The sequence below is a fragment of the Aquabacterium sp. J223 genome, from assembly GCF_024666615.1.
Classification (GTDB): Bacteria; Pseudomonadota; Gammaproteobacteria; order Burkholderiales; family Burkholderiaceae_C; genus J223.
The window spans coordinates 4521770-4576205 of sequence record NZ_CP088297.1 but is presented as its reverse complement, the minus strand read 5'-3'; the positions used below and the strand labels follow the sequence as shown (position 1 = coordinate 4576205).

Annotated in this window: 55 protein-coding genes and 1 pseudogene (2 of these 56 cut by a window edge); 37 read left to right on the top strand and 19 right to left on the bottom strand. The window is 73.0% G+C overall.

Translation table 11 applies throughout. From position 1 onward, the window contains the following. From accC to mpl, 10 genes and pseudogenes are all read right to left on the bottom strand, one after another. Positions 1-498 carry the 5' portion of an acetyl-CoA carboxylase biotin carboxylase subunit gene (accC, locus tag LRS07_RS21520; RefSeq protein ID WP_260499949.1) on the bottom strand. The gene continues 852 nt to the left of window position 1, outside the view, so only the first 498 of its 1350 coding nucleotides appear in the window; its start codon is at positions 496-498; its stop codon lies off the left edge, out of view. A 7-nt stretch (positions 499-505) separates the two neighbouring features. Then, positions 506-965: pseudogene (gene accB / locus LRS07_RS21515) on the bottom strand (acetyl-CoA carboxylase biotin carboxyl carrier protein). A gap of 254 nt (positions 966-1219) precedes the next feature. After that, positions 1220-1747, bottom strand: coding sequence for a TlpA family protein disulfide reductase (locus LRS07_RS21510; RefSeq protein WP_260499948.1), 528 nt, complete (start codon positions 1745-1747; stop codon positions 1220-1222). Beyond that, positions 1744-2343, bottom strand: a complete 600-nt coding sequence (locus LRS07_RS21505) for a hypothetical protein (protein WP_260499947.1) — start codon at positions 2341-2343, stop codon at positions 1744-1746. Before LRS07_RS21505 ends, LRS07_RS21510 begins: the two co-directional genes overlap by 4 nt. 56 nt (positions 2344-2399) lie before the next feature. Beyond that, complete coding sequence (locus LRS07_RS21500; RefSeq protein ID WP_260499946.1) at positions 2400-3188, bottom strand: transglycosylase domain-containing protein; 789 nt, start codon at positions 3186-3188, stop codon at positions 2400-2402. After that, entirely contained in the window at positions 3185-4027 is an 843-nt protein-coding gene (aroE, locus tag LRS07_RS21495) for a shikimate dehydrogenase (protein ID WP_260499945.1), read from the bottom strand. Before aroE ends, LRS07_RS21500 begins: the two co-directional genes overlap by 4 nt. Positions 4028-4042: 15 nt before the next feature. Then, entirely contained in the window at positions 4043-4897 is an 855-nt protein-coding gene (locus LRS07_RS21490; protein WP_260499944.1) for an energy transducer TonB, read from the bottom strand. 16 nt (positions 4898-4913) lie between these two features. Next, on the bottom strand, positions 4914-6974 hold the full coding sequence (locus LRS07_RS21485) for an RNB domain-containing ribonuclease (RefSeq protein ID WP_260499943.1): 2061 nt from the start codon (positions 6972-6974) through the stop codon (positions 4914-4916). 42 nt (positions 6975-7016) lie between these two features. After that, entirely contained in the window at positions 7017-7598 is a 582-nt protein-coding gene (locus LRS07_RS21480; RefSeq protein ID WP_312028386.1) for a YqiA/YcfP family alpha/beta fold hydrolase, read from the bottom strand. A 34-nt stretch (positions 7599-7632) separates the two neighbouring features. Beyond that, the gene (gene mpl, locus LRS07_RS21475) at positions 7633-9006 is read right to left on the bottom strand and encodes a UDP-N-acetylmuramate:L-alanyl-gamma-D-glutamyl-meso-diaminopimelate ligase (protein WP_260499942.1); all 1374 of its coding nucleotides are present in this window, start codon (positions 9004-9006) and stop codon (positions 7633-7635) included. Between the two features lie 98 nt (positions 9007-9104). Between mpl and LRS07_RS21470 the strand changes: the two genes are divergently transcribed. Then, entirely contained in the window at positions 9105-9560 is a 456-nt protein-coding gene (locus tag LRS07_RS21470) for a hypothetical protein (protein ID WP_260499941.1), read from the top strand. A gap of 19 nt (positions 9561-9579) precedes the next feature. Further along, the gene (locus LRS07_RS21465; protein WP_260499940.1) at positions 9580-10050 is read left to right on the top strand and encodes a DUF6152 family protein; all 471 of its coding nucleotides are present in this window, start codon (positions 9580-9582) and stop codon (positions 10048-10050) included. 13 nt (positions 10051-10063) lie between these two features. Here LRS07_RS21465 and LRS07_RS21460 read toward each other — a convergent pair whose 3' ends face one another. The 3 genes from LRS07_RS21460 to thiD are packed head-to-tail and all read right to left on the bottom strand — an operon-like array spanning position 10064 to position 13147. Beyond that, entirely contained in the window at positions 10064-10900 is an 837-nt protein-coding gene (locus tag LRS07_RS21460) for a D-hexose-6-phosphate mutarotase (protein WP_260499939.1), read from the bottom strand. Further along, complete coding sequence (gene hemL, locus LRS07_RS21455; RefSeq protein WP_409450576.1) at positions 10897-12204, bottom strand: glutamate-1-semialdehyde 2,1-aminomutase; 1308 nt, start codon at positions 12202-12204, stop codon at positions 10897-10899. The genes LRS07_RS21460 and hemL overlap by 4 nt, the downstream gene beginning before the upstream one ends. A gap of 1 nt (position 12205) precedes the next feature. After that, positions 12206-13147, bottom strand: coding sequence for a bifunctional hydroxymethylpyrimidine kinase/phosphomethylpyrimidine kinase (gene thiD / locus LRS07_RS21450; RefSeq protein ID WP_260499938.1), 942 nt, complete (start codon positions 13145-13147; stop codon positions 12206-12208). Positions 13148-13324: 177 nt separating this feature from the next. On the opposite strand from thiD, the gene LRS07_RS21445 reads away from it, so the two are divergent. The 10 genes from LRS07_RS21445 (at position 13325) to LRS07_RS21400 (ending at position 28965) form a co-directional block, all read left to right on the top strand. Next, positions 13325-13498 carry a rubredoxin gene (locus tag LRS07_RS21445; protein WP_260499937.1) on the top strand — a complete coding sequence of 58 codons (174 nt, stop codon included), beginning with the start codon at positions 13325-13327 and terminating at the stop codon, positions 13496-13498. A gap of 188 nt (positions 13499-13686) precedes the next feature. After that, positions 13687-14082: a response regulator gene (locus tag LRS07_RS21440; protein WP_260502196.1), complete on the top strand. Its 396-nt coding sequence runs from the start codon at positions 13687-13689 to the stop codon at positions 14080-14082. 67 nt (positions 14083-14149) lie between these two features. After that, positions 14150-14515 carry a response regulator gene (locus LRS07_RS21435; protein ID WP_260499936.1) on the top strand — a complete coding sequence of 122 codons (366 nt, stop codon included), beginning with the start codon at positions 14150-14152 and terminating at the stop codon, positions 14513-14515. Between the two features lie 33 nt (positions 14516-14548). After that, positions 14549-15079 carry a chemotaxis protein CheW gene (locus LRS07_RS21430; protein WP_260499935.1) on the top strand — a complete coding sequence of 177 codons (531 nt, stop codon included), beginning with the start codon at positions 14549-14551 and terminating at the stop codon, positions 15077-15079. A gap of 150 nt (positions 15080-15229) precedes the next feature. Continuing rightward, positions 15230-17425 (top strand): methyl-accepting chemotaxis protein, encoded by a 2196-nt coding sequence (locus LRS07_RS21425; RefSeq protein ID WP_409450657.1) that lies wholly within the window; start codon positions 15230-15232, stop codon positions 17423-17425. 88 nt (positions 17426-17513) lie between these two features. After that, positions 17514-20297 (top strand): FimL-related protein, encoded by a 2784-nt coding sequence (locus tag LRS07_RS22395; protein ID WP_260499933.1) that lies wholly within the window; start codon positions 17514-17516, stop codon positions 20295-20297. Continuing rightward, the gene (locus LRS07_RS22390; RefSeq protein ID WP_260499932.1) at positions 20194-23526 is read left to right on the top strand and encodes a hybrid sensor histidine kinase/response regulator; all 3333 of its coding nucleotides are present in this window, start codon (positions 20194-20196) and stop codon (positions 23524-23526) included. The genes LRS07_RS22395 and LRS07_RS22390 overlap by 104 nt, the downstream gene beginning before the upstream one ends. A gap of 37 nt (positions 23527-23563) precedes the next feature. Further along, complete coding sequence (locus LRS07_RS21410; RefSeq protein ID WP_260499931.1) at positions 23564-24625, top strand: GGDEF domain-containing protein; 1062 nt, start codon at positions 23564-23566, stop codon at positions 24623-24625. 137 nt (positions 24626-24762) lie between these two features. Next, positions 24763-25857 carry an efflux RND transporter periplasmic adaptor subunit gene (locus tag LRS07_RS21405; RefSeq protein ID WP_260499930.1) on the top strand — a complete coding sequence of 365 codons (1095 nt, stop codon included), beginning with the start codon at positions 24763-24765 and terminating at the stop codon, positions 25855-25857. An 18-nt stretch (positions 25858-25875) separates the two neighbouring features. Next, complete coding sequence (locus LRS07_RS21400) at positions 25876-28965, top strand: efflux RND transporter permease subunit (RefSeq protein ID WP_260499929.1); 3090 nt, start codon at positions 25876-25878, stop codon at positions 28963-28965. Here the strand turns inward: LRS07_RS21400 and LRS07_RS21395 are convergent. Next, positions 28938-30470 carry a cryptochrome/photolyase family protein gene (locus LRS07_RS21395; protein ID WP_260499928.1) on the bottom strand — a complete coding sequence of 511 codons (1533 nt, stop codon included), beginning with the start codon at positions 30468-30470 and terminating at the stop codon, positions 28938-28940. The genes LRS07_RS21400 and LRS07_RS21395 overlap by 28 nt on opposite strands. A gap of 73 nt (positions 30471-30543) precedes the next feature. On the opposite strand from LRS07_RS21395, the gene LRS07_RS21390 reads away from it, so the two are divergent. The 6 genes from LRS07_RS21390 (at position 30544) to LRS07_RS21365 (ending at position 35168) form a co-directional block, all read left to right on the top strand. Beyond that, positions 30544-31125, top strand: coding sequence for a YqgE/AlgH family protein (locus LRS07_RS21390; RefSeq protein WP_260499927.1), 582 nt, complete (start codon positions 30544-30546; stop codon positions 31123-31125). Between the two features lie 9 nt (positions 31126-31134). Beyond that, positions 31135-31521, top strand: a complete 387-nt coding sequence (gene ruvX, locus LRS07_RS21385; protein ID WP_260499926.1) for a Holliday junction resolvase RuvX — start codon at positions 31135-31137, stop codon at positions 31519-31521. A 103-nt stretch (positions 31522-31624) separates the two neighbouring features. Next, positions 31625-32128 (top strand): bifunctional pyr operon transcriptional regulator/uracil phosphoribosyltransferase PyrR, encoded by a 504-nt coding sequence (pyrR, locus tag LRS07_RS21380; protein ID WP_260499925.1) that lies wholly within the window; start codon positions 31625-31627, stop codon positions 32126-32128. Then, entirely contained in the window at positions 32128-33090 is a 963-nt protein-coding gene (locus tag LRS07_RS21375; protein WP_260499924.1) for an aspartate carbamoyltransferase catalytic subunit, read from the top strand. The genes pyrR and LRS07_RS21375 overlap by 1 nt, the downstream gene beginning before the upstream one ends. Before the next feature lie 6 nt (positions 33091-33096). Beyond that, a complete protein-coding gene (locus LRS07_RS21370) occupies positions 33097-34407 on the top strand; it encodes a dihydroorotase (RefSeq protein WP_260499923.1) in 1311 nt (436 codons plus the stop codon). Positions 34408-34421: 14 nt separating this feature from the next. Further along, positions 34422-35168: a lysophospholipid acyltransferase family protein gene (locus tag LRS07_RS21365; RefSeq protein WP_260502195.1), complete on the top strand. Its 747-nt coding sequence runs from the start codon at positions 34422-34424 to the stop codon at positions 35166-35168. On the opposite strand, the gene gpmA is transcribed toward LRS07_RS21365, so the two are convergent. Beyond that, entirely contained in the window at positions 35165-35908 is a 744-nt protein-coding gene (gene gpmA / locus LRS07_RS21360) for a 2,3-diphosphoglycerate-dependent phosphoglycerate mutase (protein WP_260499922.1), read from the bottom strand. The genes LRS07_RS21365 and gpmA overlap by 4 nt on opposite strands. Before the next feature lie 151 nt (positions 35909-36059). On the opposite strand from gpmA, the gene LRS07_RS21355 reads away from it, so the two are divergent. The 4 genes from LRS07_RS21355 to LRS07_RS21340 all read left to right on the top strand — a co-directional run bounded on the left by LRS07_RS21355 (position 36060) and on the right by LRS07_RS21340 (position 38460). Next, complete coding sequence (locus LRS07_RS21355; RefSeq protein ID WP_260502194.1) at positions 36060-36440, top strand: rhodanese-like domain-containing protein; 381 nt, start codon at positions 36060-36062, stop codon at positions 36438-36440. An 86-nt stretch (positions 36441-36526) separates the two neighbouring features. Continuing rightward, positions 36527-36784, top strand: a complete 258-nt coding sequence (gene grxC / locus LRS07_RS21350; protein WP_260499921.1) for a glutaredoxin 3 — start codon at positions 36527-36529, stop codon at positions 36782-36784. A 91-nt stretch (positions 36785-36875) separates the two neighbouring features. Beyond that, positions 36876-37337, top strand: coding sequence for a protein-export chaperone SecB (secB, locus tag LRS07_RS21345; protein WP_260499920.1), 462 nt, complete (start codon positions 36876-36878; stop codon positions 37335-37337). A gap of 142 nt (positions 37338-37479) precedes the next feature. Further along, entirely contained in the window at positions 37480-38460 is a 981-nt protein-coding gene (locus LRS07_RS21340) for an NAD(P)H-dependent glycerol-3-phosphate dehydrogenase (protein ID WP_260499919.1), read from the top strand. A gap of 94 nt (positions 38461-38554) precedes the next feature. On the opposite strand, the gene LRS07_RS21335 is transcribed toward LRS07_RS21340, so the two are convergent. Next, positions 38555-39028 (bottom strand): tRNA (cytidine(34)-2'-O)-methyltransferase, encoded by a 474-nt coding sequence (locus tag LRS07_RS21335; protein ID WP_260499918.1) that lies wholly within the window; start codon positions 39026-39028, stop codon positions 38555-38557. 124 nt (positions 39029-39152) lie between these two features. Between LRS07_RS21335 and LRS07_RS21330 the strand changes: the two genes are divergently transcribed. After that, positions 39153-40292 (top strand): ABC transporter substrate-binding protein, encoded by a 1140-nt coding sequence (locus LRS07_RS21330; RefSeq protein WP_260499917.1) that lies wholly within the window; start codon positions 39153-39155, stop codon positions 40290-40292. 28 nt (positions 40293-40320) lie between these two features. On the opposite strand, the gene LRS07_RS21325 is transcribed toward LRS07_RS21330, so the two are convergent. Next, positions 40321-41025: a ComF family protein gene (locus tag LRS07_RS21325; protein WP_260499916.1), complete on the bottom strand. Its 705-nt coding sequence runs from the start codon at positions 41023-41025 to the stop codon at positions 40321-40323. Between the two features lie 62 nt (positions 41026-41087). Between LRS07_RS21325 and LRS07_RS21320 the strand changes: the two genes are divergently transcribed. From LRS07_RS21320 to LRS07_RS21290, 7 genes are all read left to right on the top strand, one after another. Continuing rightward, on the top strand, positions 41088-42035 hold the full coding sequence (locus LRS07_RS21320) for a methyltransferase domain-containing protein (protein WP_260499915.1): 948 nt from the start codon (positions 41088-41090) through the stop codon (positions 42033-42035). A 209-nt stretch (positions 42036-42244) separates the two neighbouring features. Further along, the gene (coxB, locus tag LRS07_RS21315) at positions 42245-43402 is read left to right on the top strand and encodes a cytochrome c oxidase subunit II (protein ID WP_260499914.1); all 1158 of its coding nucleotides are present in this window, start codon (positions 42245-42247) and stop codon (positions 43400-43402) included. Between the two features lie 27 nt (positions 43403-43429). Then, a complete protein-coding gene (gene ctaD, locus LRS07_RS21310) occupies positions 43430-45052 on the top strand; it encodes a cytochrome c oxidase subunit I (protein ID WP_260499913.1) in 1623 nt (540 codons plus the stop codon). Between the two features lie 22 nt (positions 45053-45074). Further along, complete coding sequence (locus LRS07_RS21305; RefSeq protein WP_260499912.1) at positions 45075-45206, top strand: cytochrome oxidase small assembly protein; 132 nt, start codon at positions 45075-45077, stop codon at positions 45204-45206. Further along, positions 45203-45811, top strand: coding sequence for a cytochrome c oxidase assembly protein (locus LRS07_RS21300; RefSeq protein WP_260499911.1), 609 nt, complete (start codon positions 45203-45205; stop codon positions 45809-45811). Before LRS07_RS21305 ends, LRS07_RS21300 begins: the two co-directional genes overlap by 4 nt. After that, on the top strand, positions 45808-46050 hold the full coding sequence (locus LRS07_RS21295; protein WP_260499910.1) for a DUF2970 domain-containing protein: 243 nt from the start codon (positions 45808-45810) through the stop codon (positions 46048-46050). The genes LRS07_RS21300 and LRS07_RS21295 overlap by 4 nt, the downstream gene beginning before the upstream one ends. A 49-nt stretch (positions 46051-46099) precedes the next feature. Then, a complete protein-coding gene (locus LRS07_RS21290) occupies positions 46100-46987 on the top strand; it encodes a cytochrome c oxidase subunit 3 (protein ID WP_260499909.1) in 888 nt (295 codons plus the stop codon). A 78-nt stretch (positions 46988-47065) separates the two neighbouring features. On the opposite strand, the gene LRS07_RS21285 is transcribed toward LRS07_RS21290, so the two are convergent. Continuing rightward, complete coding sequence (locus tag LRS07_RS21285; RefSeq protein WP_260499908.1) at positions 47066-47293, bottom strand: DUF2909 domain-containing protein; 228 nt, start codon at positions 47291-47293, stop codon at positions 47066-47068. 78 nt (positions 47294-47371) lie between these two features. Here LRS07_RS21285 and LRS07_RS21280 point away from each other — a divergent pair, with 78 nt between their 5' ends. The 6 genes from LRS07_RS21280 to LRS07_RS21255 are packed head-to-tail and all read left to right on the top strand — an operon-like array spanning position 47372 to position 52139. After that, the gene (locus LRS07_RS21280) at positions 47372-48115 is read left to right on the top strand and encodes an SURF1 family protein (RefSeq protein WP_260499907.1); all 744 of its coding nucleotides are present in this window, start codon (positions 47372-47374) and stop codon (positions 48113-48115) included. Next, on the top strand, positions 48066-48794 hold the full coding sequence (locus tag LRS07_RS21275; protein WP_260499906.1) for an SCO family protein: 729 nt from the start codon (positions 48066-48068) through the stop codon (positions 48792-48794). Before LRS07_RS21280 ends, LRS07_RS21275 begins: the two co-directional genes overlap by 50 nt. Then, complete coding sequence (locus tag LRS07_RS21270) at positions 48791-49957, top strand: COX15/CtaA family protein (protein ID WP_260499905.1); 1167 nt, start codon at positions 48791-48793, stop codon at positions 49955-49957. The genes LRS07_RS21275 and LRS07_RS21270 overlap by 4 nt, the downstream gene beginning before the upstream one ends. Further along, entirely contained in the window at positions 49954-50868 is a 915-nt protein-coding gene (gene cyoE, locus LRS07_RS21265; protein WP_260499904.1) for a heme o synthase, read from the top strand. Before LRS07_RS21270 ends, cyoE begins: the two co-directional genes overlap by 4 nt. After that, positions 50865-51470: an SCO family protein gene (locus LRS07_RS21260; protein WP_260499903.1), complete on the top strand. Its 606-nt coding sequence runs from the start codon at positions 50865-50867 to the stop codon at positions 51468-51470. The genes cyoE and LRS07_RS21260 overlap by 4 nt, the downstream gene beginning before the upstream one ends. A gap of 3 nt (positions 51471-51473) precedes the next feature. Continuing rightward, positions 51474-52139 carry a DsbA family oxidoreductase gene (locus LRS07_RS21255; protein WP_260499902.1) on the top strand — a complete coding sequence of 222 codons (666 nt, stop codon included), beginning with the start codon at positions 51474-51476 and terminating at the stop codon, positions 52137-52139. A gap of 10 nt (positions 52140-52149) precedes the next feature. On the opposite strand, the gene LRS07_RS21250 is transcribed toward LRS07_RS21255, so the two are convergent. After that, complete coding sequence (locus LRS07_RS21250; RefSeq protein ID WP_260499901.1) at positions 52150-53346, bottom strand: methyl-accepting chemotaxis protein; 1197 nt, start codon at positions 53344-53346, stop codon at positions 52150-52152. A 196-nt stretch (positions 53347-53542) separates the two neighbouring features. On the opposite strand from LRS07_RS21250, the gene LRS07_RS21245 reads away from it, so the two are divergent. After that, positions 53543-54436, top strand: the 5' portion of a protein-coding gene (locus LRS07_RS21245) for a ZIP family metal transporter (protein WP_260499900.1). 33 nt of this gene lie beyond the right edge of the window; 894 of the gene's 927 nt are visible here — the first part of the coding sequence; it begins with the start codon at positions 53543-53545; its stop codon lies beyond the right edge, outside the window.

The following is a 54436-nucleotide window of genomic DNA, read 5'->3' as shown; positions in this document are numbered from 1 at the left end:
GCCACCGCCGCCGCCGGCCGCCTTGATGATCACCGGGTAGCCGATGGCACGCGCCTGCCGGACGATCTCCTTCGGGTCGTCGGGCAGCGCGCCTTCGGAGCCCGGCACGCAGGGCACGCCGGACTTGATCATCGCCTGCTTGGCAGACACCTTGTCGCCCATCACGCGGATCGATTCCGGCGTCGGTCCGATGAAGGTGAAGCCGCTCTTTTCCACCCGCTCGGCGAAGTCGGCGTTCTCGCTGAGGAAGCCGTAGCCGGGGTGGATGGCCTCGGCGTCCGTCACCTCCGCGGTGGAGATGATGGCCGGCATGTTGAGGTAGCTCTGGGCCGACGGCGCGGGGCCGATGCACACCGCCTCGTCGGCCAGCTTGACGTACTTGGCGTCGCGGTCGGCTTCGGAATACACCACCACCGACCTCACGCCCATCTCACGGCAGGCGCGCTGGATGCGCAGTGCGATCTCGCCCCGGTTGGCGATCAGGATCTTCTTGAACATGCCCGCCTTACTCGATGACGAACAGCGGCTGGCCGAACTCCACCGCCTGGCCGTTCTCGGCCAGGATCTGGGTGATCGTGCCGCTCTTGTCGGCCTCGATCTCGTTCATGATCTTCATCGCCTCGATGATGCAGACCGGCTCGCCTTCCTTGACCTGGGAGCCGATCTCGATGAAGGCCTTGCCGCCCGGGCTGGACGACCGGTAGAAGGTGCCCACCATGGGCGACTTCACCAGGTGGCCGGTGGGGGCGGCGGGCGCTTCGGGCGCGGCGGCGGGTGCCGCCGGGGCCGCGGCACCGAGCGGCGCCGGGGGGCGCGGGCGGCAGGGCGGGTGCGGCGTGCAGCACCGCGGTGCGGGCGTCGGCCTTGACGATGCGCACCTTGCCGTCGGCCTCGGTGATCTCGAGCTCCGAGATGTTCGACTCGGACACCAGGTCGATCAGCGTCTTCAGCTTGCGCAGGTCCATGCGGGGTTCTCCTCGGGCAGGGGGCGGCGGGCGGTCAAGGTCGAGCGCCGCCGGCCAGTGGTCCCATGCCCTCTTCTGAATTGAACGTCGACGTTTCCAGCGGCTGCGAAGCCGTGCCGCCGCGGGTGGTGCAGCGGCGGCAACTGGAACGTCGACCCCTGGCGGCGCGATTCCCTCCGGACGGCCGCCGCTCGAAAGGGGCGAACTTTACGCTTTTTAGCGTCGGTTGCCGCCAGAACCGAAAACGTGTCGCGTCAGGCGCCGAGGGTCGCCACCCACCGGTCCAGCAGCGCCGGCTGCGTCTCGCCGGCGTGGCGCTGGCGCACCCGCCCGGCCGCGTCGATGACCACGCTGTAGGGCAGCACGCCCTGCACGTTGCCGAGGTCGCGCATCAGCCCGGCGCCGGGCAGGCCGGCCAGCGCGACCGGGAAGCCCAGCGGCAGTTTCCTGAGGAAGTCCAGCACCGCCGCCTCGCGGTCCACCGCGATGCCCAGCACCTGCCAACCCTTCGCCGACTGCGCGCGCTGGAAGCGGTCGAGGTCGGGCAGCTCCTTCACGCACGGCGCGCACCACGTCGCCCAGAAGTTGATGAGCAGCGGGCGGCCACGAAAGCGGTCCAGCGCCACCTGGCCGCCGCCCGGGGCGGCGAGCGTGAGCGACCACAGCGCATCGCCGACCGGCGGCCCGGCGTCGACCCCTGGGCCCTGCCGCCACGCGACACCCACCCCGGCGGCCCCCGCCGCGGCCGCGACCCCGCCCAACAGCCAGTGGCGGCGGTTCATGGGGTGTCCTCCGCCAGCCGTCGCCGCAGGGCAGCCGCGTCGCCGCGCCAGCTGCGCCCGCGGGCATCGGGCTTGAGCGCGCCGCGCAGGTCGTCGTGGTCCTGCACGCTCAGGAAGATCGTCACCGTCTCGCCCAGCGCGTCGCAGCGGCTGGCCAGCGCCAGCACCTCCACCGGCTCGCCGCCGGCCGCGCGCGGCGCGCTGATGACGTCGTAGTCGATGCCCTGGTTGAGCAGCTCGATCTCGGCCGACTTGGCGTCGTCGCAGTACAGGTCCAGGTGCACCGCCGACAGCCGGGTGGCGGTGCCGCGCCACACCGCGCCGCTCACATGCGGCCGCAATGGCGCCAGCCGCTCCATCCAGCGCAGCGCCAGCTGGCGCAGGGCGTGCAGCTCGGCCGGCTGGGTGTCGGCGTGGAAGAGGGCGATGTGCTCGCGCACCTGGTCCTCCACCTGCTCGTTGCTCGGCAGCTCGGCGCTGCGCACGCTGTGGCGGCCGAGGTCCTTCAACGCCCGGCGCTTGGCCGCGCCGTACTCCAGGCCGTCGTCGACGACCCGGCGGGCGGCGGCGGCCGCGATTTCCTCGGTGAGGCTCATCGCCCGATTCTAGGAAGCGGCCCCCGCCCGCTTCCCCGGTGCGGAGAAGGCCGTGTTCAGGGCGGTGTGACCGCGCCCATGCGTGCCGCGATGGTGGCCGAGCGCCCGGCCAGGTAGGCCGACTGGGGTCGCTTCTCGAAGCGCTTGGGCGCCGGCAGCATCACCGACAGCCGCGCCGCTTCCGATGGCCCCAGCCGGTCGGCGTCGACACGGAAGTAGTGGCGGGCCGCCGCCTGCGCGCCGAACACACCCTCGCCCCATTCCACGTGGTTGAGGTAGAGCTCCAGGATGCGCCGCTTGCCGAGGAAGGCCTCCAGCCAGACCGTCAGCACCGCCTCCTGCGCCTTGCGCAGCAGGTGCCGTTCGCCGCTGAGCAGCAGGTTCTTCGCCAGCTGCTGGGTGATGGTGGAGCCGCCGACCACCTTCACCGGCGGCGGCGCCAGGTCGGCGCGCAGCGCGGCCCGGGCCTGGCGCTGCGCCTGCCGCTGGGCCACGGCTTCGGCGCGCTGGTTGCGTTCCCAGGCGCGTTCGATGGCGTCCCATTCGATGCCGCTGTGCTCCCGAAAGCCCGCGTCCTCGCTGGCGATGACGGCGCGCTTGAGCGTCGGCGCGATGCGGTCGTAGTCGCGCCACTGCTGGCTCCACACGATGCGGCCGTCGCGCCACAGCAGCCGCCAGGCCTCGCTGCGCTGCACGCTGGTCGAGGCGGGGTCGACTACCGCCATCAGCGCGATGCGCGCGGCGAACCACAGCTGCAGCGAGACGAAGCAGACGATGACCAGCAGCAGCCCGCGGCCGATCACGCGGCCGGTGCCAGCCAATGCCCGGCCGGCGGCCTTCTTCATGCGCCGATCTCGGCGCGCAGTGCCGCCAGCACCGGCGCGGTGTCCGGCCGCACGCCGCGCCACAGGGCGAAGGCCTCGGCCGCCTGCTCGACCAGCATGCCCAGGCCGTCGCGGCCCCGCGCGCCATGGCCCGACGCCCAGCGCAGGAACCCGGCGGCGGCCGGGCCGTACATCAGGTCCACCGCCAACGCGCCGGGCGCCAGCACGTCGGGCGCCACCGGCACCGCGTCGCCGGCCAGGCTGCTCGCGGTGCCGTTGATGACCAGCGCGAAGCCCTGGCCGCAGTCGCCGAGCCCGCGCGCCGACAGCGCAACGCCGTGGGCGCCGGCCAGCGCGGCATGGGTGGCGACCAGCGCCGCGGCCTTGGCCGGCGTGCGGTTGGCGATGACCACCGCGGCCGGCGCGGCGGCCAGCAGCGGTCCCAGCACGCCGGCCGCGCTGCCGCCGGCGCCGACCAGCAGCACGCGCAGGCCGCGCACCGGGCAGCCGGCGTTGTGCTGCAGGTCGCGCAGCAGGCCGATGCCGTCGGTGTTGTCGGCCTGCCAGGACGCGGGGTCGGGACCGTCGAAGCGCAGCGTGTTCACCGCCCCGGCCATGCGGGCGCGGTCGCTCAGGCGGCCGGCCATGCGCGCGGCCTCGAACTTGAAGGGCACCGTGACGTTGCAGCCCTTCGCGCCCGAGGCCGCGAAGGCGCGCACGCCGGCGTCGAACCCGTCCAGCGGCAGCGGCAGCCGGTCGTAGGCGATGGCCTCGCCGGTCTGGCGCGCGAAGGCGGCGTGGATGAAGGGCGAGCGGCTGTGCTCGACAGGGTGGCCGAGGACGGCGTAGCGGTCGGTCATCGGGATCGAAAAGGGTCAGCGCGGCGCGCTGAGGGTGGTCTCCAGGCCGTCCTCCCGGGTGAAGCGGAAGCGCGAGGTGACGACGATCTGGTCGGCCTGCTGGCGCATGGCCGAGGTGAAGCGGCCGAAGGGGCCGGCGGCGCGCACGATGGCGATGGCCCGCCGGTCGAGCTGGCGCGACTTGGACGGCACCACCACGTCGGCGTCGACCACCCGGCCCTCGGCGTCGATGGTGACGTTCATCGTCAGCTCGCCGTACAGCTTCCTGCCCTGGTACTCGGGGAAGTCGCGGGTGCCGCGGTCCTCGATGCGCCGGCGCAGGTTGTCGTAGTAGACGGCGTAGACCTCCTCGCGCGTGGCGGGGCTGATGTAGCGCTTCTTCGGCCGGGCGTTCTCCTCGTTGATGCGTTTCTCGATCTCGGCCAGCAGGTTGAGCAGCTGGCGGCGGCGCTCCTCCTGGTCGCGCTGCTTGGCGTCGCCGGTGTCGCGCTGCGGGTCGGGCGGCGGGAGCATGGCCACCTCGCGGCGGATCTGCGCCAGCAGCTGCTGCTGCACCTCCTGCAGCTGCTCGACCTGGCGCCGCGCGTCCTCCGACGCATCGCCCAGCGACATGGTCGGCGACGCCGGCAGCGGCGAGGTGGCGCGGCCCTTCTCGACGTTGCCGCCGCCGGCCAGCGTGGCCTGCGCGATGGCCTGCGCCTGCTGCGGCCGCTCGGGCCCGCGGGCGTTGACCAGGATCACCTCCAGCGGCGTGTCCTTGAACGCCCGCTCGAAGGACGGCGGGTCGGCCCAGCGCCAGGCCAGCAGCGCGGCGTGCACGCCGACCGAGACGATCAGCGCGAGCTGCAGGGTGGAGAGCCGGCGCAGCATGGGCGATGCGAGCGGCTCAGGCGCCGGCGCCGCCGTCGGCCGCGGCGGGCGTGGCGGCGTCGGCCTCTTCGGCATCCGCCAGGTCGATGGCCAGCGACAGGGTGGCCGGCGCCTCCTCCTCGTCGGGCTCGCCCTCGGGGGTGGTCGCGGCAGAGACGTCCTCGCGGTCGCCCAGGCGTTCGGCCAGTGCCGCGTGCAGTTCCAGCGTCAGCAGGTCCATGCCGGTCAGGCGCACCCGCACCCGCTGCCCGCGCGGCAGGCCCTCGGTGCCGGTGGCGCGGAAGACCAGCGGCAGCGTGTCGGCGCGCACCAGGCCGTCCTTCAGCACGCCGGCGTCCAGCGTCTGCACGTCGTGTTGCTGCAGCCAGCGCAGCGTCCAGTAGCGTTCGATCGCCGACTGGAAGTCGTTGTAGGCGCCGTAGGCGGCGTCGAAGCCGGAGATCACCGAGAACAGGTTGGCGTCCTTCGGCTTGAAGGGCGCGGCCAGCGCGGCGGTGCGGCCGTGTCTGGCGCAGGCGATGAGCTGCCACTGGTTGACCAGGTCGACGTAGCGCCGCAGCGGCGAGGTCGACCAGGCGTACTGCGGCACGCCCATGCCGGCGTGCGGCGCCGGCTTGACGCCCATGCGCACCTTGATGCCGGGCGCCAGGCTGGCCTGGCTGCGGTAGATGCCGGGCACCCCGCATTCGGCCAGCCAGCCGCCCCAGGTGCTGTTGGCCAGGATCATCGCCTCGGCGACGATCAGGTCCAGCGGCGCGCCGCGCTGCCGGGTGGTGATCTCCACCACCTCGTCGCCCTTCGGCTCGTGCGCGCCGTCCTCGCGCAGCAGCTTGAAGTTGTAGTCCGGCCGATTGAAGTTCTCCGGCTTGCCGCGCACCACCTCGCGCTGCGCCTTGAGGTGCTTCGCCAGTCGGAAGGCGAAGGCCAGCTCGGGCGCGAAGGCGTAGTCGGCCGGCGCGTCGCCGGTCAGCGTGGCTTCGGTGATCACCGCGTCGAGCTGGTCGTGGCGCAGGTTGGCCGCGATGGGCACGCGCTCCAGCTTGGTCTCGCTGGCCTTCACCTGCAGCGTCGCTTCGTCGAGCGTGACGTACAGGCTCACCGCCGGGCAGTCGCGGCCCTCGGCCAGCGTGTAGTGCTGCACCACCTCGTCGGGCAGCATGGTCAGCTTCCAGCCCGGCATGTAGACGGTGGACAGTCGGTCGCGGGCCAGCGTGTCCAGCGGCGAGCCGGGGGCGATGGCCAGGCCCGGCGCGGCGATGTGCACGCCGAAGACCACGGTGCCGGAGCCCAGGCCCTGCACCGACAGCGCGTCGTCGATCTCGGTGGTCTGCGAGTCGTCGATCGAGAAGGCGCGCACCGGCGCCGTCGGCAGCGTGTCCTTGATCGCGGGCGCCGGCAGGGCCGGGAAGCCGGTGCCCTTCGGGAAGTGCTCGAACAGGAAGCGCTTCCAGTGGAACTGGTAGGGGCTGGCGATGGCGCCGGCGTCCTTCAGCAGGTCCAGCGGCGCGCGGTGGCTGCGCCGCGCGGCCTCGACCACGGCCTTGTACTCGGGGCCGTTCTTGTCGGGCTTGAAGAGGATCTTGTAGAGCTGCTCGCGCACGGGCTCCGGGCAGCGGCCGGCGCACAGCTCGGCGGCCCAGGCCTCGACCTGCTCGGCCTGCTGGCGCTTGCGTTCGATGCCCAGCAGCGCGGCCTGCACCTGCTCCTGCGGCGCCTTCCTGAAGCGGCCCTTGCCCAGGCGGCGGAAGTAGTGCGGCGCGTCGAACAGCTTCAGCAGGGCGGCGGCCTGCTGCTGCACGCCGGCCTGGGCGCTGAAGTACTCGCGCGCCAGGTCGGCGAAGCCGAACTCGCCCTCGGGCGCGAACTCCCACGCCAGGTCGAGGTCGATGCCCTCGGCCTCGGCCTGGGCGGCGGCCATCAGCTCGGCCGGCTGCGGCTTGTCGAAGCGCAGCAGCAGGTTGGCCGACTTGACCTTGACCCGCTTGCCGGAGTCGAGCTCCACCTGGGCCGAGGCCTCCGCCTCGGCCAGCACCCGGCCCGCATGGAACCGGCCGGCATCGTCGAACAACACATACATCGGGTCATTGTCCCGCATCGCCGCGGGCCCGACGGTGGCGGGTCAGGCCAGGCCGAGGAAGCGCAGCACCGTCGGCCGGTGCGCCGTCTCGAAGTCCGACAGCGCATGGTCGCCGCCGTCGAGCAGCACCACCTGCCCGCCCTGGCAGCGGGCCAGCATCTCGCGCCAGTCGAGCACCTCGTCGCCCTTGGCGACGATGGCCAGCCAGCGCGAGGTGTCGAGGTCGGCCGGCGGGGTCATCGCGCGCAGCTGGTCGACGTGTTCGGGCCCGAAGCGGAAGCGCAGCTGCGGGTCGTGCCAGGCGGTCAGCTCGCCGATCTGGTGCGCCAGGTCGCGGTCGGGGTGCACCGCGGGGTTGAGCAGCACGGCGCGGCAGCCGCGGCGGTGCGCCAGCACGCTGGCGTAGAAGCCGCCGAGCGAGCTGCCGATGACGGCCATCTCGTCGGCCGGCCAGTGGGCGGTGAGGCGCTCGACCAGGGCCATCGACTCATCGGGCGAGGGCGGCAGCTGGGGACAGGCCCAGTCGATGTCGGGGCGGTGTTCGGCCATCCACGCGGACATCCCCCGCGCCTTTGCCGAAGACGGTGAGGACCGGAAGCCGTGCAGGTACAGCAGGTGGCGCAGTGGCGCTGCACCGGCCGGCGGTGCCACGCCGGCGTCAGCCACGCGCGGCCAGCGCCTTCAGCAGCAGCTCGTGCACGCCGCCGAAGCCGCCGTTGCTCATGCACAGGATGCGGTCGCCCGGACGGGCGGCGGCGACCACCTTGTCGACCAGCTGGGGGATGGTGTCGCAGACCACGCCCTGCCTGCCCAACGGCGCCAGCGCCTCGCGCGGGTCCCAGCCCAGGCCGCCGGCGTGGCAGAAGGCGAGGTCCGCCTCTTCCAGCGACCACGGCAGCTGGGCCTTCATCGTGCCCAGCTTCATGGTGTTCGACCGCGGCTCGAAGACGGCCAGGATGCGCGCCGGCCCGTCGGCCTGCTCCAGCTGCCGCCGCAGGCCGTTGACCGTGGTGCGGATGGCGGTGGGGTGGTGGGCGAAGTCGTCGTAGACCTGGACGCCGCCGGCCTCGCCGCGCAGCTCCAGCCGGCGGCGCACGTTCTGGAAGCTGCCCAGCGCCTGCGCCGCCACCTCCGGCGCCACGCCGACGTGTTCGGCCGCGCCGATGGCCGCCAGCGCGTTGAGCTGGTTGTGCTCGCCCAGCAGCGACCACTCCACCCGCGCCAGCTTCAGGCTGCCGCGCAGCACGTCGAAGCCGTGCGGCTCGCCGCGGGCGCGCAGGGCGCCGGGCTCTTCCTTGCGCGCGCCGAAGCGCAGCACTTCGCTCCAGCAGCCGCGCGCCAGCACGCGCTGCAGCGCCTCCTCGCGGCCATTGACCACCAGCCGGCCCTTCGCGGGCACGGTGCGCACCAGGTGGTGGAACTGGGTCTCGATGGCGGCCAGGTCGGGAAAGATGTCGGCGTGGTCGTACTCGAGGTTGTTCAGCACCGCGGTGCGCGGCCGGTAGTGAACGAACTTGCTGCGCTTGTCGAAGAAGGCGGTGTCGTACTCGTCGGCTTCAATCACGAAGGGACCGCCGGGCACGCCGAGCCGCGCCGAGACGCCGAAGTTCAACGGCACGCCGCCGACCAGGAAGCCCGGCTGCAGGCCCGCCTGGTCCAGCACCCAGGCCAGCATCGACGTGGTGGTCGTCTTGCCGTGGGTGCCCGCCACCGCCAGCACGTGCCGGCCCTGCAGCACGTGCTCGGCCAGCCATTGCGGGCCGCTGGTGTACGGCAGGCCGGCGTCGAGGATGGCCTCCATCAGCGGGTTGCCGCGGCTGACGACGTTGCCGACGACGAAGACGTCCGGCTTCAGCTGGAGCTGGTCGGCCGACCAGCCCTCGACCAGGTCGATGCCGAGCGCGCGCAGCTGGTCGCTCATCGGCGGGTAGACCCCCGCGTCGCAGCCGGTGACGGTGTGGCCGGCCTCGCGGGCCAGGGCGGCCAGCCCGCCCATGAACGTGCCGCAGATGCCGAGGATGTGGAGGTGCATGGGACGTCGGGAATGCGAACGGAATTCTAGGAGGCGGTCCTGACGGCGGCCGTCGGGCGATGCTCGGACGGGTCGAGGGTTTTGCTACCTTCGGTGCCATGCAAGAAGCCGTCCCGTCCCTGGCCATCCCGGTGCTGCTGCCGGGGCTGGCCAGCCACGCCTGGGCCTACCCGGCGCTGGAGGTGGTGCACCTGGCCGGCATCGCGCTGCTGCTGGGCAACCTGGTGGCCTTCGAGCTGCGGCTGTGGGGCGTGTCGGGCACGCTGCCCCTGCGCGCCTTCGCCGGGCTGGCGCTGGGGCTGTCGCTGGCGGGCTTCGGCCTGGCGGCCGCCAGCGGCCTGCTGATGTTCGCCAGCCAGCCCGGCGAACTGCTGGCCAACGCGGCGTTCAAGTGGAAGCTCGGCCTGCTGCTGCTGGCCGGCGTGAACGCGGCCGCCTTCCATGCGCGCGGCGGCCTGGTGAAGGCCGACGGCCTGGCCCGTGCGCAGACCCTGCTGTCCGTGCTGCTGTGGCTGGCGGTCTTGGTCTGCGGGCGCTGGATTGCGTACGCTTGATGCGAACAAGGAGACCACCATGCACCGACGCCACCTGCTGATCGCGCTTCCCGTCACCCTGCTGCCCTGGGCGGCCCGTGCCCACCACGGCTGGAGCAGCTTCGACACCCAGCGCCCGCTGTGGCTGGAGGGCCGGGCGGCGCAGGTGCAGTGGCGCAACCCGCACGTCGAACTCGTGCTCGAGGTGCCCGCCGACGCCCGCCTGCCGGCCGACCTGAAGCAGCGCACCCTGCCGGCGCAGAGCTCCCCGGTCGACGGCCCGGCCCTGCTCGCCGCGGCGCAGCTGCCGACGCGGCGCGACCGCCGCTGGACGGTCGAGCTGGCGCCGCTGACGCGCCTGGACGCCTGGAAGGTGGCGCCCATCGCCCCCGGCGCCACCCTGGGCGTGCTGGGCTACACCTTTGCCGGCGAGAAGGGTGATGCGGTGCTGCGCGCCGAGTACCTGTTCGTCGACGGCAAGGCCTACGGCCTGCGCTCCAGCCCCGCCTGACGCCGGGCTTCCTTCAGAGCAGCTGCAGCGTCTGCCGGCCGACCCAGACCTCGCCGGGCGGCAGGCCGACGGGCACGCGGGCCTGGGCCGCTTCGATGCAGAGGAAGCGGGTCCAGTCGCCGTCGGGCAGGTCGGCGATGGCCCTGGCGCGCTCGGCGCCCGGGTTCCAGACCACCACGTCGTGGAAGCCGTCCTGGGCGATCGCCAGCGGCGCCTCGCCGCGCAGCACCAGCGGACGCCTCGCGTCGGCATAGAGACGGTCGAGTTCGCCGTCGGCGCGCAGCAGGTGCTCGGCCTGCACCGCCCGCTCGCCGGTCCGGTGGTCCTCGTAGGGCGCGCCGTCCAGTCCCTGCAGCGCCAGCGCGCGCACGTCCTCGCAGGCCAGGTAGGTGTGCAGCGCACAGGCGAACTCGAAGGGGGCCGCGTCGGTGTTCTCGATCGCCAGTTCCAGGTCGAGCCGGCCGCCCACCACGCCGACCGTCAACTCGGCCTCGAAGTCGTGGTCCCACAGGGCCCGGGTGCGATCGTCGCTCTCCAGCCGCAGCACGGCCACCGCATGGCCCTCGTGGCGGCCGGCGTCGACGAGCTTCCAGGGACGGTTGCGCGCGAAGCCGTGCGGCGCCAGCGGCCCGCGCTTGCCGAACTGCGGAAAGACGACGGGCACGCCGCCGCGCACCGCCCGGCCCTCGCCGGCCTGCGCCAGCGGCGAGACGTACAGCCGCTCGCGGCCGTCCGGCGTGCGCCAGGACAGCACCTGGCCGCCGTCGAGCAGGAAGGTGGCCGAAGCACCGTCGGCGCTGCGCAGCTCGAAGCCGGGACGGCCGAGCCGCTGGACCTTCGAGGCGGTCACGACCTCAGGCTTCGAAAGGCCTCGCGCGCAGCGGCCACGGTGTGCGCGATCTCCGCCTCGCCGTGCGCGCTGCTGACGAAGCCGGCCTCGTACAGCGCCGGCGCCAGGTACACGCCGCGGTCCAGCATGGCGTGGAAGAAGCGGTTGAAGCGTTCCTTGTCGGTGGCCATCACCTGGTCGTAGCGCTGCGGCAGCTCGGCGGCGAAGAAGAAGCCGAACATGCCGCCTTCGCTGTCGGTGACCAGCGGCACGCCGGCCTCGTCGGCCGCCTGCTGCAGGCCGTCGACCAGCGAGCGGGTGCGCGCGGCCAGCGCATCGAAGTAGCCGGGCCGGGCGATCTCCTGCAGCGTAGCCAGGCCGCAGGCGGTGGCCACCGGGTTGCCCGACAGCGTGCCGGCCTGGTAGACCGGCCCCAGCGGCGCCAGCTGTTCCATGACGGCCCGCGGTCCGCCGAACGCCGCCAGCGGCATGCCGCCGCCGATGACCTTGCCGAAGACGGTGAGGTCGGGCGCGAAGCCGGGGAGGCGGCGGGCGTAGACGCTCTGCGCCCCGCCGAGCGCGACGCGGAAGCCCGTCATCACCTCGTCGAACACCAGCAGCGCGCCGGCCGCGGTGCAGCGCTCGCGCAGCCGGCGCATGAAGGCATCGCCGGCGCGCACGAAATTCATGTTGCCGGCGATCGGCTCCACCATGGCGCAGGCGATGCGCGCACCGTGGGCGTCGAAGGCGGCGTCCAGCGCGTCGAGGTCGTTGTAGGGCAGCACCAGCGTGTGCTGCACCACCTCGGCCGGCACCCCGGCCGAAGTCGGGTGGCCGAAGGTCGCCATGCCGGAGCCGCCCTTGACCAGCAGCGCGTCGGCGTGGCCGTGGTAGCAGCCCTCGAACTTGACGATCAGCGGCCGGCCGGTGGCGCCGCGGGCCAGCCGCAGCGCGCTCATGGCGGCTTCGGTGCCGCTGCTGACCAGCCGCACCATCTCCACCGACGGCACCTGCTCGATGATGGCCTCGGCCAGCGCGATCTCGCGCTCGGTCGGCGCGCCGAAGGAGAAGCCGTCGAGCGCGGCCTGCTGCACCGCCGCCAGCACCGACGGGTGCCCGTGGCCCAGGATCATCGGGCCCCAGGAGCCGATGTAGTCGATGTAGCGGTTGCCTTCCGCGTCCCACAGGAACGGGCCTTCGGCGCGGGCGATGAAGCGCGGCGTGCCGCCCACCGCGCGGAAGGCACGCACCGGCGAGTTGACCCCGCCGGGGATGACCCGCTGTGCCCGTTCGAAGAGGGCGGCGTTGCGCGGTTGCAGGGCCACGTCAGTGCACACGTCGGGAGCCGGCCGGGGGCTCGGCCTCGGCGGCCGCGTCGGCCCCGGGCTCGCCGTCTTCGTCCGCCGGCGGCAGCGCCCAGAAGAAGCGGTCCGGCACCACGTTGCCCATGCCCGGGCGGAAGCCGGAGTCCAGGCTCTGGTCGAGGAAGGTCAGCGCCTCGCCGACGGCGGCCTGCAGTTCGCTGCCCGCCGCCAGCAGCGAGGCCAGCGCGGCCGACAGCGTGTCGCCCGCACCGACGAACGAGGTCTCGAAGCGTTCGAACTTCTCGCCGGCGATCGCGCCCTTGGCGGAGGCGAGCACGTTGTCGATGTAGGCCTCGCCGCCCTTGGCCGCCGCCAGCAGCACGCCGGTGACGAGCACGAAGCGGGTGCCGTGCTCCGCCGCCGCCACCGCCAGCTCGCGCGGCGACGCCGGGCGCTCGCTGTCCCAGTCGGGCAGCAGGAAGTCGGTCAGCGTCTGGTGGCTGCCGACCAGCACTTCGGTGGCCGGCAGCACCAGTTCGCGCAGCGCGTCGTGGTAGGACTGGGCCTCGTCCTCGTCCATCCAGGCGATGCCGGGCAGGTAGGTGACCAGCGGCACGTCCGGGTAGTCGGACAGCACCTCCGCCACCGCGCCCACCGTCTCGGCCGAGCCGAGGAAGCCCACCTTCCAGGCGGAGATGGTGATGTCCTCGAGCACGGTGCGCGCCTGTTCGACCACCGCCTCGGGGTCGAGCGCGTGCTGGTCGAAGACCTCGGCGGTGTCGCGCATGACGATGGTGCTGACCACCGGCAGGGCGTGCGCGCCCATGGCGGCGATGGTGCTGATGTCGCCGGCCAAGCCGCCGGCGCCGCTGGCGTCGCTGGCGTTGAAGCTCATCACGCAGGCCGGCGGTGCCGGCTCCTGCTGGGCGTCCGGGCTGTCCGGCGCGACGGAATCTGAGCTCATGGGCAGGGGGTCTTTCGTGGCCGCCGAGGAACGAGGCGGGAAGGCCGGCCGGGGCGCGGCCCGCCACTTCCAGGGCCGTGTGAGGAAACGGATCTAGGTGCCCGTTGCAACAGGATTTTTCGTCGTTGCACGGTGGCTACAATTTGGCCCATTGTATGGAGTGAGCCCGACCGGACCGTGAGCGACGCAAAGACCTGGATGTGCCTCATCTGCGGATGGATCTACGACGAGGCCGCCGGGGACCCGGAGCACGGGATCGCCGCCGGCACGCGCTGGGCCGACGTGCCGCTCAACTGGACCTGCCCGGAATGCGGCGCGCGCAAGGAAGATTTCGAGATGGTCGAGATCTGAAGGCATCGGAGGTGCCCATCCCCCGTGAACGCGGGGGGCGTGCACTACGCCACGGCGGGTCGGGGCACGCATGCGGCGCCCGCCCGCGGCCCCGATAACCTTCAGGGCTGGGCCAGGCGGACATGCCGGAAGCGGCGTGCCCGCCGGCCCGAAGGCCGGATGTTGAAGGGAGCAATGGCGTGAACCAGGTGGAAGTGGCGACGGGCGGAACGCGGGTGCTGGTCATCGACGACAGCAACACCATCCGCCGCAGCGCGGAGATCTTCCTGCGCCAGGGCGGCCACGAGGTTGTGCTGGCCGAGGACGGCTTCGACGCCCTCGGCAAGGTCAGCGACCACGCGCCGGACCTCATCTTCTGCGACATCCTGATGCCGCGCCTGGACGGCTACCAGACCTGCGCCATCATCAAGCGCAACCCGCGCTTCTCCCACGTGCCGGTGATCATGCTGTCGTCCAAGGACGGGCTGTTCGACAAGGCGCGTGGCCGCATGGTGGGCTCGCAGGACTACCTGACCAAGCCCTTCACCAAAGAGCAGCTGCTCAAGGCGGTGGAGCAGTTCCGGCCCGTGCGCCAGACGGCCTGACCCCCCACGACGCGCCCCACGCGCCCGCCACTTCGGCCGCGCCCCCTGCCGCGAAGGACTCCCTCCCATGCCGATCCAGAAGATCCTGCTGGTCGACGATTCGAAGACCGAACTGCACTACCTCACCGAGCTGCTCACCAAGCGCGGCTACGCGGTGCGCACCGCCGAGAACGGTGAGGAGGCGCTGCGCCGCCTGAGCGAGGACAAGCCCGACCTCATCCTGATGGACGTGGTGATGCCGGGCCAGAACGGCTTCCAGCTCACCCGCACCATCACCCGCGACCCGCGCTGGTCCGACGTGCCGGTGATCATGTGCACCAGCAAGAACCAGGAGACCGACAAGGTCTGGGGCATGCGCCAGGGCGCCAAGGACTACGTGGTCAAGCCGGTCGACGCCAGCGAGCTGCTCGGCAAGATCAAGGCCTTCGGCTGACGCCGGGCACGAGAAGGACTGGCGCCGCTCGACATGGCCAACAAGCAAGCGCTGCGCGAACTGCAGGGCCGGCTCGCCGAGCGCCTGCAGGCCGCCCGCCAGCAGGCGCAGGCGGTGGGCTGGCTGGCGGTGGAGTGCCGCGGCCACGGCCTGCTGTTTCCGCTGGCCGAGGCCGGCGAGATCTTCCCGCTCGGGCCGCTGCTGGCGGTGCCGCACACCCAGCCCTGGTTCGCCGGCGTGGCCAACCTGCGCGGCGGGCTGCACGGCGTCATCGACCTCGGCGCCTTCCTCGGCCTGGCGCCGCGGCCGGTGCTGCCCGAGGGCGCACGCGACGCGGCGCAGCTGGTGCTGCTCAACGCTTCGCTGGGCGTCAACTGCGCCCTGCTGGTGGACCGCCTCGCCGGCCTGCGCCAGCGCGACCAGATGAACGCGGCCGGTGCACCGGCCGCACCCGCGCCGGCCTTCGCCGGCGCGCTGTGGACCGATGCCGGCGGTCGTGCCTGGCAGGAAATCAAGTTGTCGGCGCTGGCCCGGGAAGAGCACTTCCTGGCCGTGGTCCGATAGGACAAGGCCCCGGTTCGGGGCCGAGGGCTCGCAGCACATGCCGGCTCCAGACGTGAAGAGGACGCCATGAGCTTGTTGAACATGATCAAGGGCGCCCCCTGGGGCCCCAAGCCCGAGGCGGTGCCGCTGCCCGAGCCGGCGGACGAGGGCATGGCCCGCACCGTGACGCTCGACGTCGGCGCGAACACGGCCGGCAACGACTCGTCGATCATCTCGGAGGCGGCGCCGTCCGAACTGGCCGACTACCCCGACAGCGGCAGCGGCGGTCCCGCCGCCTCCGGCGTGCCGGTGCGGCCACTGCCCCTCATCGGCCAGCGGCCGGTGCCGCAGCAGCAGCGCATCCTGTTCGGCGTGGTGCTGGCGGGGGCGCTGCTGCTGGCGGCGGCCACCGCCACCGCCCTGATCGAGTCGGGCCGCAACGCCACCCAGGTCGGCGCCACCGGCCAGGCGCTGATGCAGTCGCAGCGCATGGCCAAGTCGGTGTCGCAGGCCCTGGTCGGCAGCCCGGCGGCCTTCCCCGAGCTGAGGGAAAGCGTCGAGGTGATGGCGCGCAACGTGCGCGAGCTGCAGTCCGGCGAGGGCGCGCTGCCGCAGGCGCCGGCCGCCGCGCAGGAGGTCATCGCGCCGCTGATGCCGCTGGTCGACGGCGCGGAGAAGAACAGCCAGGTCGTGCTGGCGCAGCAGAAGGTGCTGACCGAGATCGGCCAGGCGCTGCGCGCGATCAACGCGCAGTCGACCGACCTGCTGGAGATCGCCGAGACCGTGTCGGCGCTGAAGCTGCAGCAGAACGCGCCGGCGGCCGAGCTGTCAGCGGTGGGCCAGCTGGTGATGCTGACGCAGCGCATCGGCAAGTCGGCCAACGAGTTCATCACCGTCGAGGGCGTGAGCCCGGAGGCGGTGTTCCTGCTCGGCAAGGACCTGAACACCTTCCGCGAACTGGCCACCGGGCTGCTGGACGGCAACCCCGAGCTGCGCCTGTCGGCCACGCGCGACGCGCAGACCCGCGAGCGCCTGGAGGCGCTGATCAAGCAGTACGAGGTGGCGCGCACGCAGGCCGGGGCCATCCTGGGCAACCTGCAGGGGCTGGTCTCCGCGCGCACCGCGCAGGCCGCCGTGCTCAGCGACAGCGAGCCGCTGCGCAGGGGGCTGGAGGGCCTGCAGTCGTCGCTGGCCGAACACGGCGGCTTCCGCAGCGGCCACCTGATCGTCATGCTGCTCGGCGCCATCGTCGTGCTGTCCGGCGCGGCCGGGCTGCTGCGGCTGTTCGTGTTCGACCAGCAGTCGCGCCGTCAGCAGGCCGAGTCGCAGCGGCTGGAGGCCGAGCGCCAGGAGCAGGAAGCCAAGCGCGTCAACGACGCCAACCAGGCGGCCATCCTTCGGCTGATGAACGAACTGCAGACGGTGGCCGAGGGCGACCTCACGCAGCAGGCCACGGTGACCGAGGACATCACCGGCGCGATCGCCGACTCGGTGAACTACACGGTGGAGGAGCTGCGCTCGCTGGTGTCGCAGGTGCAGGGCACGGTGGAGCGGGTGACCGAGACCACCCAGCAGGTGGAGTCCACCTCCACCGAACTGCTCGCGGCCTCGACCGAGCAGCTGCGCGAGATCCGCGAGACCGGCGAGTCGGTGCTGCGCATGGCGCACCGAATCAACGAGGTGTCGTCGCAGGCGCAGCGTTCGGCCCAGGTGGCGCAGCAGTCGCTGGAGGCCGCCGAGTCCGGCCTGCAGGCGGTGCAGAACACCATCGGCGGCATGAACACCATCCGCGACCAGATCCAGGAGACGTCCAAGCGCATCAAGCGGCTGGGCGAGTCGTCGCAGGAGATCGGCGAGATCACCGAGCTGATCTCGGACATCACCGAGCAGACCAACGTGCTGGCGCTCAATGCCGCCATCCAGGCCGCGTCCGCCGGCGACGCCGGCCGCGGCTTCTCGGTCGTGGCCGAGGAAGTGCAGCGGCTGGCCGAACGGTCCGGCGACGCGACGCGGCAGATCGCCGCGCTGGTCAAGACCATCCAGACCGACACCCAGGACGCGGTGGCCGCCATGGAGCGTTCCACCCAGGGCGTGGTCGAGGGCGCGAAGCTGTCCGACGCCGCCGGCTCGGCGCTGACCGACATCGACCGCGTGACGCGCCGCCTGGCCGAGCTGATCGCCGAGATCTCGCAGCAGGCGTCGAAGGAGGCCGACTCCGCCAACGTGGTGGCCTCGAACATCCAGCACATCTTCGCGGTGACCGAGCAGACCGGCGAGGGCACCCGCTCGACCGCGCAGATGGTGCGCGAGCTGTCGCGCACCGCCGAGGAGTTGAAACAGTCGGTCGCGCGGTTCAAGGTCGTCTGATCGGCCGTCGATACCGACGACAGATCGACGACCACCGCGCCGCCGGCCACGTCGCCGGCGGCGACACCGAAGGACACCGAGACAGCCGATGGACCAGCGCCTGAGCGACCCCGACACCACCGACCTCAGCGCCCTGTCATGGGTCCACGGGGAGCTCAAGCGCTCGCTGGACGCCGCGCACAAGGCGCTGCGCCGCTACCTGAAGGAACTGGAGGCCAGCGGCGGCTCGGACGTCGACGCGGTCGACCCGTCCGTGCTGCGCCAGGCGCGGGCGTCGCTGCACCAGGGCGTGGGCGCGCTCGAACTGGTCGGCATGCCCGCCGGTGCGCAGCTGCTGCGCGCGGCCGAGGCCGCCGTGGCCCGCTTCGCGACCCGCGGACGCAAGCTCAACCTGGCCGCGGTGGAGGCGGTGGAGCAGGGTTCCTTCGCACTGCTCGACTACCTGTCGCGGCTGCTCGCGGGCAAGCCGGTGTCGGCGGTGGCGCTGTTCCCCGCCTACCGCGGCCTGCAGGAGCTGGCCGGCGCCGACCGCATCCACCCCGCCGACCTGTGGGAGACCGACTGGCAGTGGATGGAGCTGCCGGCCGAGGGCGCCGGCCGCGCCCGCCTGCCGGACGAGCGCGCCATCGGCGCCTTCGAGGCGCTGTTGCTGGCCCTGATGCGCGGTCAGCCCGGCACGCCGATCAAGGTGAGCGCCATGTGCGCCGAACTGGCCGAAGGTGCCCGCGGCCGGCTGGCGACGATGTGGCAGCTCGCCGCCGCCTTCTTCGAGGGCGTGGCCGCCGGCTTCATCCCGTCCGACAACTACGCCAAGCGCGTGGCCTCGCGGCTGCTGGCGCAGCTGCGACTGGCGGCCCGCGGCGAGGAGGAGGTGTCCGAACGCCTGGCGCAGGACCTGCTCTTCTTCTGCGACCAGGCCGGCGCCCGTGCCGACGAGGGCCGCACGCCGCGGCTGGCCGCGGTGCGCGACCGCTTCGGCCTGCAGCAGCCTGCGCCGGCCGACTACGAGGAGCCGCGGCTCGGCCGCTTCGACCCCGCCCTGCTGACGCAGGCGCGCAAGCGGGTGGCCGGCGCGCAGGACGCCTGGTCGGCGGTGTCGGGCGGCGAGCTGCACCGCCTGGGCAGCCTGCCCGAGCAGTTCTCGCTGGTCGGCGATTCGCTGCGCCGGCTGATGCCCGGCGGCACCCGCCTGGCCGACGCCCTGCAGCAGACGGTGCAGCACGCCGCGGCCGCGGGTGAGTCGCCGGTGCCCGAGCTGGCGATGGAGGTGGCCACCGCGCTGCTGTACCTGGACGCGGTGCTGGAGGACGGCGACCTCGACCAGCCCGAGCAGGCGCTGCGCAGCGAACGTCTGGCCGACCGGCTGGACGACGCCCGCCAAGGCGCGACGGTGCCGCCGCTCGAGCCCTGGATGGAGGAGCTGTACCGCCGCGTGTCGGACCGCCAGACCATGGGCAGCGTGGTGCAGGAGCTGCGCGGCGCGCTGGCCGAGACCGAGAAGCTGATCGACCAGTTCTTCCGCCAGCCCACCGACAGCAGCGTGCTCATCCCGGTGCCGGCCCAGCTGTCGGCCATGCGCGGCGTGTTCTCGGTGCTGGGGCTGGACCAGGCCTCGCAGGCGGTGCTGCGCATGCGCGACGACGTCGACGGCCTGGCCTCGACGCAGGTCGAGCCGGAGCGGGCGCTGCAGGCCGGCACCTTCGACCGCCTGGCCGGCAACCTGGGCGCGCTCGGCTTCCTGGTCGACATGCTCAGCGTGCAGCCGCAGATGGCCAAGTCGCTGTTCCACTTCGACGCCGACGCCGGGCTGCTCGCCTCGACCGTCGGCGGCGGCACGTCGCGCCTGTCGCCGGTCAACACCGGCGTGGCGCCGCTGGACGAGCCGCGCCTGATCGACCATGCCCGCGACCTGGCGGCCGCCGTCGCGCAGCCCGAGGTGCCGCTGGACCAGCTCTCCGACGACCTGGCCCGCCTCACCGAGGAGGCCATCGCCGCCGACGAGACCGGCGTGGCCGAAGCCGCCCGCGACGCCCGCGATGCGCTGGAGCAGGCGCTCGCCGCGCCGGACGGCGGACCGCAGGTGCAGACCGTGCGCGAGCAGCTCCAGCAGGCCCTCGGCGACCTGGTCGAGGCCGCGGTGCCGGCGCCGGTGGCGCTGCCCGCGCCGCAGCCGTTGCCCGAGGGCGACGGCGAGATGCGCGAGATCTTCCTGGAGGAAGCGCGCGAGGTGCTGGACAACGCCGCCGCCGCCCGTGCCGCGCTGGTCCAGGCGCCCGACGACCTCGGCGAGCTGACCGCGCTGCGCCGTGCCTTCCACACGCTCAAAGGCAGCTCCCGCATGGTCGGGCTGGCCGAGTTCGGCGAGGCCGCCTGGGCCGGCGAGCAGCTGTACAACGCCCGCCTGGCCGAGGCGCCGCGCGCGGACGAGGCGCTGCTGGCCGTCACCGACGAGGTGCTGGCCTACCTGGCCGACTGGATCGCCGCCATCGCCGACGGCCACGACGGCGGGCACCAGGCGCCGCCGGTGCGCACGGTGTGCGATGCGCTGCGGCTGGACGGCCGCCCGCTGCCGCTGGGACGTCCCGCGGCCGCGCCCCGGGACGCGGCGCCGGCGCTGGCCGAGGCCGTCCTGGCCGACGCCGAGCCCGCGGCGGCGGTCGAACCGCTGCCCGACTTCGCACTGGACCTGGCGACGCTCGACGCCGCCGCCGAGCCGCCCCCCGCTGCCCGACGCGGTCGAGCCGGCGAACCTGCCCCTGCCCGAGCTGGTGCTCGACGGCGACGCCCCCGACGCGCCCGCCGAGGCGGTGGAGCTGATCGAGCTGGACGGGCTCGACGGGTTGGATGCGGTGGACATCGGCGTGGCGCATGAGCCGGCCGAGGCGGCGGGCGAGCGCACCCTGACGATGGATGCCCACCTGGTGTTCGAGGCGCCGCCCGATGCGGAGCCCGAGCCGCTGGAGCGGGTGGCGCTCGAGGCGTCGCCGCCGACGGCCGAGCCGCCCGAGGGGCCCGCCATCGCCGAGGCGGACGCGGACCTGGTGCCGGTGCCGGTGCCGGACTCCGAGCCGGAGCCCGAGCCCGTGCCGGAGCCCGAGCCGGTCAAGGTGGTCGGCCCGCTGCACATCCCGATCCCGCTGTTCAACATCTACCTGCAGGAGGCCGACGAGCAGTCGCGCCGCCTGGGCACCGAGCTGGCCGAATGGGCCATGGAGCTGCACCGGCCGCTGGGCGACGGCCCGGTGGCGCTGGCCCATTCGCTGGCCGGCAACTCCGCCACCGTCGGCTTCGAGGCCCTGTCGCAGCTGGCCCGGCTGCTGGAGCATGCGCTGCTGCGCGTGCAGGCGCTCGACGGCGCCGACGCCGAGCAGGCCGCGCTGTTCAACGAGGCTGCGGAAGAGATCCGCCGCCTGCTGCACCAGTTCGCGGCCGGCTTCCTCAAGGCCCCGTCGGACGACCTGCTGGCCCGCCTGGCCGCCGTCGAGCAGCAGGCCGCCGAGCGGCTGCGCCGCCTGAGCGCCGCGGCCGACCCGGCCACCGCCGACACCGCGCCCGACGGACTGGTCGACGCGCCGGCCCTCGGCGTGGCCGAACTGCTGCCGCTGCAGCCGCTGCCGGACGCCCTGCCGGTGGTGGTGGCGCACGACGCGCTGTCCGCCAGCGCCGTCGACGACGAGGACCTCGACGCCGTCGATGCCGTCGACGCCGACCTCTTCCCCATCTTCGAGGAGGAAGCGCTGGAGCTGCTGCCCGAGCTGGCCTCGCGGCTGCGGGACTGGCACGAGCGGCCGACCGACGCGGCGGCCCCGGCGGCCTGCATGCGCACGCTGCACACGCTCAAGGGTGGCGCCCGCCTGGCCGGCGCGATGCGCCTGGGCGAGATGGCACACCGGCTGGAGAGCGCCATCGAGCGGCTGCTGGCACAGGGCGGAACCGATGCCGCCGGCATCGAGCCGCTGCAGGCCCGCGCCGACGCGATGAACGCGGTGTTCGAGGCGCTGCGCCGCCGCGACGCCCAGGCCTACGAAGAGGCACAGGCCGCCATGGCGGCGGCCGTCGCGGCACCCCTGGTGCCGCTGCCCACGCCCGTCGCCGGGCCGGGCGAAGACGCCCAACCGGCCGCTCATGCGGCCGTGCCCGCCGCCGACGCGGACACCGCCTCGGCCGCGCCGCCGACGGCCATCGACTGGGCCCGCTTCGCCGCCGGCGCGCGGGCGCCCGGGCCCGCCACGCTGGCCGCCGTGGCCGGCGCCAGCACCGGTGCCGTGCGGGTGCGCACGCCGCTGCTCGACCGGCTGGTCAACCACGCCGGCGAGGTGATCATCACCCGCTCGCGCATCGAATCGGCGGTGGGCCAGCTCAAGGGGTCGTTGGGCGACCTGGGCGACAACCTGCAGCGGCTGCGGCAGCAGCTGCGCGACATCGAGCTGCAGGCCGAGACGCAGATCGCCTCCCGCATGGAGGCCGCCAAGGCGTCCGCCCAGGGCTTCGATCCGCTGGAGATGGACCGCTTCACCCGCTTCCAGGAGCTCACGCGGATGATGGCCGAGTCGGTCAACGACGTGGCGACGGTGCAGCGCTCCCTGCAGCGCACCGTGCAGTCGGCCGAGGACGAGCTGGCCGCGCAGGCGCGGCTGACGCGCGACCTGCAGGACGACCTGCTGCGCACCCGCATGGTCGAGTTCGAGGGTCTGTCCGATCGCCTGTACCGCGTGGTGCGCCAGGCCGCCAAGGAAACCGGCAAGCAGGTGCGGCTGGACCTCGTCGGTGGTGCCATCGAGGTCGACCGCGGCGTGCTGGACCGCATGACACCGGCCTTCGAGCACCTGCTGCGCAACTGCGTCACGCACGGCATCGAAGCGCCCGATCGGCGCGCGGCCGCCGGCAAGGACCCCACAGGGCAGATCACCGTCTCGCTGACGCACGAGGGCAACGAGGTTGGCATCGAGTTCCGCGACGACGGCGCCGGGCTGGACCTGGCGCGCATCCGCCAGCGCGGCCTGGCCCAGGGGCTGATCGCGCCGGACGCCGAGCCCAGCGAGGCCGAGCTGCTCAACCTCATCTTCATGCCCGGTTTCTCCACCGCCGAGCAGGTGACCGAACTGGCCGGGCGTGGCGTGGGCATGGACGTGGTGCGCGCCGAGGTCAACGCCATGGGCGGCCGCATCGAGACCGCCAGCGCGCCGGGGCAGGGCACCAGCTTCCGCCTGGTGCTGCCGCTGACCACCGCGGTCACGCAGGTGGTCATGCTGCGCTGCGGGCCGGTGACGGTGGCCGTGCCGTCCTCGCTGGTGGAGATCGTGCGGCGGGCGACGCCGGCGGAGCTGGAGGCGGCCTACACCAGCCGCCGCTGCACCGTGGGCGACACCGCGCTGCCGTTCTTCTGGCTGGGTGCGCTGCTGCACGCCAGCCCGCGCGGCACCGAAGCCGGCCGCACGCTGCCGCTGGTGGTGGTGCGCAGCGCGCAGCAGCGCATCGCGTTGCACGTCGACGAGGTGCTGGGCAACCAGGAAGTCGTCGTCAAGAACCTCGGCCCGCAGCTGGCGCGCCTGCCCGGCCTGGCCGGGCTGACGCTGCTCGCCTCCGGCGTGCCGGCGCTGATCTACAACCCGGTGGCGCTGGCGGCGCTGTACGGCGAACAGGCCTGGGGCCTGATGGCCCAGGCCCACGCGGGCGCCCCCACCGACCGCCCCGTCGACGGAACGCCCTCGGACACGCCGGTGCGTCCGCCGCTGGTGCTGGTGGTCGACGACTCGCTCACCGTGCGCCGGGTGACGCAGCGCCTGCTGCTGCGCGAGGGCTACCGCGTCGCCCTGGCCAAGGACGGGCTGGAGGGCCTGGAGCGCCTGGCCGAGGAACTGCCCGCGGTGGTGCTGTCCGACATCGAGATGCCGCGCATGGACGGCTTCGACCTGGTGCGCAACATGCGCGCCGATGCGCGCTGGCGCGGGCTGCCGGTGATCATGATCACCTCCCGCATCGCGCAGAAGCACCGCGACCATGCAGCAGAACTGGGCGTGGAGCACTACCTTGGCAAGCCCTACTCCGAAGAGGATCTGCTGGCACTGCTCGGTCGATACAATTTGACGCATTCAGCCTGACAGGCCCCGACGCTGGTCTGGTGCCACGACCGCGACCATGCCGCAGCTTGTCGAACACCTGGCGGAACTGACCGGATTCCGCGACCGTGATGTGTTGGACGTCACCCTGGTCGGCGCGCTGCGCGATCTTCTGCAGCCGCAGACGGTCGCCGTCTACCGGCTGGTGGAGGACGGCGCCGGCCAGCGCTGGATCACCCGGGCCCGGCTGAGCCAGACCGAGCTGGTGGCCGTCGCCGATTCCGCCTGGACCGAACTGGACCGGCTGCCCCGCCTCGACGAGCACCCCCGCCGCCGCGACTGCCTGCGTCACCAGCAGGTGCTGGTCGAATCGCGCGGCGAGACGGTGCGCACCTGCTTTCCGCTCGACACCGACCGCGAGGTCGTCGGCGTGCTGGAGATCGACAGCACCGGTCCGCTGGGCGACGAGCAGCGCCGCTTGGTCACCGCCATCCTGCGCATCTACCGCAACTTCCAGGGGCTGCTGGACTACAGCGAGCGCGACACCCTGACCGGCCTGCTCAACCGCAAGACCTTCGACGAGACCTTCCTGAAGACGGCCACGGCCGGCGTCGCACCGTCCGCCGACGCGCTGCACCCGGCGCCCGAGCGCCGGCGCGACGCCGCGCCGGGCTGGTGGCTGGCGGTGGTGGACATCGACCACTTCAAGCGCGTCAACGACAACCACGGCCACCTCATCGGCGACGAGGTGCTGCTGCTGCTGTCGCGGCTGATGCGCAGCTGCTTCCGTTTCCACGACCGGCTCTACCGCTTCGGCGGCGAGGAGTTCGTCGTGCTGCTGCGCTGCCACGGCGAGGACGAAGCGGCGCAGGCGCTGGAGCGGCTGCGGGGGCGCCACCGAGGCCTATCCCTTCCCGCAGGTCGGCCGCATCACGGTCAGCGTCGGTTTCACCCCGGTGCGCCCTGGCGACACCCCGTCGGCGGCCTTCGAGCGGGCCGACAAGGCGGTGTACTGGGCCAAGGGCCACGGCCGCAACCAGGTCTGCAGCCACCGCCACCTGGTGAATGCCGGTGCCGTCGAGGACGACGCCGGCAAGACGGGCGACGTCGAGCTGTTCTGAGCTGCTCCCGCCGTCCATGACCGCGCTTGCCCGGGACGGCACGGCCCGGCCCCGCGGGGTGCCGCCACGCGACTTCGCTAGCATCCGGCGGTTTCGCCTGCCCGCGGGCCTGGCCTGCCGCCCCATGTCGCCTTTCCTTCGTTGCGCGCTGCGCAGGATGCTTCCGCTGTTGCTCGGTCCGGGCCTGTGCACCGTCGCGCTGTGCGCACCGGCTGCCGCGCCGCAGCGCGTGGCGCTGACCGTCACCACCGTTCAGCCGCAGGTCGCGCCGTGGCCGCTGCGCCTGCCGGCCAGCGGTGACGTCGCCGCCTGGCAGGAGGCGGTGGTCGGACCCGAGGTCAGCGGCCTGCGCGTGGCCGAGCTGCGCGCCGACGTCGGCGACCGCGTGCGCCGCGGCCAGGTGCTGGCCCGGCTGGACGCGCAGACGGTGCAGACCGAGCTGGCACAGACCCGGGCCGCGCTGACGGAGGCCGAGGCCACGCTGGCCGAGGCGCAGGCCAACGCCGACCGCGCCCGCGCGCTGCAGGGCAGCGGCGCCCTGAGCCCGCAGCAAATCGCGCAGTACCTGGCGGCCGAGCAGTCGGGCCGGGCCCGCCTGGCCTCGGCGCAGGCGCGGGTGCGGGCCGACGAATTGCGCCTGGCGCGCACCGAGGTGCGGGCGCCGGACGACGGCATCGTCGCCACGCGCAGCGCCACGGTGGGCGCCATCTCGCAGCCGGGGCAGGAGCTGTTCCGCCTCATCCGCCGCGGCCGGCTGGAATGGCGGGCCGAACTGCCGGCGGCCGACCTCGGCCGGCTCAAGCCCGGCGTGCCGGCGCGCATCGGCCTGCCGTCGGGCCAGGTGGTCGAAGGCCGGGTGCGGCAGCTGGCGCCCACGGTGGACGTGGCGTCGCGCAACGGCCGCGTCTACGTCGACCTGCCGCCCACCGCCGAGGCCCGGCCGGGCCTGTTCGTGCGCGGCGAGTTCGACCTCGGACAGCAGACCGCGCTGACGCTGCCGCAGTCGGCGGTGCTGCTGCGCGAGGGCTTCGCGTATGTCTTCGTGCTCGGCGACGACCAGCGCGTGCGCCAGACCAAGGTCAGCATCGGTCGCCGCGAAGGCGAGCGGGTGGAGGTCACCGGCGGCCTGACCGCCCAGGCCCAGGTGGTCGAGCGCGGCGTCGGCTTCCTGGCCGACGGCGACCCGGTGCGCCGGGTCGCCGCGCCGGCCGCCGCGGCATCGGCGCCGGCCTCGTCGCCGGCGACGCGCTGAACGCGCACGAGGGTCGCCATGGCCACCTTCAACGTCTCGTCCTGGTCGATCCGCAACCCGATCCCGTCGGTGCTGCTGTTCATCCTGCTCACGCTGGCCGGCCTGATGGCCTTCCGCCAGATGAAGGTGCAGAACTTCCCCGACATCGAGCTGCCCTCGGTCACCGTCACCGCGGCGCTGCCCGGCGCCTCGCCGTCGCAGCTGGAGACCGAGGTCGCGCGCAAGCTCGAGAACTCCATCGCCACGCTGCAGGGCGTCAAGCACATCTACACCATCGTGCAGGACGGCGCGACCACGATCACGGTGGAGTTCCGGCTCGAGAAGCCGGTGCAGGAGGCGGTGGACGACGTGCGCGACGCGGTGGCCCGCGTGCGCGCCGACCTGCCGGCCGACCTGCGCGATCCGGTGATCCAGCGCGTCAACATCTCCGGCCTGCCCATCCTCACCTACACGGTGGCCGCCGACCGGCTGGACGAGGAGGCGCTGTCCTGGTTCGTCGACAACACCGTGGCCAAGGCCATGCTCAGCGTGCCGGGGGTCGGTGCGGTGGGCCGCGTCGGCGGCGTCACCCGCGAGGTGCGGGTGGCGCTGGACCCGGTGCGGCTGCTGGCGCTGAACGCCAGCGCGGCCGACGTCTCGCGCCAGCTGCGCCTGTCGCAGCAGGAGGCCGCCGGCGGCCGCATGGACCTGGGTGGTGCCGAGCAGTCGGTGCGCACCATCGCTACGGTGCAGACGGCCGAGGAGCTGGGCCGCATGGAGATCGCGCTGCGCGACGGCCGCCGCATCCGGCTCGACCAGGTGGCCACGGTGCAGGACACCGTGGCCGAGCCGCGCTCGGCCGCGCTGCTGGACGGCCGGCCGGTGGTGGGCTTCGAGATCAGCCGCGCCCGCGGCGCCGGCGAGGTCGACGTGGCCGAGCGCGTGCGCGCCGCGGTGGAGGGGCTGCGCCAGAAGCACCCGGACGTGCGCTTCGACGAGGCCTTCAACTTCGTCGACCCGGTGCAGGAGAACTTCGACGGCTCGATGAAGCTGATGTACGAGGGCGCCCTGCTCGCCGTCATCGTCGTCTGGTTCTTCCTGCGCGACTGGCGCGCCACGCTGGTGTCGGCGACCGCGCTGCCGCTGTCGGTGATCCCGGCCTTCGCCGGCATGGCGCTGCTGGGCTTCTCGATCAACGTGGTGACGCTGCTGTCGCTGTCGCTGGTGGTGGGCATCCTGGTCGACGACGCCATCGTCGAGATCGAGAACATCGTGCGCCACCTGCGCATGGGCAAGACGCCGTACCAGGCGGCGATGGAGGCGGCCGACGAGATCGGCCTGGCGGTGATCGCCACCACCTTCACGCTGATCGCGGTCTTCCTGCCCACCGCCTTCATGAGCGGCGTCGCGGGCAAGTTCTTCGTGCAGTTCGGCTGGACGGCGTCGATCGCGGTCTTCGCCTCGCTGGTCGTCGCCCGGCTGCTGACGCCGATGATGGCCGCCTACCTGCTGCGGCCCCTCGTGCGGCCGCACCGGGACGGGCCGGTGATGGCCCGCTACCTCGGCTGGGTGCGGGCCTGCCTGCGCCACCGCGTGCTCACCGTGCTGGCCACCACGGTGTTCTTCGTCGGCTCCTTCGCGCTGGTGCCGCTGCTGCCCACCGGCTTCATCCCGCCCGACGACCTGTCGCAGACGCAGGTGACGCTGTCGCTGCCGCCGGGCAGCACGCTGCGCGAGAGCGTGGCCACCGCCGAGGCGGCGCGCGCCATCGTGCAGCGCAACCCCCATGTGCGGCTGGTCTACACCGCGGTGGGCGGCGGCACGGCGGGCGGCGACCCCTTCGCGCCGCGCGGCGCGGCCGAGGTGCGCAGGTCGACGCTGACCATCAACCTCACGCCGCGCGGCGAACGCGGCGGCGTCAGCAAGCAGGCCATCGAGAACGAGCTGCGCGAGGCGCTGCAGGCGCTGCCGGGCACCCGGGTCAGCGTCGGCCTGGCCGGCGGCGGCGAGAAGTACATCCTCATCCTCGCCGGCGAGGACGGCGCCGCGCTGGCCGCGCACGCCACGAAGGTGGAGCAGGACCTGCGCACGCTGCAGGGCCTGGGCGGCGTCACCTCCACCGCCAGCCTGGTGCGGCCGGAGCTCATCGTGCGGCCGGACCCGGTGCGCGCCGCCGAGCTGGGCGTCACCGCGTCGGCCATCGCCGAGACGCTGCGCATCGCCACCGCCGGCGACTACGAGCAGGGCCTGGCCAAGCTCAACCTGTCGCAGCGGCAGGTGCCGATCATGGTGCGGCTGCCCGACGCCGCGCGGCAGGACCTGTCGCTGCTGGAGCGGCTGTCGGTGCCCGGCGCGCGCGGCCCGGTGCCGCTGTCCAGCGTGGCCACGCTGTCGCTGGACAGCGGCCCGGCGGTGATCAACCGCTACGACCGGCAGCGCAACATCAACTTCGAGATCGCGCTCGGCGGCCGCGCGCTGGGCGATGTCGAGCGCGAGGCGCTGGCGCTGCCCAGCCTGCGCGAGCTGCCGCCGGGCGTGATGCAGACCACGGTGGGCGACGCCGAGGCGATGGCCGAGCTGTTCCAGAGCTTCACCCTCGCCATGGGCGCCGGCGTGCTGTGCATCTACATCGTGCTGGTGCTGCTGTTCAAGGACTTCGTGCAGCCGGTGACCATCCTCGCCGCGCTGGTGCTGTCGGTGCCCGGCGCCTTCCTGGCGCTGGCCATCACCCGCTCGGCCATCTCCATGCCGTCGATGATCGGGCTGATCATGCTGATGGGCATCGCCACCAAGAACTCCATCCTGCTGGTGGAGTACGCCATCGTGGCGCGGCGCGACCGCGGCCTGAATCGCCTGGACGCGCTGCTCGACGCCTGCCACAAGCGCGCCCGGCCGATCGTGATGACGACCATCGCCATGGGCGCCGGCATGCTGCCGATCGCGATCGGCCTGGGCGTGGACCCGAGCTTCCGCGCGCCGATGGCCATCGTGGTGATCGGCGGGCTCATCACCTCCACCTTCCTCAGCCTGCTGGTCATCCCGGTGGTCTTCACCTACGTCGACGACGTGGTGCAGGGGCTGCAGCGGCTGGTTCGGCGGGCTCAGCCGCGGGCTCGGGCGGCGGCGTAGCGGGCCAGCGTCTTGTCGCGCGCCACGTCGTGGTCGACGATCGGCGGCGGGTAGTCGCGGCCGAGCTCGAGACCGGCCGCGGCCATGTCCACCGGCCGGGCCGACCACGGCGCGTGGATCAGGTCGTCGGGCAGGGCGGCCAGCTCGGGCACGTAGCGGCGGATGAAGCGGCCCTCGGTGTCGAACTTCCGACTCTGGCTGACCGGGTTGAAGATGCGGAAGTAGGGTTGCGCGTCGCAGCCGGTGGAGGCGGCCCACTGCCAGTTGCCGTTGTTGCTGGCCAGGTCGAAGTCGTTCAGGTGGTCGGCGAAGAAGGCCTCGCCGCGCCGCCAGTCGATGCCAAGGTGCTTGATGAGGAAGCTGGCCGCCACCATGCGCAGCCGGTTGTGCATGAAGCCGGTCTGGGCGAGTTGCCGCATCGCCGCATCGACGATGGGGTAGCCGGTGCGGCCGTTGCACCAGGCGGCGAACAGCACCTCGGCGTGCTTGCCGTGCTCGAACTTCAGCGCCTCGTACTCGCGGCGGAAAGGGTGACCGACGACGTGCGGATGGTGGTGCAGCACCTGCGCGAAGAAGTCGCGCCAGGTCAGCTCCGACAGCCACACCTGCGCGCCCTGCGACCCGTGCTGCGCGCGCTCGGCGGCGAAGCGCGCCAGCCGCCGCACCGACACCGTGCCGAAGCGCAGGTGCACGCCGAGGTAGCTCGGCCCCTTGACGGCGGGGAAGTCGCGGGTGGCGTGGTAGTCGTCCAGCCGCGACTCGAAGTCGTCCCACAGCGCGGCGGCACCGTTGGCGCCGGAGGGCAGCTTCAACTCGTGCAGGTTGGTGGGCTCAAAGCCGAGGGCCGCCAGCGACGGCACCGGGCCGGCCGGCGCGCCCCTCGGCGACAGCGGCAGCGCGGCCAGCGTGTCGTCGTCGGGTTTCGGCGCCAGGGCGCCGGCATGCCGCGCCACCGGGTAGCTGGACAGGTAGAAGCCGTTCAGCGTCTTCAGCCAGCAGTTCTTGTACGGCGTGTAGACGCTGTAGGGCGTGCCGCCGGCGGTCATCACCTCGTCGCGCTCGAACACGAGGTGGTCCTTCACCGTGTGCAGCACGACGCCGCGGTCGGCCAGCGCGCCGCGCACGGCGCCGTCGCGGTCGTGCGAGTAGGGCTCGTCGTCGTGGGCGGCGAACACCGCCTGCACGTGCAGCGCCTCGGCCAGCACCGGCAGCGCCTGGCGCGCCGGGCCGTGCACCACCACCAGCCCCGCATTCGCCACGCCGTGGTCCTCGCCCAGCCGGCGCAACTCGCCGTCCAGCTCGAGCAGGCTGTCGCGGATGAACTCGACGCGGCGGTCCGCCGCCAGGCCGCGGTCGAGCAGCGGCTGCAGGATCTCGGTGTCGAAGACGAAGCCGCACAGCACCTGCCGCGCCTGGCGCAGGGCGTGGTGCAGCGCCGCGTTGTCGTCGGTGCGCAGGTCGCGGCGGAACCAGACCAGCGCGCGGTCGTAGGGCTTGTCGTGCATGGCTCACCGAGTGTGGCGCAAGGTCACCGGGCCGACGGGCCGCCGGCCGAACCCGCAGGACTAAACTGGGCCCATGGCGAGCAGCGGCATCGATCTGACCCACCAGTTCCTCATCGCCATGCCCGGCATGGCCGACGAGAACTTCGCCGGGGCGTTGGTCTACCTGTGCGAGCACTCCGACAAGGGCGCGCTCGGCCTGGTGGTCAACAAGCCGGTGGACATCACCCTGCGCCACCTGTTCGAGAAGGTGGAGCTGAGCCTGGACCGGCCGGACCTGGCCGAGCAGCCGGTGTTCTTCGGCGGGCCGGTGCAGACCGAGCGCGGCTTCGTGCTGCACGAGCGCCTGGGCGGCGACGGCGGCCATTACAGCTCCACGCTCAGCATCGCCGGCGGCGAGCTGGAGATGACCACCAGCAAGGACGTGCTGGAGGCGCTGGCCGGCGGCGCCGGACCGCGCCGCTTCCTGGTGACGCTGGGCTACAGCGGCTGGGGCGCCGGCCAGCTGGAGGAGGAGATCGGCCGCAACGGCTGGCTCACCGTCGGCGCCGAGCCGTCCATCCTCTTCGACACCCCGCCGGCCGAGCGCTACGACCGGGCGCTGGCCCTGCTGGGCGTCGACCCGCGCATGCTGTCGATGGACGCGGGCCACGCCTAGCCCAGGCCAGTGCCCGCCCCCCGGCAGTTCCTCGCCTTCGACTACGGCACCAAACGTGTCGGCGTGGCGGCCGGCAACGACCTGCTGAAGCAGGCCAGCCCGCTGCGGACCGTGGCGGCCGACGGCGAGCGGCGCTTCGAGGCCATCGCCGGGCTGATCGCCGAGTGGCGCCCCGACGCGCTGGTGGTCGGCGTGCCGTTCCACCCCGACGGCGCCGAGCACGACAATACGCGCCGCGCGCGGCGCTTCGCCCGCCAGCTGCACGGCCGCTTCCGGCTGCCGGTGCACGAGGTGGACGAGCGCTGGACCACCACCGAGGCCGAGTCGCTCGGCGCGCGCGATGCCGACGCGGCGGCGGCGGCCCTGATCCTCGACCAGTTCCTGCGCACCCTATGAGCCACCCTCTGGAATCCCGCGGGCCGAGCGCCGGGCCGCTCCCAAGCCGGCCCGCCATCCCCTCAAGGGATCGGCCGACGTACCCGACGGACGAGGGGCGGACATGTTGACGCTTGACGCCGAAGCGCTGTACGGCGAGCTGCTTGCCGGCGTGCGGCCGCTGCTGCGCGCCGACACCTCCCTCGTCGGCATCTGGTCCGGCGGCGCCTGGCTGGCCGAACGGCTGCACGCCGACCTCGCCCTGCCCGGCAAGCCCGGTGTGCTGTCCAGCGCGCTGCACCGCGACGACTTCGGCCAGCGCGGCCTGTCGGGCGCCGGCGACCGCACGTCGCTGCCCTTCGAGGTCGACGGCCGGCACCTGCTGCTGGTCGACGACGTGCTCTACACCGGCCGCACCATCCGCGCGGCGCTGAACGAGCTGTTCGACTTCGGCCGCCCGGCCAGTGTCGGCCTGGCGGTGCTGGTCGACCGCGGCGGCCGCGAGCTGCCGATCGAGCCGGCGGTGGCGGCCGCGCGCATGGCGCTGCCCGCCGGCCAGCGGCTGTCGCTGGCCCGCGAGGCCGGCCGCTTCACCTTCTCCATCGACCCGGAACAGGCCCGCACCTGATGCTGTCCCGTCGCAACCCGCAGCTCAACCCGCACGGCGAACTGGTCCACCTGCTGTCCATCGAGGGCCTGCCGCGCGACGTCATCCACCACATCCTGGACACCGCCAGCACCTTCGTCTCGGTCAACGACCGCGAGGTGAAGAAGGTGCCGCTGCTGCGCGGCAAGAGCGTGTTCAACCTGTTCTTCGAGAACAGCACCCGCACCCGCACCACCTTCGAGATCGCGGCCAAGCGGCTGTCCGCCGACGTGCTGAACCTCGACATCGCGCGCTCGTCCACCGCCAAGGGCGAGAGCCTGGTCGACACCATCGCCAACCTGTCGGCCATGCACGCCGACATGTTCGTCGTGCGCCACGGCGAATCGGGTGCGCCCTACCTCATCGCCCAGCACTGCCCGAAGCACGTGCACGTGGTCAACGCCGGCGACGGCCGCCACGCGCACCCCACGCAGGGGCTGCTGGACATGTACACCATCCGGCACTTCAAGCGCGACTTCAGCGGCCTGACGGTGGCCATCGTCGGCGACATCGTGCACTCCCGGGTGGCGCGCTCGGACATCCATGCGCTGTCCATCCTCGGCGTGCCGGAGATCCGCGCGGTGGGCCCGAAGACGCTGGTGCCCGACGACCTGGCGGCCATGGGCGTGAAGGTCTGCCGCGACATGCGCGAGGGCGTGCGCGACGCCGACGTGATCATCATGCTGCGGCTGCAGAACGAGCGCATGAGCGGCGCCATGCTCCCGTCGGCCGGCGAGTTCTTCAAGCACTACGGCCTGACCGAGGACAAGCTGGCGCTGGCCAGGCCCGACGCCATCGTCATGCACCCCGGCCCGATCAACCGCGGCGTGGAGATCGACTCCGCCGTGGCCGACGGCCGCCACAGCGTGATCCTGCCGCAGGTGACCTTCGGCATCGCGGTGCGCATGGCGGTGATGTCCATCATCGCGGGCAACGAAGCCTAGCTTGACATGAAGATCCTCATCACCAACGGCCGCGTCATCGACCCGGCCTCGGGGTACGACGAGGTGGCCGACGTGGCCATCGCCAACGGCCGCATCCTGACGCTGGGCGACGTGCCGTCCGATTTCGAGCCCGACCGGCGCGTGGACGCCCGCGGCCTGGTCGTCGCGCCCGGGCTGGTCGACCTCGCCGCGCGGCTGCGCGAGCCGGGCCACGAGCACGAGGGTATGCTGGAAAGCGAGCTCGAGGCCGCGGCCGCCGGCGGCGTGACCAGCCTGGTCTGCCTGCCCGACACGGAGCCCACGCTGGACGAGCCGGGCCTGGTCGAGATGCTCAAGCTGCGCGCGCGCAAGCTGTCGCGCTGCCGCCTCTTCCCGCTGGGGGCGCTGACCCGCGGCCTGGCCGGCGAGGTGCTGACCGAGATGGCCGAGCTGACCGAGGCCGGCTGCATCGGCTTCTCCCAGGCCGAGGTGCCCCTGCGCGACACCCAGGTGCTGCAGCGCGCGCTGCAGTACGCCGCCACCTTCGGCTACACGGTGTGGCTGCGGCCGCAGGACCCCTGGCTGGGCAAGGGCGTGGCGGCCAGCGGCGCCATCGCCACCCGGCTGGGCCTGTCCGGCGTGCCGGTGAGCGCCGAGACCATCGCGCTGCAGACGCTGTTCGAGTTGATGCGCTCCACCGGCGCCCGCGTGCACCTGTGCCGCCTGTCCAGCGCCCGCGGCGTGGCGCTGGTGCGCGCGGCCAAGGCCGAGGGGCTGAAGCTGACCGCCGACGTCAGCATCAACTCGCTGCACCTGACCGACGTCGACATCGGTTTCTTCAACGCCGCCATGCGCCTGAACCCGCCGCTGCGGCAGGTGGCCGACCGCGACGCGCTGCGCGCCGCGCTGGCCGACGGCACCGTCGACGCGCTGGTCTCCGACCACACGCCGGTGGACAGCGACGAGAAGACGCTGCCCTTCGGCGAGGCCGAGCCCGGCGCCACCGGGCTGGAGCTGCTGTTGTCGCTGGCGCTGAAGTGGGGCGCCGACAGCGGCCTCACGCTCGCGCAGTCGCTGGCGCGGGTGACCAGCGAGCCGGTGCGGGTCCTCGGCGACGCGCTGGGCTCGCTGGCCTCCAGCGCGGGGCGGCTGGTCGAGGGCGGGGTGGCCGACCTCTGCCTCTTCGACCCCGACGCCACCTGGACGGTGCAGCCCGGCACGCTGCGCAGCCAGGGCAAGCACACGCCCTTCGCCTTCGACGCCACCGGCATGGCGCTGCCCGGCCGGGTCAAGGCCACGCTGGTCGCCGGCGGCTTCGCCTGGCAGGCCGACGACTGAGCCGGCGCTTGGCCCTGCGGCCGCTTCGGGCCATCGCCCGGCTGATGGTGACCACCGGCCATGTGCTGCGCGGGCTGGCCATCGTCGCCCTGCGCTTTCCGCGGCTGGACGCCGCGGGCCGTCAGCGCGAGATCCGGCAATGGGCGCGGGCGGTGCTCGCCGGCCTCGGCGTCGCGCTGGACGTGCAGGGCACGCCGCACGCGGGACCGGTGCTGCTGGTGGCCAACCACGTCTCCTGGCTCGACATCCTGGCCGTGCACGCCAGCTGCCCGCAGGCGCGCTTCGTCTCCAAGGCCGACGTGCGGCACTGGCCGCTGGTCGGCCGGCTGGTGGTGGCCGCCGGCACGCTGTTCATCGAACGCGAGAAGCGCCGCGACGCATTGCGCGTGGTGCACCAGATGGCCCAGGCGCTGCAGGCCGGCGACACGGTGGCCGTCTTCCCCGAAGGCACCACCGGCGAGGGCCGCGGGCTGCTGCCCTTCCACGCCAACCTGCTGCAGGCGGCGCTGTCGGCCCAGGCGCCGGTGCAGCCGCTGGTGCTGCGCTTCGCCGACGCGTCGGCCTCGCCCAGCCCGGCCGCGGCCTACGTCGGCGACACCAGCCTCGTGCAGAGCCTGTGGTGGATCGCGAACGCCCGCGGCCTCGTCGTGCGGGTGCGCTGGCTGCCGGTGCAGGCACCCGGCGCCGGCGACCGCCGCGCGCTGGCGGAGGGCCTGCGCGACACCATGGGCCGGGCGCTGGCGGCCCTGGACCCGGTCTAGGCCTTGCCCTGGCTGGCCACCGCCGCAGCGGCCTTGGCCGCCGCCTCGGCGTCGCCGAGGTAGTAGCTCTTGATCGGCTTCAGGTCGGCGTCCAGTTCGTAGACCAGCGGGATGCCGTTGGGGATGTTGACGCCGACGATCTCGGCGTCGCCGATGTTGTCGAGGTACTTCACCAGCGCGCGGATGCTGTTGCCGTGGGCGGCGATGACGATGCGCTGGCCGGCCCGGACCTTCGGCGCGATGGCCTCGTTCCAGAAGGGCAGCACCCGGGCCACCGTGTCCTTCAGGCACTCGGTCAGCGGGATGTCCTCGGGCTTGAGCGACGCGTAGCGGAGGTCCTGGCGCTGGCCGCGCGGGTCGTCGGCGTCGAGCGCCGGCGGCGGCGTGTCGTAGCTGCGGCGCCAGATCAGCACCTGCTCGTCGCCGTACTGCTTGGCCATGTCGGCCTTGTTCAGGCCCTGCAGCGCACCGTAGTGGCGCTCGTTCAGCCGCCAGTCCTTGACCACCGGCAGCCAGGTGCGGTCCATCGTGTCCAGGCAGTGCCACAGCGTCCAGATGGCGCGCTTGAGCACGGAGGTGTAGGCGACGTCGAACTCGATGCCCGCGTCCTTGAGCAGCTGGCCGGCCTGTTGGGCCTGCAGCACGCCGGTGTCGGTGAGCGGCACGTCGGTCCAGCCGGTGAAGCGGTTCTCCAGGTTCCAGGTCGATTCGCCGTGGCGGATGAGGACGAGCTTGTGCATGGGCCGATGGGGTCTGGTGGGGGTCGAGGCAGGGCTCGACAAGGGGGGGCGAATTCTATAATTCGACGTTTTTCGCCTCCTCGGTTGCTGCCGACCCCTTCCCGTGCTCGCCTACCTGATCGACCAGTGGTACCTCGTCCTCGCCGCGCTGATGTCCGGCGGCCTGCTGGCGTGGCCGGCGCTGGCGCGTCTGCAGGGGGCGGGCGGCGTGTCGCCGCAGCAGGCGGTGATGATGATCAACCGCGAGAAGGCGGTGCTGATCGACATCAGCGAGCCGGCCGAGTACGCCGCCGGCCACCCGCTCGGCGCGCGCAACATCCCGCTGGCGCAGCTGGCCGCCGGCGCCAAGGGCCTGCCGACCAACAAGGCGCAGCCGGTGGTGGTGGTCTGCGCCACCGGGGGCCGGGCGTCGCGCGGCGCCGCCGCGCTGAAGGCGCTGGGCCATGAGAAGGTGCATTCGCTGGCCGGTGGCCTGCAGGCCTGGCGCGAGGCCAACCTGCCGGTCGAGAAGCTGACGCCGAAGGGCGCCTGACCGGCTCGAGAAGGGCGGCGGATCCGCCGCCGGCGGGCGGAGCCCGGACCCCGGCAAGGGGATCGGGCGCACGGGAAAATCGGGCCATGAACCCCGTCCGCATGTACACCACGCAGGTCTGCCCCTACTGCATCCGCGCCAAGCAGCTGCTCAAGCAGCGCGGCGTGGAGCAGATCGAGGAGATCCGCATCGACCTCGACCCTGGGCAGCGCCAGGCCATGATGGCGGCCACCGGTCGCCGCACCGTGCCGCAGATCTTCATCGGCGACACCCACGTGGGCGGCTGCGACGACCTGATCGCCCTCGACCAGCGCGGCGGCCTGCTGCCCTTGCTCGGCGCCTGACATTTCGCGGGGCCGTCGCAGGCCCATAATCCGCGCCACCGGCCCGCAGCCCTTCGGCATGCGGGCGTTTTTTCGAGACAAGGCAAGCCCCATGGCCGAGCAAGACGCGACCCCCGTGTTCCAGATCCAGCGCATGTACCTGAAGGACCTGTCGCTGGAGCAGCCCAATTCGCCGCAGATCCTGCTCGAGCAGCAGCAGCCGCAGGTCGACATCAACCTCGGGCTGTCCGCCGAGCCGGTGGCCGAGGGCGTGTACGAGGTCTGCGTCACCGCCACGGTGACCACCCGGGTGGGCGACCGCACGGTGTTCCTCATCGAGGCCAAGCAGGCCGGCATCTTCGAGATCCGCAACCTGCCGCAGGACCAGCTCGAAGCCATCATCGGCATTGCCTGCCCGCAGATGGTCTACCCGTACCTGCGCGCCATCGTCTCCGACGTCTGCACCCGTGCCGGCTTCCCGCCGGTGCTGCTGACCGAGGTCAACTTCCAGGCCATGTTCGACGCGCAGCGCCAGCAGCAGCAGGGCGCCAACGGCGCCACGGCCAACGCCTGACGAAGATGTGGGCCCCCGGCCGTCTGGCGGCCGCCCCCCGCGGGGGCACCCGACACGACCGGGAGACCCGGATCGTGCCGGGCCCGCTTGACGAGACCGCTGCCCCTGGTCGCCTGCGGCGACCTGTCCCCACGGGGTCGTCATGAAGATCGCCATCCTCGGCGCCGGCGCCTGGGGCACCGCGCTGGCGGTGCAGGCGGCGCGGCGGCACGAGGTGCGGCTGTGGGCGCGTGACGCGGCGCAGGCCGCGGCGCTGCGCGCCGAGCGCCGCAACACGCGCTACCTGCCCGAGGTGGCGCTGCCGGCCGAACTGCTGATCGAGGCGTCGCTGCCCGCCGCGCTGGACCATGCCGGCGACGACGGCCTGACCGTCATCGCCTCGCCGATGGCCGGGCTGGAGGCGCTGCTGGCGGCGGTGCCGGCCGGCCATCCCGTGCTGTGGCTGTGCAAGGGCTTCCAGGCCGGCAGCGGCCGGCTCGGCCATGAGATCGCGCAGGCGCTGGAGCGGCCACGCAGCGGCGTGCTGTCCGGCCCCAGCTTCGCGCTGGAGGTGGCGCGCGGCCAGCCCACCGCGCTGGTCGCGGCCAGCCGCGACGCCGAGGTTGCGGCGCTCGGCGTCGCCGCCTTCCATGCCGAGGCGCTGCGCGTCTACACCTCCACCGACCCGGTGGGCGTGGAGGTGGGCGGTGCGGTGAAGAACGTGCTGGCCATCGCCACCGGCATCGCCGACGGCCTGGGCCTGGGGCTCAACGCCCGCGCCGCGCTCATCACCCGGGGCCTGGCCGAGATGGCCCGGCTGGGCCAGGCGCTGGGCGCGCGCACCGACACCTTCATGGGCCTGTCCGGCCTCGGCGATCTGGTGCTCACCGCCACCGGCGAGCTGTCGCGCAACCGCCGCGTCGGCCTGCTGCTCGCCGAGGGCCGGGCGCTGGCCGACATCCTCGCCTCGCTGGGGCATGTGGCCGAAGGCGTGGCCACTGCCCCGGTGGTGCTCGCCCGCGCGCAGCAGGCCGGTGTGGAGATGCCGATCACGCAGGCGGTGGTCGCCGTGCTGCAGGGCCGGCTGGCCGCCGCGGACGCCGTGCGCGCGCTGCTGTCGCGGGACGCGCGGCCTGAGGCCTGAGGCCCGCGTTCGCACGGTTTGCAGCCCGTGGGCCGCGCAGGCCCACGGGCTGCACCGCGAAGAGCCCCCACGGGCTGCACCACAAGAACCGGACTCACGCCCCTCCAGCGTACCCCTGCTGTCGCCACGCCTCGAACACCGCCACCGCCACCGCGTTGCTGAGGTTGAGGCTGCGCTGGCCGGGCCGCATCGGCAGGCGCAGGCGCCGCTCCGGCGGGAAGAAGCCGTCGCGCACGTCGTCGGGCAGGCCGCGGCTTTCGCTGCCGAAGACGAAGGCGTCGCCGGGCGCGAAGGCCACCTCGCCGAAAGGCCGGCTGCCGCGGGTGGTGAAGGCGTAGCAGCGCTCGGGGTCGACCTCGCCGCTGGCCAGCAGGGCGGCCCAGTCGGCGTGCCGGCGCACCGTCGCGTACTCGTGGTAGTCGAGCCCGGCGCGGCGCAGCGCCTTGTCGTCCATGTCGAAGCCCAGCGGCTCCACCAGGTGCAGCGCGCAGCCGGTGTTGGCGGCCAGCCGGATGACGTTGCCGGTGTTGGGCGGGATCTCGGGGGCGACGAGCACGATGCGGAACATCGGCGCATTGTCCGGTCAGGCCCTGCAGGAATGCGCACCCCGCGACGCCGGCCGAGGGCCCGGCCCCTTCCGCCGTGGCGCTCGCGCGCGTAGGCTCGCGCGTCGTTGTGGCGAGGGCATGGTCATGGTCAGGAATCTGGGTGTGCGCAAGGCGGCATGGCGGCTCGCGGGCTGGCTGGTGTTGTGGGCGGGCAGCGGGTCCGCCGCCATGGCGCAGGAACTGGTGGTGGCCGAGCTCGGCACCTACGCCCGCCAGCAGTCGATGCAGTCGACGTTCTACCTGGCCGGCGTGCAGGCGGCCTTCGAACAGGCCAACCGGGCAGGCGGCGTCAACGGCCGTCGGGTGGTGCTGGCCCGTGCGCCCGAGCCGGTGGAGCCGGCGCAGGCCGCCGCCGAACTGAAGCGGGTACTGGCCGAGCACAAGCCGGTGGCGCTGGTGGGCTTCCTCGGCGACGGCAGCGTGCGTGCGCTGGCGGCCGGCGGGCTGGAGCGCGAGCGCATCGCGCTGGTCGGCGCGCAGAACGCCGACGACGAGCTCGACTCGCCGGCGGTGTTCCGCACCCGCGCCGGCCTGGCCGAGGAACTGGCCAAGGTCTGCCAGCAGCTCGGCACCATCGGCCTGACGCGGCTGGCCAGCTTCACCGAGGAAGGCCCGCAGGGTGAGCGCAGCGTGCGGCTGCTGCAGGAGCTGCCGGCCTGCAAGGGCCTGACGCTGGTGGCGCGCACCAGCCAACCGGCCGGCAAGGTCCACGCCCCCGGTGCGGTGGAGGCGCTGCTCAAGGCCGCACCGCAGGCGGTGATCATCGTCAGCAGCCCTGCGGCGGCGGCCGGCCTGATCGAGAACTACCGGCTCGAGGGCGGCGGCGCGACCCTGTTCGCCAGCAGCAGCGTGGACGTGGAGCGGCTGGCCATGCGGCTGGGCGAGCAGTACCTGCGCGGCGTGTCCATCGCGCAGGTGGTGCCCAGCCCCTACCGCATCGCCAACCGGCTGACCAAGGACTTCGTCGACGCCCGCGCACTGTTGAAGGACCCGCCGCCGGTGAGCTACACCATGATGGAGGGCTACGTCACCGGCCGCGTGCTGCTGGCGGGCCTGCGCAAGGCGGGCAACGCGCCCAGCCGGGACACGGTGCTGGCGGCCCTCGACGCGCTCGAGCCGCAGGACCTGGGCGGCTACCAGGTGGCCTATGGCCGCGGCAACCGCCGCGGCGCGCGCTTCGTCGAGCTGACCATCGTCGACGCCGGCGGACGGGTGCGCCAGTAGCGGCGGCCGTCGCCGCGTCCATCGCCGGTCAATCGGTGCCGGGCGGTGCGTCCGGCGTGCGCGCCAGCGCCCACAGCCGCACCTCGGCGGCACCGGCGCGCAGCAACGCCTCGGCCGCCGCGTCGGCGGTGGCGCCGGTGGTGGTGACGTCGTCGACCAAGGCCAACCGACGGCCCTGCACCCGGTGCGCCAGCCGCGGCTCCACCAGGAAGGCGTCGCGCAGGTTGCGCTGCCGTTCGGTGCGGGAGAGCGTCGTCTGCGCGGCGGTGTCCCGGGTGCGCAGCAGGGCGGCCGGCAGCGCGGGCAGGTCCAGCCGACGGGCGAGGTGGCGCGCCAGTTCCCAGGCCTGGTTGTAGCCGCGCTCGCGCAGGCGCCGCGGCGACAGCGGCACCGGGACCAACAGATCGGGCAGGCGGGCACCGGCCGGCAGCGCGGCGTGCAGCAGTCCGGCCAGCGCCGGCGCCAGGTCGAGCCGGTGCTGGAACTTCAGCCCGGTGATCAGTCCGTCCAGCGGCGGCGCGTAGTCCAGCGCCACCACCGTGCCGGCCAGCCGCGGCGGCTGGCGCAGGCAGGCGCCGCAGGCGTCGGCCGACAGGCCGAGCGGGCGGGCGCAACGCCGGCAGCGCGGCCGCGGCGGCGCGAAGCGCTCGCCGCACGGGCCGCACAGCCGCGACCGGCACCAGGACCGGCAGAGCGCGCAGCGGCCCGGCCAGCCCGCGGCCCAGGCTCGCACCGTCCGCGCGCCAGGGCTCGACGTCGGCGAAGGCCAGGCCATGGCTCAATATACTGAGCCGGATGCCCGCCGCGATGCCGTCGTCCAGCCCGCGCGAGATCGACCCCTTGGCGCTGCGGCACATCCTGCGGCGGCTGCAGCGGGCCCCGGGCCCGCCCTGGCTGCACGACGAGGTGGCCTCGCGGCTGGCGGAACGGCTGGCGGTGGTCCGGCTGCGGCCGGCGGTGGTGCTCGACTGGGGGGCGGCGCTGGGCGCCAGCGCCGGACGGCTGCGGCAGGTCTATCCCGCCGCGGCCATCACCGCGGTGGAAAGCGAGGCGGCGGCCGCGCCGGCCGCCGCCCCGGCGGCGTCGGGACCGCTGCGCTGGCTGCAGCGCTTCCGCCCCGCCGCGCCGCGACCGCTCGCCGCCGCCGAGGTGCCGGCCGGCGCGGCCCAACTGGTGTGGTCGAACATGCTGCTGCAGCGTGTCGCCGACCCGCCGCCGCTGATGGCCGGCTGGCTGCGCGCGCTGGCCGTGGACGGCTTCCTCATGTTCTCCACCCTGGGTCCCGGCACGCTGGACGACCTGCGCGAGGTCTACCGCGATGCCGGCTGGGGGCCGCCGATGGCCGAATTCGTCGACATGCACGACCTCGGCGACATGCTGGTCCATGCCGGCTTCGCCGACCCGGTGATGGACCAGGAGGTGCTGACGCTGCACTGGGCCGATGCCGACGCCGCCCTGGCCGAGCTGCGGGCGCTCGGCGGCAATGCGCACCCGGCGCGCCTGGCCGGGCTGCGGACGCCACGCTGGCGCGACCGGCTGCGCGCGGCGCTGGCCGCGCGCGCGGACGCCGCGGGCCGCATCGCGCTGCGCTTCGAGGTGGTCTACGGCCACGCGGTGAAGCCGCCGCCACGTCCGGCGGTGGCGCCGAGCACCGCGGTCTCGCTCGACGACATGCGGGCCATGGTGCGACGTCCCCGAGGTGGCACTCAGGGATCCTCCGGAGGAGCGGAGGGCTTGGGCTAAAATCGATCGGTTGACCTGGGTCGCGCCGCCCGGTCCCCCCGATCCTTCCAGTCCTTGCCGCCGCTGCCCCGTGCGCTCCCCCGCGTCTTCCGCTGCCTGCCCTGCGCCGTCGCATCGCGCGCGGTGGGCCGCGACGCGGCGTCACGCTCGCCAGCGGCCCCCCATTCGAATCAACTGACGTGACGACGATGACGACGATGACGACGCACATGGCACGGCTCGCAGGCCGGGCGCTGGCCGGCGCGGCCACGATCGCCGCCTCGACGGCGGCCCTGGCGGTCGGCGACCTGCCGGGCGGTCCGGCGGTCAACCAGATCGACCTTCACCCGCCGGTCACGCGCATCGCGGCGGAGCAGCAGTGGCTGCACAACATGATGCTGGTCCTCTGCCTGGTGATCTTCATCGCCGTGTTCGCGGTGATGTTCTATTCCATCATCAAGCACCGCAAGAGCAAGGGCGCCAAGTCGGCCAACTTCCACGAGAGCGTGAAGGTCGAGATCGCCTGGACGGTGGTGCCCTTCCTCATCGTCATCGGCATGGCGCTGCCGGCCACCAAGGCGGTGGTGGCGATGAAGGACACCACCAACGCCGACCTCACCGTCAAGGTCACCGGCTACCAGTGGAAGTGGGGCTACGACTACCTGAAGGGCGAGGGCGAGGGCATCGGCTTCCTGTCCACGCTGGACTTCAACCAGCGCGCGGCGTCCGACGCCGGCCAGCCCACCGGTGACGACTACCTGCTCAAGGTCGACAACCCGCTGGTGGTGCCGGTGAACAAGAAGGTGCGCATCGTCACCACGGCCAACGACGTCATCCACTCCTGGACGGTGCCGGCCTTCGGCGTCAAGCAGGACGCCATCCCCGGCTTCGTGCGCGACACCTGGTTCCGCGCCGAGAAGACCGGCCTGTACTACGGCCAGTGCGTGGAGCTGTGCGGCAAGGAGCACGCGTACATGCCGATCCAGGTCAAGGTGGTGACGCAGGACGAGTACACCGCCTGGGTCGCCGACCGCAAGAAGGCGCTGGCCGCGCAGGCCGACGATCCGAACAAGCAGTGGACGCAGGCCGACCTCATCGCCCGCGGCGAGAAGGTCTACGCCGCGAACTGCGCGGCCTGCCACCGGCCCGACGGCAAGGGCGCCGGTCCGATCAAGGCGCTGGACGGCTCGGCCATCGTGCTCGATGCCGACCACGGCAAGCAGATCGCCATCCTGCTCAACGGCGCCGCCGGCGGTGCCATGCCGGCGTGGAAGGGCAAGCTCAGCGAGACCGAGATCGCCGCGGTGGCGACCTACACCAAGAACAGCTGGTCCAACAAGACCGGGCAACTGGTGCAGCCGGCCGAAGTGGTTGCGGCCAGCAAGTAAACGGCGACAGCGTCAAAAGGAAAGACCATGAGTGCAGTTCTGGACCACCCCGGCGTCCACCACGGCCACGACGAACACCACGACCACCCGCACGGTTGGCGGCGCTGGGTCTTCGCCACCAACCACAAGGACATCGGCACGCTGTACCTGCTGTTCAGCTTCGCCATGCTGATGGTCGGCGGCGTGCTGGCGCTGGGCATCCGGCTGGAGCTGTTCCAACCCGGGCTGCAGTTCGTCAACCCGCAGCTGTTCAACCAGTTCACGACCATGCACGGTCTGATCATGGTGTTCGGCGCCATCATGCCGGCCTTCGTCGGCTTCGCGAACTGGATGGTCCCGCTGCAGATCGGGGCCTCCGACATGGCGTTCGCGCGCATGAACAACTTCAGCTTCTGGCTGCTGATCCCGGCGGCCATCATGCTGGTGGGTTCGTTCTTCATGCCGGGCGGTGCGCCGGCGGCGGGCTGGACGCTGTACGCCCCGCTGACCTACCAGATGGGTCCGTCGATGGACGCCGGCATCTTCGCGATGCACATCATGGGCGCCAGCTCCATCATGGGCTCGATCAACATCATCGTCACCATCCTGAACATGCGCGCGCCGGGCATGACGCTGATGAAGATGCCGCTGTTCTGCTGGACCTGGCTGATCACCGCCTACCTGCTGATCGCGGTGATGCCGGTGCTGGCCGGCGCCATCACGATGACGCTGACCGACCGCCACTTCGGCACCGCCTTCTTCAACCCGGCGGCCGGCGGCGACCCGGTGATGTACCAGCACATCTTCTGGTTCTTCGGCCACCCCGAGGTCTACATCATGATCCTGCCCGCGTTCGGGATCGTGAGCGCCATCGTGCCGGCCTTCGCCCGCAAGCGGCTGTTCGGCTACACCTCGATGGTCTACGCCACCGCGTCGATCGCCATCCTGTCCTTCATCGTGTGGGCGCACCACATGTTCACCACCGGCATGCCGGTGACCGGACAGCTGTTCTTCATGTACGCGACGATGCTGATCGCGGTGCCGACGGGCGTGAAGATCTTCAACTGGGTGGCCACCATGTGGCGCGGCTCGATGACGTTCGAGACGCCGATGCTGTTCGCCGTCGGCTTCATCTTCGTCTTCACCATGGGCGGCTTCACCGGGCTGATCCTGTCCATGGCGCCGATCGACATCCAGCTGCAGGACACCTACTACGTGGTGGCGCACTTCCACTACGTGCTGGTGGCGGGCTCGCTGTATGCGCTGTTCGCCGGCGTGTACTACTGGGCGCCGAAGTGGACCGGCGTGATGTACAGCGAGACCCGCGGCAAGATCCACTTCTGGTGGTCGCTGATCTCGTTCAACGTCACCTTCTTCCCGATGCACTTCCTCGGCCTGGCCGGCATGCCGCGCCGCTACGCCGACTACCCGATGCAGTTCGCCGACTTCAACGCGCTGGCGTCGGTGGGTGCCTTCGCCTTCGGCCTGGCCCAGGTGTACTTCTTCTTCTTCATCGTCGTGCCGATGATGCGCGGCCAGGGCGAGCCGGCGCCGCAGAAGCCGTGGGAAGGTGCCGAGGGCCTGGAGTGGGAAGTGCCGTCGCCGGCCCCCTTCCACACCTTCGAGAACCCGCCCAAGCTGGACCCGACGGCCACCCGCATCGTCGGCTGAGCCCGACGCCCGCCGCAGCACCATGCCCGCCGCCATGACCGACCGCCACGATGCCGACCAGCGCCGCCGCAACCTGCGGCTGGGGCTGATCCTGGCCAGCGTGGCGGTGGCCTTTGCCGCGGGCTTCGTCGTGAAGATCGCGTTGCTGTCATGACGCAGGGCGCCGACACCGGACTGAAGCGGGACAACCTCGCCCTGCTGAGGAAGCTGGGCGTCATTGCCCTGCTGATGTTCGGCTTCGGCTACGCGCTGGTGCCGCTGTACAAGCACATCTGCGAGGCGCTGGGCATCAACGTGCTGTCGCTGTCCGAGCGACAGGCCGGCGCCGGTCCCGCCCGCAGCGCGGCGGCCAACACCCAGGTGGACGCCAGCCGCACGGTCACCATCGAATTCGACGCCAACGCCCGCGGCCCCTTCAGCTTCAGGCCGGAAGTGGCCTCGCTGCAGGTGCACCCCGGCGAAGTGGCCACCGTCGTCTACGAGTTCCGCAACGAGCAGGACCGGCCGCTGGCGGCGCAGGCCATTCCCAGCTACGCGCCGAAGCAGGCGACGGCCCACTTCAACAAGATCGAGTGCTTCTGCTTCAACGAGTACACGCTGCAGCCCGGCGAGGTGCGCCGCTGGCCGGTGGTGTTCATCGTCGACCCGAAGCTGCCGCGCGACGTGCGCACCATCACGCTGAGCTACACCTTCTTCGAGGTGGGCGGCAAGGGCCTGCCCGCGGCCGCGGCGGCGACCTCGCTGGAGCCCCGCTCATGACGGGCGACCGTCGGGGTGACGACGCCGGTGGCGGCCTGCGAGAGGCGGTGTCGCGCCGCAGTTCGCCGTGGCAGGCGCTGGCGGCGGTGGCCTGGTCGTTCTTCGGCGTGCGCCGGTCGGTGGACCATGAGCGCGACGTGACCCAACTCAACCCGCTGCACGTCATCGTCGCCGGCCTGGTGGCCGCCGCCCTGTTCGTCGCGGCGCTGGTGCTGCTGGTGCAATGGGTGGTCGCCTGAGGGCGGCCGCCGGATGAAAGAGTTTTCAGGTTCGAGGAGAGAAACCAAGATGTCGGCAGCCACGACCCCGTCCGGGCACGCGCCCTACTACTTCGTGCCCGGGCCTTCGGCCTGGCCGGTCCTGGCCGCCATCGGCCTGTTCTTCGTCATCCTCGGCGCCGGCCAGTGGATCAACGGCCACGGCTGGGGCCTGTGGAGCCTGCTCTTCGGCCTCGCGTGGTGGGCGGTGATCCTGTTCCGCTGGTTCGGCGAGGCCATCCGCGAAAGCGAGGGCGGGCTGTACGGCCAGCGCATCGACGTCTCCTTCCGCTGGAGCATGAGCTGGTTCATCTTCTCGGAGGTGATGTTCTTCGGCGCCTTCTTCGGCGCGCTGTACTGGGCGCGGGTGCATTCGGTGCCCAACCTCGGCAGCCTGGAGAACGCGGTGCTGTGGCCGGACTTCCGCGCCATCTGGCCGAGCACGGCCCCGGGCGTCACCGCCTCGCCGGCCGGCACGGTGGACCCGTTCACCACCGTCGGCCCGTGGCCGCTGCCCACCGTCAACACCGCGCTGCTGCTGACCTCGGGCGTGACGCTGACCATCGCCCACCACGCCCTCATCGCCGGCCAGCGCGCGAAGACGTTGCTGTGGATGTGGGTCACCGTGCTGCTCGGCGCCATCTTCCTGGTGGTGCAGGGCGTCGAGTACCACCACGCCTACACCGACCTGAACCTCAAGCTCAGCTCGGGCATCTTCGGCTCGACCTTCTTCATGCTCACCGGCTTCCACGGTTTCCACGTGTTCGTCGGCATGCTGATGCTGCTGTTCATCACGCTGCGGCTGCAGAAGGGCCACTTCACCCCGCAGCGCCACTTCGGCTTTGAAGGCGCCGCCTGGTACTGGCACTTCGTCGACGTGGTCTGGCTGGGCCTGTACCTGCTGGTCTACTGGCTGTGACGCCGGACGGGCGCCCCGTCGCCCGTCGCAACCCGACACGCCGCGGCCTCGCCGCGGCGTCGTGTTTTCAGCGGTCGTTCAGCGGCCGAGCGCGCCGCTCGGCGTGATCCAGCCCATCTGCCAGCCCACCAGCACCAGCAGGAAGATGGCCACGGACAGCCCCACCCGCACCGCCAGCGCACGGGCCATGCGCTTGTCCGCCGGGCCGTCTTGCGCGCCCGGTGGCCGCTTGCGCAGCATGAAGACGCCGGCACCGGCCAGGGCCACGAGGATGAGGACGAGCGCCAGCGCGATGAGCGGTTTCATCGGCCGGAATTATCCGCGTCCGTCCGCCGGCCTCGGTGCGCGCCGCGCCCTCGACGGCCCGGCCGCCGGGGTCTTGCGATGACCGAAGGCCAACGCCGCTGGGTGGTGCTGCTGGCGGCCCTGCTGGTGGCGGGCGTCACCGCCCGGCTGGGGGTCTGGCAGCTCGACCGCGCCCGCCAGAAGACCGCCCTGCGCGAGGCCATCGAGCAACGCGGCGCGCTGCCGCCGCTGGCCGCGGCCGAACTGCCGCGCCGCGCCGACGCCGTCGAGCCGGTGCTGCACCGGCGCGTGCGCCTGGCCGGCCGCTGGGCCGCCGACCGCACGGTCTACCTGGACAACCGCCAGATGGACGGCCGGCCCGGCTTCTACGTGGTCACGCCGCTGCTGCTGCCGGTGGAGGCGGGCGGTGGCGCCGTGCTGGTGCAGCGCGGCTGGGTGCCGCGCCACGTGCAGGACCGCAGCCGGCTGCCGCCGATCGACACCGCCACCGGGCCACTCGCCTTCGAGGGCCGCATCGCCCTGCCGCCCGCCCGGCTGTACGAGTTCGACGGGCAGGCGCCGGGACCGATCCGGCAGAATCTCGACCTGTCGGCGTTCGCGCGCGAAACCGGCCTCGACCTGGCACCGCTGTCGGTGCTGCAGCTCTCCGTCGATGCCGCCGGCCCCGGCGACGGCCTGCGCCGCGACTGGCCGCTGCCGGCGGTCGACGTGTCGCGCCACCTGGGCTACGCCGCCCAGTGGTTTGCCTTCAGCGCGCTGGCCATCGTCCTCTATGCCTGGTTCCAACTCCTCCGCCCCCGGCGCCGCCGTGCCCGCCGCTGAACCGCTGCAGTTCAGCGTGCACGCCATGCCCGCACCCGGCCTGGCCGAAGGCGACCGGCTGCCCGCGCCCGACCCGCAACAGCGCCGCGTCGGCCGCTGGAAGATGCTGGCGGTGCTGGCCGTCTGCGCCGCGCCGGTGGTGGCGTCGTACTTCACCTACTTCGTCGTCCGGCCGCAGGGCCGCACCAACTACGCCGACCTGGTGCTGCCCACCCGCGCCCTGCCGGCCGACCTGCCGCTGGCCACGCTCGACGGCCGGGCGGTGCCAGCGTCGTCGCTCAAGGGCCAATGGCTGCTGGTGACGGTGGGCCCCGGCGCCTGCGACGCCGCCTGCGAGAAGCGGCTGTACCTGCAGCGCCAGTTGCGCGAGATGACCGGCCGCGAGTCCGAGCGCATCGACAAGGTCTGGCTGGTCACCGACGACGCGCCGGTGGCGCCCGCGCTGCAGGAGGCGCTGAAGCACCCGGTGCCGACCCTGGCGCTGCGCGTGCCGCGCGAGCGCTTGGCGCAGTGGCTGCAGCCGGCCGACGGCCACACGCTGGAGCAGCACGTCTACGTGATCGACCCGATGGGCGAATGGATGATGCGCGCCCCGGTCGACCCGCAGCCGTCGAAGCTCAAGCGCGACATCGACCGGCTGCTGCGCGCCTCGTCGAGCTGGGACCAGCCGGGCCGATGAACACCGACGCCCTCGTCGACCTGGCGCCGCTGCTGGAGCTGCTGGCGCTGGGCGCCTTGATCGCCGCCGCGCCGCTCGCCTGGGTGGCCTGGCGGCACCGCCATGGCCGTCCGGTGGACCGCTGGCGGGCGCTGAGCTGGGTCACGCTGTTCCTCACCTTCGACCTGGTCCTGTTCGGCGCCTTCACCCGGCTCACCGATTCCGGGCTCGGCTGCCCCGACTGGCCGGGCTGCTACGGCATGGCCAGCCCGCTCGGCGCGCGGCAGGACATCGCCGCCGCCGAGGCCGCGATGCCGCACGGCCCGGTGACCCATGGCAAGGCCTGGATCGAGATGGTCCACCGCTACCTGGCCACCGCCGTCGGCGGGCTGATCCTGGCGCTCACCGCGGTGGCCTGGCGGCAGCGCGGTCAGGCGCTGCGGGGCCGGGGCGCCGCCGCGCCGGTCTCCCCGTGGTGGGCCACCGCCACGCTGGTGTGGGTGCTGGTGCAGGGCGCCTTCGGCGCGCTCACCGTGACCATGAAGCTGTACCCGGCCATCGTCACCGCCCACCTGCTCGGCGGCATGGCGCTGCTGGCGCTGCTGGCTGCGCAGGCCCAGGCGTTCGCCCCTCGGTCGATCGACCTGCCCGCGGGCCTGCGCGCCGCGGTGCTGGCGGTGGCGGTGCTGACGGCCGCGCAGATCGCGCTCGGCGGCTGGGTAAGCACCAACTACGCGGTGCTCGCCTGTCCCGACGTGCCGACCTGCCAGGGCCGCTGGTGGCCGGCGATGGACGGGTCGGGCTTCGCGCTGCGGCGCGAGCTGGGCCACGCCGCCGACGGTTCGCTGCTGCCCTTCCCGGCGCTGGTCGGCATCCACTTCGTCCACCGGCTGGGCGCGCTGCTGCTGCTGCCGGCGCTCGGCCTGCTGGCCTGGCGGCTGTCGCGCCACGCCGCGGCACGGCGCACCGCCGCCATGCTGGCGGCGATCGCGGTCTGGCAACTCCTCACCGGCATCGGCAACGTGCTGCTGGGCTGGCCGCTGGCCGCGGCCGTCGGCCACACCGCGGGCGCCGCCGCGCTGGTGGTGGTGATGACGGTGCTCGTCGCGCGCAGCCGCCGGCCGTGGGCCCGGCCCGCGCCACGGCCGCTGGCGGCCCGTCCGGCCGGAAACCTCGCGCCATGACCGCCACCGCCTCCGCCTCCACCACGGCCGGCTCGCTGCGCTCGCGCCTGGCGCAGTTCCATGCGCTGACCAAGCCGCGGGTGGTGCAGCTCATCGTCTTCTGCGCGCTGATCGGCATGCTGCTGGCCGAGCCCGGCTGGCCCGACTGGGTGCGGGTGCTGTGGGCGGTGGCCGGCATCTGGCTGGTGGCCGCCGCCGCGGCGGCGTTCAACTGCCTGGTCGAGCAGCACATCGACGCCCGCATGGCGCGCACGGCTTGGCGACCCACCGCCAAGGGTGAGCTCAGCAACACGCAGGCGCTGACCTTCTCCGCCCTGCTGTGCGCCATCGGCTCGGCCATCCTGTGGTTCGCGGTCAACCCGCTGACCATGTGGCTGACCTTCGCCACCTTCGTCGGCTACGCGGTCGTCTACACCGTGGTGCTGAAACCGATGACGCCGCAGAACATCGTCATCGGCGGCGCCTCCGGCGCCATGCCGCCGGTGCTCGGCTGGGCGGCGATGCGGGGCGATGTCGGCGCCGAGGCGTGGATGCTCTGCCTGATCATCTTCCTGTGGACGCCGCCGCACTTCTGGGCGCTGGCGCTGTACCGGGCGGAGGACTACCGACGCTCCGGCCTGCCGATGCTGCCGGTCACCCACGGCAACGAGTTCACCCGCCTGCAGGTGCTGCTGTACACGCTGGTGCTGTTCGCCGCCACGCTGCTGCCCTTCCTGCACGGCATGAGCGGCGTGCTCTACCTGGTGGCGGCGCTGGTGCTCGGCGGCCGTTTCATCCACTACGGCTGGAAGCTGTGGCGCGGCTACAGCGACGCCCTGGCGCGCGCCACCTTCCGCTTTTCCATCTGGCACCTGTCGCTGCTCTTCGCCGCACTGCTGCTGGACCATTACCTGCGACCATGGCTGCCATGACCCCTTCCCGACGCCACCTGCTGCTGGCCGCCGCCGGCCTGCCCCTGCTGACCGCCTGCGGCCAGCGCGAGGGCGCCGACACCGCCGGCTTCCAGGGCGTGGACATCACCGGCGCCACCTACGCCCGCGAGCTGTCGCTGCCGGACGTCGACGGCAAGCCGCGCACGCTGGCCGAGTGGAAGGGCAAGGTGGTGGTGCTGTTCTTCGGCTACGCCCAGTGCCCCGACGTCTGCCCCGCGACCATGGCCGAGATCGCCGAGGTCAAGCGCGCCCTGGGCGAGCAGGGGGACAAGCTGCAGGGCGTCTTCGTCACCCTCGACCCGGAGCGCGACACGCCCGAACTGCTCAAGGCCTACGTCGCCAACTTCGATCCCGCCTTCGTCGCCCTGCGCGGCACGCCGGAGCAGACCCAGGCCGCGGCCAAGGAATTCAAGGTCTTCTACGCCAAGGTGCCGGGCAAGGCCGAGGGCAGCTACACCCTGGACCACACCGCCGGCGCCTTCGTCTTCGACCCGCAGGGCCGCATCCGCCTCTTCACCCGCTACGGCGCCGGGGCGCCCGCGCTGGCGGCGGACGTGAAGCGGCTGCTGGCCAGCGCCTGAGCCATGGCCACGCCAAGCCTGCCCACGCTGCGCGTCGACGTCGTCTCCGACGTCGCCTGCCCCTGGTGCGCCGTCGGCCTGGCGTCGCTGGAGATCGCGCGCGACCGCCTGGCCGGCGAGCTGGCGCTGGACCTGCACTTCCAGCCCTTCGAGCTGAACCCGCAGATGGGCCCCGAAGGCGAGGACGCGCTGGCGCACCTGAGCCACAAGTACGGCGTGCCGCCCGAGCAGATCCGCCGCAACCAGGCGACGCTGCACGAGCGCGGCGCGGCCGTGGGCTTCCACTTCGGCGAGCGGGCGCGCATCTGGAACACGTTCGACGCCCACCGCCTGCTGCACTGGGCCGCGGGGCAGGGTCGTCAGCTCGACCTCAAGCGCGCCCTGCTGGCGGCCTACCACGGCCGCGGCGAGAACGTCGGCGACCCCGCGGTGCTGCGCGCCGTTGCCGAATCGGTCGGCCTGGACGGCGAGGCCGCGGCCGAGCTGCTGGCCAGCGACCGCCATGCCGAGGACGTGCGGCGCGAGGAGCAGCGCTGGCAGCAGATGGGCATCCGCTCGGTGCCGTCCTTCGTCATCGACGGCCGGCACCTGCTGCAGGGCGGGCAACCGCCCGAGGTGTTGGAACAGGCGCTGCGGCAAGTGGCCGCCGCCTCGGGCAAGGGCGCCTAGGGCCGTCGCGTCAGGCCCCGGCCGGCGCGTCCTCGGCGTCGAGGCGGAACTCCGCCACCACCTGCTGCAGCCCGCCGGCCTGGTGGGCCAGCGCCGACGCGGCCGCCGCCGCTTCTTCCACCAGCGCCGCGTTCTGCTGCGTCATGTGGTCCATCTCCACCACCGCCTGGTTGACCTGGCCGATGCCGTCGCGCTGCGCCTGCAGCGCGGAGGCGATCTCTTGCAGCAGCCCGCCCACGCGGCGCACCGCGTCGACCATTTCCGTCATGCCGCGGCCGGCCTCGGCCACCCGGTTCGCGCCGGTGTGGGCATGCTCGACCGCGTCGGCGATCAGGTCCTTGATTTCCTTGGCGGCGTGGCCGCTGCGCCGGGCCAGGCCCTGCACCTCGCCGGCCACCACCGCGAAGCCGCGGCCGTGTTCGCCGGCCCGGGCGGCCTCCACCGCGGCGTTGAGCGCCAGGATGTTGGTCTGGAAGGCGATGCCCTCGATCACCTCGATGATGTCGCCCATGCGGCGCGCGCTGGCGCTCACGGCGTCCATCTGACGCACCGCCTGCGTCGCCACCTCGCCGCTGCGCTCGGCGGCGGCGGTGACGCCGGCGGCCAGCGCGCTGGCGTCCTCGGCCCGGCGGGCGTTCTGGTTGACGGTCTCGGTCAGCGAGCGCATGCCGGCCGCGGTGCGCTGCAGCGCACCGGTCTGCTCCAGCGTGCGCTGCGACAGGTTGCCGTTGCCGCTGTCGATCTGCGCCGCGACGGTGGCGATGCCGTCGGTGGCGTCGCGGATGCGGCTCACCACGTCGGTCAGCATGTCCTCCATCTCGCCCATGACCCCGAGCAGGCGGCCGAACTCGTCCTGGCGCCCACCGTCGTCGAACTCCTGGCTGAGGTCGCCGGAGGCGACGGTCTGCGCGATCAGCAGCGCCTGCTGCAGCGGCCGGCCGATCGCCCGCTGCAGCGACCAGGCGCCGACGAGCGCCGCCGCCAACGTCGCGGCGCCGAGGCCGATCACCAGCCAGCGCGCCTGCTGCAGTCGGGCCAGCACGCCGGCACAGGCCACTGGACCGCCGGCGGTGCCGGGGCACAGCGCCGCGGCGCTGCTCATCGCGTCGAGCGCGATGCCGGCGATTGCCAGCGCCAGCAGCAGGACGGCGCCGAAGGCCAGCAGCAGCCGCCTCGAGGTGGTGGCACGGGCAAGAAGGGCCGACATGATTCCCCCAGGGTGTGCGAGATCGTGGGCCAGTGGAGCATGCGCCGGCGGCGGGCGCTGGTCCGATCAGCACCCCTTCCGGGCCTCAGTTCGAGGTGTCCGGCGTGGCGGCGGCCGGCGACGGGCACCCCGCTTGCACCGGGCGCCGCATGGTCCACTCCGACGACGACGCCCCGACCCGCGGGAGACCGGCCTGATGGTCCAGGCCGTTCTGCAGTGGTGGCGCGCCGAGGCGCGGCTGCCGGGCTGGGGCGCGCTGCGCACGGCCGGCGCGTTGTCCCTGCTGCTCGCGCTCGCGGTGCTGGCCGTGCTGGCCACCTCGGGCGCCGGCGTGCGCCCCGGGGGCTGGTCGCAGGGGCTGCGCGACGGCCTGACCGGCGGACTGTGGTGCGCGCTGGCCACCGCGGCCGGCGCCGGCGCGGTGCTCGTCGTGCGGCGCATGGCGCCCCGGGTCGAGGACGCGCTGATGGGCTTCGGCGCCGGCGTCATGCTGGCCGCCACCGCCTTCTCGCTGCTGCTCCCGGGCCTGGCGGCGGCGGGCGAGCAGGGGCTGCGGCCGGCGGCGGCCGGCCTGCTGGTCAGCGCCGGCCTGCTGTCCGGGGTGCTCGCCATGCTGCTGCTCGACCGCGCCTGGCCGCACCGCCACTTCGACGGCCGCGGCCACGACCGCGAGGGCCCCGGCCGGCCGATGGGGCGGGTGACGCTGTTCGTGCTCGCCATCACGCTGCACAACATCCCGGAGGGCATGGCCGTCGGCGTCGCCGCGGGGGCGGCCGTGCCCGAGGCGCGCGAACTCGCCGCCGGCATCGCGCTGCAGGACATTCCCGAGGGGCTGGTCATCGCGCTGGCGCTGGTCGGCGCCGGCCTGCCGCGCGGCCGGGCGGCGCTGCTGGGCGCGTTGTCGGGCGTGGTCGAGCCGGCGTTCGCCGTGCTCGCCGCGCTGGCGGTCAACGTGTTCTCGGCGCTGCTGCCGTGGGGCCTGTCGCTGGCCGCGGGGGCCATGCTGTTCGCGGTCAGCCACGAGGTGATTCCCGAAAGCCACCGCCGCGGCCACGAGACCTGGGCCACCCTCGGCCTGGCGGTGGGGTTC

Excerpts from the sequence above, each read along its gene's own strand:
- LRS07_RS21510 (WP_260499948.1), bottom strand. The coding sequence starts at position 1,747 with ATGAACCGCCGCCACTGGCTGTTGGGCGGGGTCGCGGCCGCGGCGGGG.
- LRS07_RS21505 (WP_260499947.1), bottom strand. The coding sequence starts at position 2,343 with ATGAGCCTCACCGAGGAAATCGCGGCCGCCGCCGCCCGCCGGGTCGTC.
- LRS07_RS21500 (WP_260499946.1), bottom strand. The coding sequence starts at position 3,188 with ATGAAGAAGGCCGCCGGCCGGGCATTGGCTGGCACCGGCCGCGTGATC.
- aroE (WP_260499945.1), bottom strand. The coding sequence starts at position 4,027 with ATGACCGACCGCTACGCCGTCCTCGGCCACCCTGTCGAGCACAGCCGC.
- LRS07_RS21490 (WP_260499944.1), bottom strand. The coding sequence starts at position 4,897 with ATGCTGCGCCGGCTCTCCACCCTGCAGCTCGCGCTGATCGTCTCGGTC.
- LRS07_RS21485 (WP_260499943.1), bottom strand. The coding sequence starts at position 6,974 with ATGTATGTGTTGTTCGACGATGCCGGCCGGTTCCATGCGGGCCGGGTG.
- mpl (WP_260499942.1), bottom strand. The coding sequence starts at position 9,006 with ATGCACCTCCACATCCTCGGCATCTGCGGCACGTTCATGGGCGGGCTG.
- LRS07_RS21470 (WP_260499941.1), top strand. The coding sequence starts at position 9,105 with ATGCAAGAAGCCGTCCCGTCCCTGGCCATCCCGGTGCTGCTGCCGGGG.
- LRS07_RS21465 (WP_260499940.1), top strand. The coding sequence starts at position 9,580 with ATGCACCGACGCCACCTGCTGATCGCGCTTCCCGTCACCCTGCTGCCC.
- thiD (WP_260499938.1), bottom strand. The coding sequence starts at position 13,147 with ATGAGCTCAGATTCCGTCGCGCCGGACAGCCCGGACGCCCAGCAGGAG.
- LRS07_RS21435 (WP_260499936.1), top strand. The coding sequence starts at position 14,150 with ATGCCGATCCAGAAGATCCTGCTGGTCGACGATTCGAAGACCGAACTG.
- LRS07_RS21430 (WP_260499935.1), top strand. The coding sequence starts at position 14,549 with ATGGCCAACAAGCAAGCGCTGCGCGAACTGCAGGGCCGGCTCGCCGAG.
- LRS07_RS21425 (WP_409450657.1), top strand. The coding sequence starts at position 15,230 with ATGGCCCGCACCGTGACGCTCGACGTCGGCGCGAACACGGCCGGCAAC.
- LRS07_RS22395 (WP_260499933.1), top strand. The coding sequence starts at position 17,514 with ATGGACCAGCGCCTGAGCGACCCCGACACCACCGACCTCAGCGCCCTG.
- LRS07_RS21410 (WP_260499931.1), top strand. The coding sequence starts at position 23,564 with ATGCCGCAGCTTGTCGAACACCTGGCGGAACTGACCGGATTCCGCGAC.
- LRS07_RS21405 (WP_260499930.1), top strand. The coding sequence starts at position 24,763 with ATGCTTCCGCTGTTGCTCGGTCCGGGCCTGTGCACCGTCGCGCTGTGC.
- LRS07_RS21400 (WP_260499929.1), top strand. The coding sequence starts at position 25,876 with ATGGCCACCTTCAACGTCTCGTCCTGGTCGATCCGCAACCCGATCCCG.
- LRS07_RS21395 (WP_260499928.1), bottom strand. The coding sequence starts at position 30,470 with ATGCACGACAAGCCCTACGACCGCGCGCTGGTCTGGTTCCGCCGCGAC.
- LRS07_RS21390 (WP_260499927.1), top strand. The coding sequence starts at position 30,544 with ATGGCGAGCAGCGGCATCGATCTGACCCACCAGTTCCTCATCGCCATG.
- pyrR (WP_260499925.1), top strand. The coding sequence starts at position 31,625 with ATGTTGACGCTTGACGCCGAAGCGCTGTACGGCGAGCTGCTTGCCGGC.
- LRS07_RS21375 (WP_260499924.1), top strand. The coding sequence starts at position 32,128 with ATGCTGTCCCGTCGCAACCCGCAGCTCAACCCGCACGGCGAACTGGTC.
- LRS07_RS21370 (WP_260499923.1), top strand. The coding sequence starts at position 33,097 with ATGAAGATCCTCATCACCAACGGCCGCGTCATCGACCCGGCCTCGGGG.
- gpmA (WP_260499922.1), bottom strand. The coding sequence starts at position 35,908 with ATGCACAAGCTCGTCCTCATCCGCCACGGCGAATCGACCTGGAACCTG.
- LRS07_RS21355 (WP_260502194.1), top strand. The coding sequence starts at position 36,060 with ATGTCCGGCGGCCTGCTGGCGTGGCCGGCGCTGGCGCGTCTGCAGGGG.
- grxC (WP_260499921.1), top strand. The coding sequence starts at position 36,527 with ATGAACCCCGTCCGCATGTACACCACGCAGGTCTGCCCCTACTGCATC.
- secB (WP_260499920.1), top strand. The coding sequence starts at position 36,876 with ATGGCCGAGCAAGACGCGACCCCCGTGTTCCAGATCCAGCGCATGTAC.
- LRS07_RS21340 (WP_260499919.1), top strand. The coding sequence starts at position 37,480 with ATGAAGATCGCCATCCTCGGCGCCGGCGCCTGGGGCACCGCGCTGGCG.
- LRS07_RS21335 (WP_260499918.1), bottom strand. The coding sequence starts at position 39,028 with ATGTTCCGCATCGTGCTCGTCGCCCCCGAGATCCCGCCCAACACCGGC.
- LRS07_RS21330 (WP_260499917.1), top strand. The coding sequence starts at position 39,153 with ATGGTCAGGAATCTGGGTGTGCGCAAGGCGGCATGGCGGCTCGCGGGC.
- LRS07_RS21320 (WP_260499915.1), top strand. The coding sequence starts at position 41,088 with ATGCCCGCCGCGATGCCGTCGTCCAGCCCGCGCGAGATCGACCCCTTG.
- coxB (WP_260499914.1), top strand. The coding sequence starts at position 42,245 with ATGGCACGGCTCGCAGGCCGGGCGCTGGCCGGCGCGGCCACGATCGCC.
- ctaD (WP_260499913.1), top strand. The coding sequence starts at position 43,430 with ATGAGTGCAGTTCTGGACCACCCCGGCGTCCACCACGGCCACGACGAA.
- LRS07_RS21305 (WP_260499912.1), top strand. The coding sequence starts at position 45,075 with ATGCCCGCCGCCATGACCGACCGCCACGATGCCGACCAGCGCCGCCGC.
- LRS07_RS21300 (WP_260499911.1), top strand. The coding sequence starts at position 45,203 with ATGACGCAGGGCGCCGACACCGGACTGAAGCGGGACAACCTCGCCCTG.
- LRS07_RS21295 (WP_260499910.1), top strand. The coding sequence starts at position 45,808 with ATGACGGGCGACCGTCGGGGTGACGACGCCGGTGGCGGCCTGCGAGAG.
- LRS07_RS21290 (WP_260499909.1), top strand. The coding sequence starts at position 46,100 with ATGTCGGCAGCCACGACCCCGTCCGGGCACGCGCCCTACTACTTCGTG.
- LRS07_RS21285 (WP_260499908.1), bottom strand. The coding sequence starts at position 47,293 with ATGAAACCGCTCATCGCGCTGGCGCTCGTCCTCATCCTCGTGGCCCTG.
- LRS07_RS21280 (WP_260499907.1), top strand. The coding sequence starts at position 47,372 with ATGACCGAAGGCCAACGCCGCTGGGTGGTGCTGCTGGCGGCCCTGCTG.
- LRS07_RS21275 (WP_260499906.1), top strand. The coding sequence starts at position 48,066 with ATGCCTGGTTCCAACTCCTCCGCCCCCGGCGCCGCCGTGCCCGCCGCT.
- LRS07_RS21270 (WP_260499905.1), top strand. The coding sequence starts at position 48,791 with ATGAACACCGACGCCCTCGTCGACCTGGCGCCGCTGCTGGAGCTGCTG.
- cyoE (WP_260499904.1), top strand. The coding sequence starts at position 49,954 with ATGACCGCCACCGCCTCCGCCTCCACCACGGCCGGCTCGCTGCGCTCG.
- LRS07_RS21260 (WP_260499903.1), top strand. The coding sequence starts at position 50,865 with ATGACCCCTTCCCGACGCCACCTGCTGCTGGCCGCCGCCGGCCTGCCC.
- LRS07_RS21255 (WP_260499902.1), top strand. The coding sequence starts at position 51,474 with ATGGCCACGCCAAGCCTGCCCACGCTGCGCGTCGACGTCGTCTCCGAC.
- LRS07_RS21250 (WP_260499901.1), bottom strand. The coding sequence starts at position 53,346 with ATGTCGGCCCTTCTTGCCCGTGCCACCACCTCGAGGCGGCTGCTGCTG.